This is a genomic window from Xaviernesmea oryzae, assembly GCF_900109605.1.
Classification (GTDB): domain Bacteria; phylum Pseudomonadota; class Alphaproteobacteria; order Rhizobiales; family Rhizobiaceae; genus Xaviernesmea; species Xaviernesmea oryzae.
Window position 1 is genome coordinate 172483 of the sequence record NZ_FOAM01000005.1, and the last position, 55831, is coordinate 228313.

A 55831-nucleotide genomic window follows, 5' to 3' on the forward strand; every position below is an offset into this window, starting at 1 on the left:
AGAATGCCCTTTACCATTTCCAAGCCGATGCGCTTCGGCGATTGCGACCTCACCGGGATTGCTTATCACCCGGCCTATCTTTCCATGCTGGTGGATGTGAACGAGGCGATGTTCGCCTCCTTCGGCGTGACCTGGAAGGAGATCATGTTCGAGCGCAAGCTCGGCCTTCCGACGGTGACCCTGAACCTCGAATTCAAGAAGCCTGCCATCTACGGCGATGTGCTGGATTTTGCCGTGCATGTGCGCGCCATCGGCCGCGCCTCGCTGGATCTCGAAACGGTGGTCACCGTGCGGGGCGACGTCATCTGGACCGTGCGTCAGCGCATCGTCATGACCTCGCTGGCCGACCACAAATCCCACCCCTGGCCGGAGGATGTCCGCGCCGGTCTTTCGCGTTATCTGGAGCCCTCACATGATGCATGAAATCATCCAGCCGGACGGCTGGGCCAAGCCGATCGGCTATTCCAACGGGATCAGCGCGCGCGGGCGCATCGTTCAGGTCGGCGGCCAGATCGGCTGGGACGAACAATGCCTGTTTCACTCGGATGATTTCGTCGATCAGGTGCGCCAGACGCTCACCAACATCGTCAGCGTGCTGAAGGCAGCCGATGCCAAGCCCGAGCATCTGATCCAGATGACCTGGTACTTCACCGACCGCGAGGCCTATCGCTCGCGGATGAAGGAAATCGGCGCCGTTTATCGCGAAATCATCGGCCGGCATTTTCCGCCCATGGCCGCCGTTCAGGTCGTGGCGCTGATGGAAGACCGCGCCAAGATCGAAATCCAGGCGCTGGCCGTCGTTCCAGACTGAAGCGCTGCTCGCTTGACGCTCTGAAAGACCGAGGAGGAACCACCATGAACAACAAGATCATGCCCGTCATCACCCGAAAGGGCCAGGAAGACACGGGAACGGGCCAGTCCGGCGGCTGCGTTCGCGTCTCCGGCGTCGGGCCGCAGCACACGCCGGCCACCAAGATCTGGTTCGGCAAGGTTTCCAACGATCCGGGCTACCGGTCCTATCCCCATCATCATGGCGAAGCCGAAACCGGCGGCTATGTGCTGAAGGGCAAGGCGCGCATCTATTTCGGCGAGAACTGGCAGGAGTTCCTCGACATGGAGGAAGGCGACTTCATCTTCGTGCCGCCGAACTGGCCGCATATCGAGGTCAACATGTCGACGACGGAAGAGCTGGTCTGGCTGACCACGCGCACGCCGGACAATATCGTCATCAACCTGCCCGATGTCGATGACAGCGTGCTCCAAGGCTTCCGGCGCGCCTGATGAAGCTCCTTCGCCATGGCCCGGCAGGCGCCGAACAGCCTGCTTTCATCGATGCCGATGGCATCATCCGCGACCTCTCCGGCATCATTCCGGATCTGTCGGGCGACGCCTTGAGCGATGCCGGCCTCGACAGGCTGCGCGCGCTCGATCCGAAGAGCCTGCCGGCGATTTCGCCGGAGCGCATCGGCCCCTGCGTCGCCGGCACGTCGAAATTCATCTGCGTCGGCCTGAACTATGCCGACCATGCCAAGGAAACCGGCAAGGCTCCGCCTGACGAGCCGATCCTGTTCATGAAGGCGACGAGCGCGATCATCGGCCCCAACGATCCGGTGGAAATCCCGCGCGGCTCGAAAAAGGCCGATTGGGAAGTCGAACTCGGCGTCGTCATCGGCACCCGCGCCAAATATGTCAGCGAGGCGGATGCGCTCTCTCATGTTGCCGGCTATTGCGTCGTCAACGACGTGTCCGAACGCGCCTTCCAGTCCGAGCGCGGCGGGCAATGGACCAAGGGCAAGAGCCACGACACCTTCGGCCCCACCGGTCCCTGGCTCGTCACGCGCGACGAGGTGGCGGATCCGCAGGCGCTCGCGCTCTGGCTCGATGTCGACGGCGTGCGCCGCCAGACCGGCACGACCGCGACGATGATCTTCGGCGTCGCCCATCTCGTCAGCTATATCAGCCAGTTCATGACGCTGATGCCCGGCGACATCATCGCCACCGGCACGCCGCCCGGCGTCGGCATGGGCATCAAGCCGGAGCCGATCTTCCTCAAGCCCGGGCAGGTGATGACGCTGGGCATCGAGGGCCTTGGCGAGCAGCGCCAGACCACCATCGAAGCGAGGGCCTGACCATGGCCGATCCGAAGGCAGCCACGCTGGAAGGCCGTGTCGCACTCGTCACCGGCGGCGCGCGCGGACAGGGCGAGGCCGAAAGCCGGCTCTTTGCCGCCCACGGCGCGGCGGTGCTGATCGCCGACGTGCTGGCTGAGGAAGGCCGGGCGCTGGCCGAAAGCCTGCGGGCTGAAGGTCGAGAGGCACGCTTTCTCCATCTCGACGTCACCGACGAGAAAAGCTGGGCCGGCGTGGTGGCGGAAGCACGCGCCTGGAAGGGCAGGCTCGACATTCTCGTCAACAATGCCGGCATCATCAACCGCACGCTGATCGCCGACACGCCTCTGGAAGCCTGGGAAAAGGTATTGAAGGTCAACCTGACCGGCGCCTTTCTCGGCATCCAGTCGGTGGCCGGCCTGATGGCGGAGGGCGGCGGCGGGGCGATCGTCAACATCTCCTCCAACAGCGCCTTTTCCGGCCATTATGATCCGGCTTACACGGCCAGCAAGTGGGGCCTGCGCGGCCTCACGCGCAGCGCGGCCATGGAGCTTGCCGGCCGCAACATCCGCGTCAACGCCGTCTGCCCCGGCCTCGTCGTCACGGGCCTCAACGCCTCCAGCCCGCACCTCCAGCCGATGATCGGGATGACGCCGATGAAGCGCAGCGGCAAGCCGGAGGAGATTGCCGAACTCGTGCTGTTCCTCGCCTCCGATGCCTCGAGCTTCATCACCGGGGAGGATTTCGTCATCGATGGAGGCTTTACCGCCGGTGCCGCCTATCGGCGCGTGGCGAGCGAGACCGGCATCATCAAGGACTGAACGAAGGCTTTGTCATGTCTCGATCCGGCGTTTCACGAGCGCCGGATTTTTCATGCGCCGCTCTTCTCGCTGGCTGCCTCATGGCCCGCTGCGCGGCTGCGGCGCATGGCAGCGGCAAGGAAACTGCGCGACAGGCCGTGATAGAGCGGCTCGCTTTGTAACAGGCGCGAGGTGATATAGCCGAGCATGGCAGCGCCCATAATCGCGATGACGCCATCATGATTGCCGGTCATTTCGAGGATGATGACGAAGGCGGTCATTGGGGCCTGCACCACACCGGCAAAATAGCCGGCCATGCCGAGCGTGGCGGCCAGCGTGATGCTGGTGCCGAGCGCCAGGCCGAGACTGCTGCCAAGCCCGGCGCCGACAGCAAGCGACGGGGCGAAAATGCCGCCAGGAATACCCGAGATCATCGACAGAAAGCTCGCGACAAGCTTCTCCAGAAAGAAGAAGGGCGGCAGAGCCTGACCTTCGATGGCGCCGCGCGCCTGCTCATAGCCCGTGCCGAAGGTCGCCCCGCCCGAGACGAGGCCGATCAGCGCGACCAGAAGGCCGCAGCCTGCCGCCAGCATCAGGCTGCGGCGCAGCGGCAGGGGGGCTGCCCAGCGGCGGATGCGCCGGCCGACCGACAGGGCAAAGCCGCTGAAGCCCGCCCCCAGCGCACCGCCAGCCACGCCGCAAACCAGCACCAGAAGCCATTCGCGCACCGTGGCGGGACCGATGGAGGCCAGCCCGAAATAGGTATAGCTGCCGGACAGGCCGAGCGCTGCGAGGCCGGAGAGGATGACGGCGGTGAGAACCAGCCCGTTGGAGCGTGCCTCGTAAGCGCGGCCCATCTCCTCGATCGCGAAGACGATGCCGGCGAGCGGCGTGTTGAAGGCGGCGGCGATACCGGCGGCCGAGCCGGCGAGGATCAGCCCGCGCGCCTGGGCAATGCCGCTGACGCGGGCGACCGCCAGCATGATCGACGCGCCGACCTGCACCGTCGGCCCCTCCCGCCCGATAGAGGCACCGCTTGCCAGGCCGAGAATGGTGAGCAGGATCTTGCCGAAGGCGACCCGCAGCGAGAGCAGCCAGCGCCGATCCTCATCCTCATGCAGGTGCCGCGCGGCGATGGCTTGGGGAATGCCGCTGCCTTGGGAGTTCGGAAAGAAGCGGATGGCCAGAAAAGCCGAGAGCGTGAAGCCGGCCGGCGTGAGAAGCAGCGGGATCAGGAAGCCATGGCTGGTCGAGCCCGTCATGGCGGCAAAGACGTGCTGCGCCCAATCCGCCATCTTGGCAAAGCCGACGCTGACCACACCGATGGCGAGTGCCCCGCACCAGAACACCAGCCGCGGCCGCCACAGGGCCGGAGAAGCCCAGAGCACGCGGGAGCGACGCAGGAGCTTGGACTTGCGGCGGATCGGCGGCATATCACCTCGCATTGCCTTTGATGAGCAGCGGACGTCTTGCGGAGACAGCGACGCCGACATGCGGCGAAAACGGCGTTTCCACGCACACGCCATCAGGCATTCGTCGCGCTCCTGGCGTCTGCCGTGATCGCGGCACAATAAGTCGTGCGCTATGTGCGCCCGGCTCTTCTTTTCGCATTCGCTTGGGCAAGGCAAGGAAAAGATGCAAGCGCTGCCGCGTCAAATCAGGCAGCTGTGGTCCGGCTGACATTGCGCCCCATCGCATGTTGTCCGGGACGAGAACCTTTCGCGCCCGAAAGGGTTAAGGAGGCGGAAAGCCCGACTGTCGAAGCCCTATCGACCTTGGACCGGCGTGCCGCCGCAACGCTTGAAGACCAGACTCAAGGACCCACCGTATGCATCAGGAACCGATCGACAGCTTCGCCGACGCGCTTGAACCGATGACCGAGGATGAGGTCTTCTCGCTGCTGTCACGGCTGGAACGCGACAGTGAGAAGGCCGAGGGCGAAGAGCGCGACGAGGTGATGGCACGGATCACGCTGGTGACGGAAGAGATCGAGCGGCGCTATCCCGGTCAGGTTCTTGCGCCCTATCGCGCCTGGAAGAGCCGCGATCCGCTCGCCTGAGGTGTCCATGAGCCTTGCGGCGAGCACTCGTCAGTGTCCCTCCAGAAGCGGCCAGAAGCCATATTTGCGCCCATGCACCTGCTTCAGCTTGGCCTCATAGGCGGCATGGGGCTCCATGCGCGCCTGTGTGTAGGCCTCGGGCGGGATCACGCCGTCGAGATGGCGTAGGGCGATCAAATGACGCGCGCCATGGCCATAGGCGGCGCTACGGGATTTGTTCAGGATATCATCGAGAAGCGCGCGATAGAGCACGGCAGAGGCCAGAGGCTGGCTCTCTTCCAGCAGTTCCGCCGCTGACGCCAGAAGCTCGTAGAAGCCGCCGTCCCAGCGGCCGCGATGGGCCAGTACGAGGGCAGCCGCATGATCGAGCCTGGGCCAGCGAAGGAAGAAGCTGAGCGCGCCATAGGGGGATTTGACCTTGCTCACAAAGGCAAAAGCCTTGTCCAGCGCTTCGAATTCCTCGAAATCGCCGAGCGCGGCGATATAGCCGCGCAGCGGCTCGGGTTCCAGCGTCTCCTCGAAGCATGTCCAGCGCAGCGCCTGGGCAGCCGGCTTGTCACCCAGCGCGGTGAGGATGTTCGCTTCCAACGCCACACGGTCCAGCCGCTCGGCAATGATAGGTCCGGCGCCATTGGCCAGATCCTCGCGGCGCATGATCCTCACCCGTCCGTCTTCGGGTTTGCGCAGCCAATCCAGCGCCTCTTGAAAGCGACCGGCATCGTAGAGCATCCTGGCGACAGACAGCCGATCCTGAAGGGTAGGCGACTTCTGCGCCTCCAGCGCCACGAGCCCGTCCAGATCGTCGCGCGCGCGGGCGATGATCTGGCGCGCGGTCAGAAGCCGATCGATCAGCCGGGACTTGAAGAATTCGTGCTCGAAGCGCCCTCCTTTGCGCCGCCGAATTTCCTTTGTCTGGCCTTCAAGCTGGCGGTCCCATTGAAGAAGGGCCGCCTCGGGCAGATGCCGGGCAATGGCTGTGAGAATGAGGAGCAGATAGTTGTCTTCATCGTCCTCCAGCCGCGCCATGATCCGGTCAGGCAGAAGCAACCGGTCGGCCTCATCGAGGCGTTCGGTCAGCGGGACCAGGGCATCCACGGCATTCTGATAGAGATCGTCGATCAGGCCGCTGCCGTCCTCCAGCCTTTCGAAGACGACGCCGTTCGTGGCGATGAACCGTAAGAGGCGGTCGACAGCAAGCGGGGCGGACAGCGGCGCCAGTTCGCCATCGATCATCCGGAGAATGGACTGAAGATCCTGTGCGAAGGTTTTCGTGCGCCGCCAGCTGACACGAGAACGGGCCTTTTCCAGAGCGGCGAGCCTCTGATCGATCAGCTTGGTCACCGCCTCAGGCCCCTTGGCGCCAGCAAGCGCGGCTGACACGATCCGACGGAAGACCTGATCGGACTCGGCCTGGACAACGATCAGCGCCGCCAGCTTTTCCGCGCCCAGCTTGCACAGCGCCTCGCTGTTGACCACAGGCTTGCGTGCCACCAAAGCTCTCCCACGCTCACACGTTGACGCGCCCGGTCTGCCATTCTCGCGCATGAGGCGCAAGACGCCGCTGCCGTGGTGGGGGCGAAATCAAAACAGATCGGCTTTATCGGCGCAGTCTTACCGAAGGGCGACTTGATGGAATCCTTTTCCAATAAATTGGAAGAAAGAGAAATAAATAAACTCTATAATCAAAGTGGCTTACTCTAGCATAGTCCTTGCATCGCGCGGCAACGGCGCCGCCATCAAGGAGAGCAAACGCATGCTGGCAATCGCGAGACGGACATTCGGCGCAGGCTTTCTGGCGCTCGGCCTTGCTCTCGGGTTCACTGCGGCTCCGCTCTGTTCGCTGGACGCGCAAGCTGCCGCGCTGACGGAGCTGAAAATCGGCTATCAAAAGACCGGCCTGCCGGTCGTCGCCCGCCAGCAGCAGGTGGTGGAAAAAGCACTGTCGTCCGAGGGCGTTACGGTGCGGTGGGTAGAGTTCGCGGCCGGTCCGCCGCTGGTCGAGGCGCTCAATGTCGGCTCCATCGATCTCGGCTGGACGGGCGATGCGCCGCCGATCTTCGGCCAGGCCGCAGGCGCCGCCATCACCTATGTCGCGGCGCTGCCGTCCAATGGCGCGGGCGAAGCCGTGTTCGTCAAGCCCGACTCCGATATCAAGACCCTGGCTGATCTCAAGGGCCGCAAGGTCGGCGTCGGCAAGGGCACGAGCGCACATAACCTGCTGGTCGCAGCGCTTGAAAAGGCCGGCGTGGACTTCAAGGACATCAACCCGGTCTATCTGGGTCCGGCCGATGCCGCTGCCGCCTTCGCCTCCGACAAGATCGAGGCCTGGGCGGTCTGGGATCCCTTCTTCGCCGTGGCCGAGACGCGCTATACGCCGCGCGTGCTGGCCACCACGGACAAGACCGTGGATGTGCGGACCTATTTCCTCGCCAATCGCGGCTTTGCCGCCGAGCACCCGAAGGAAATCGTGGCCACGCTCGGCGCATTGAAGGAGGCTGCCGCCTGGGCGGACGCCAACCGCGACAAGGTCGCAGAAGCGCTGCACGAGGTAACCGGCGTGCCGCTGGAGGCACAGACACTGGCCGCAAACCGCACGAAATTTGCTATCGAACCGCTGACGCCCGAAATCGTCGCAGGCCAGCAGGTCACGGCCGATCGCTTCTTTCGCCTTGGCCTGATCCCCAAGAAGATCACGGTTGCCGATGCCGTCTGGACGCCACCCGCCGGCAATTGAGCGCAAACAGCGTCGCGGGCAAGACCCGACATCTTCTTGTCCGCCTCAGCCGCCAGGCAAACGCCCTGACCTGTCCGACGAAAGCCCATAGCCATGCAGAAGACCGGCCGATCCTTTCTCAACAATGTTACGGGCTGGATCCTGCCCGTGCTGATCCTGATTGCCTGGGAGGCAGCCTCGCGCATCGGGCTGATTTCGCCCAACGTTCTGGCCGCGCCATCGGCCGTGGCCGAGGCCTTCTGGCGGCTTCTGCTGTCGGGCGAACTCCTGCAAAACATCTGGATCAGCACCTTGCGCGCGCTGTCCGGCTTCGCCATCGGCGGCGCTATCGGCCTGGTGCTCGGGCTTGCCAACGGGCTCTCCAGCCTGTCGCGCAATCTCACCGATACGACGCTGCAGATGGTGCGCAACATTCCGCATCTGGCGCTGATCCCGCTTGTCATCCTCTGGTTCGGCATCGATGAAGAAGCCAAGCTGTTTCTGGTGGCGCTCGGCGTGTTCTTCCCCGTCTATGTCAACACACTGCTCGGCATCCAGAGCGTCGATCCGCAGCTGGTGGAGATGGGCCGGGTCTATGGCATGTCGCGCTCTGCTTTGTTCTTCCGGGTCATCCTGCCGGGCGCTCTGCCCTCCATCTTCGTGGGCCTGCGCTATGCGCTGGGGATCATGTGGCTGACGCTGATCGTGGCGGAAACCATCGCTGCCTCTTCGGGCCTCGGCTACATGGCCATGCAGGCACGCGAATTCCTGCTGCTCGACGTCGTCGTCCTGTCGATCCTGATCTATGCACTGCTCGGCAAGCTCGCCGACAGTCTGGCCCGGCTCCTCGAACGCCAGTTCCTGCAGTGGCACCCGGCCTTCCAACCCGCCTGAGCCTAAGCCCCATCCTGATCACCGCCATGCCCGCCTTTCACGCCTTGCCCGGAGCCCGCCCATGACTGTCATCAGCTTCACCCAGCCTGCGGAGCGCGCGCGTTATCAAGAAGGCGCAGGCGCGCAGGCTGTCCCGGACTCTAAACCTAAAGTGCCACGGGAAACTGCGCCGGCGGCCCGCGCTGCTACGGAGCCGGCCGCCAAGACGGCCCTGTCGCTGCGCGGTGTCTCCCGACGCTTCGGCGAAAAGGAGGTGCTGAAAGGCATCGACCTCGATATTCCCGAAGGCCAGTTCGTCGCCATCATCGGCAAGAGCGGCTGCGGCAAGAGCACGCTCCTGCGGCTGATTGCCGGGCTGGATGACCCAAGTTCCGGCAAACTGACATTGGGCACGGATGGGCATGCGCACCGCACGCGCATCATGTTTCAGGAGCCGCGCCTTTTGCCTTGGGCACGGGTGGCGGATAATGTCGCCGTCGGCCTGACCGGCCTTTCAAAGGGCGCCGAGGCGCGCGAAACGGCACTGTCGCTGCTTGCCGAAGTGGGCCTGAAGGACCGTGCCGATGAGTGGCCAGCCGTGCTGTCCGGCGGCCAGCGTCAGCGCGTGGCTTTGGCCCGCGCGCTGGCCGCCAAACCCTATCTTCTGGCACTGGATGAACCGCTCGGCGCGCTGGACGCGCTGACGCGAATCGAGATGCAGGCGCTCTTGGAGCGCATCTGGCGCCAGGAGGGTTTTACTGCCGTTCTCGTCACCCATGATGTCGCCGAGGCCTTGGCGCTGGCCGACCGGGTGATCGTCATCGACAAGGGCGCAGTTTCGCTGGATCTCGCCATCGCCCTGCCCCGTCCCCGCCGCCACGGCAGCGCCGATGTCGCCGCCCTGGAAGGCCGCATCCTCGCCGCGCTATTCGATGAGCAGGACGCCTGACAAAGCAGCTGCTCGGTGCCAGCGCCTCGAAAAAGGCGCTGGCTTCGGTGGCATGATCCCCGCGCCTATGTGAACGAACGGGTTCGAAGGATGAGGTGACGGTGTCTTGCCCCTTCGCCGACGGCGTCTAAGCAGCCTGATGCAGCCGTAGCGTGAACATTGGACCACGGCTTGCGCGGTGCAGTGCCTTGGCGGCGGCAAGAACCGCCAGGTCGATCAGAGGCTCCACCAGAACCACGCTCATATAGGCCAGCCCGAACGAGCCGATGGCGGCCAGATTGCTGATCTGAAACCCGTGGCCATAGAGCGCCCAGAAGGCCACCCAGGCAACAATGCCGCCCTGATAGGCGACCGAGAGCGCAAGGGCCTGGCGATATCGAAGATCGACATAGGCCGTGCGCGCCGGCACGATCCGCTCAGCCAGAAGGCTGATGCCCCAAAGTGGCACCAAAAGGGTGGTGACGTTCATCCCATATTGCGGCAGGTCGAAGGGTGCGAAGAAGAGCCCTTGGACGAGAAGGCCGGCGGCCAGGCCGATGGCCGCTGCGCCGGCGCCGAACAGCAGCAACAGCGTCGAGCCGAGAATCAGATGCACCTCGGAGACGCCGACCGGATGATGCGGCAGCACCTCGAAGAAGCAAAAGACCAGGGCCGTCGTCGCAAGGCTGCGCAGCGCAAGCGCCGGCGCCCCTTCGCGGCGCCAGGTGTCACGCGCCATTTTCGCCGTGAGAACAAGCGCGCCCGCTGCCGTGGCATAGCTCAACAGGATCTTGGCGCCGTCGACGACGCCGGGTTCGATATGCATGATAAGACCTCCCCGCGCCCACCGCGCGGCTGGTTTGCTGGATCGGGGCCTCCCCGATCAACGGAAAGGCCCGGCTTCAGATGGCAGGTCTCCTGGCTCGCGGGTCGTCACGTCATCCGCCTTCCCGGCTTTGGCCAGTGGCTTGAAGGATGTCGTTCTCCGCTCACAGTTGCGGGGGCAGCCGCGGTCTCGGTCCCCTCCAGGGGGTCGTCCTCACCGCATTCCCTTTTCATCCGGCAGCACCTCACGGCCGCCAGAACCATCTGGTGCCAGCTAAGCGCCGAGTCCACGGCAAGCGCAAGGGGGGCCTCAGCGCCCGGCGAGTTTTTCCAGCATGCGCGTGCGGCCTCAAACCATGACCATGTTTCCGCACCAAGGTCGGAGTTCGAGCCCATCCCGATGTTCGATACGACGACGATCAGCCGCTCGTCAGGCTATGCCTGTGCGCGCGCCACCAGGCATTTTCAGCCGGCGAATAGCCCAGAAGAATGCCTTCAATCTCTTCGCAATCATCGTTCCAGACGCCACGACGCATCTGATCGTGCAGCTGCATCGCCATGGCCACGCGCCAATCCTCGCCTGAAGGATAATAATAAAGCTCAGTCATTGATGAGATAATCGGTGCTACGGTTGTTCATCGACATCAGACCGACCAATCGTTCTAAACCCTCGCCTTTACCGATGGCCGAGCGGCAGACCGAAGCTATTGCAGGATCGTGTCAGCCGCTGCACATGCGCGGAAATTTGTCGCATTGCTTGCGTGGCCTTGCATGGTAGAGCAGATGATATCAAGGCTTCGACCCACGGCATGGTGCCTTACTGCGACCGGCTTCGTTCACGTCTCTTTAAGCGGGGGACGTCGCGGCGCAGCGGCCTTTGAGAGAAACAGGACGGTGGCGAATGCCGCAAGGAAGGCTGACAGGCGGGCTGGCATGGCGCATCCTCTGCGCCATCGCGCTCCTGTGCGTCGGCCTGGCCCATAAGCTTCCACCCGCCTTTGCCGAAAGCACCATTCCGCCGGGCGAACGCGCGCTCTATCTCCTGCCGGATGGAAGCCTGCCGGCCCTTTGTGTCGAGGGTGTCCGGCATACATCCCATGACGTCGACCATGATCGCACGACGCCCTGCGAGGCCTGCCGGTTGAGCGCCGCGATTCTTCTGCCCGTGTCGGAAAGCGCGAACGGTCTTGTCTTCCGTAGCGCGGAGACCGCGCGCATGGCGCCGCGTCCGGCCCGCCTCACGCTCAGGCGTCTGGTGCCGCCCGACGCGAGACCACGCGCGCCGCCTGTCCTTCTGTCGATTTAAAGGCCAAGCGGACCAAGCGCATGCGGCGCGGCCACACGTCTTGCAGCATGATGTGGAAGCATCTTGCCATGTCGTTCAACGCGCCGATGTCACCATCCGCAGATCTTGACGGGCTCAGGCAAGCTCCGCCTATCGGTTGGGGGACCTTTGCTACAGCCCATGCCCTCATCCCAGCCGCAACACACCGCTGCAGCCCTTTTGCGCACGTGCGCCGATCCGTGCAGCCCCACCATTCTTCTGGAGTTTCTGATGATCCCTTCCCGTCTTCGTGCAGCCTTCGCCGCGCTCGCCTTCGCCGCAGGCGGCCTGACTGGCACCGTTATGGTCACGCCCGCCTTCGCCCATCATTTCGAGCTTGGCGATCTCCTGATCGAGCATCCCTATGCCCGCGCCATGCTGCCCGGCGCCAAGGTGGGCGGCGGCTATCTTGCCGTCGTCAACAAGGGGACAGCGGCCGACCGGTTGCTGGGCGCCACTTCGCCCGCCGCGCAGAGCGTGCAGATCCATGAGATGAAGATGGATGGCGGGGTCATGCAGATGCGCGAGATCAAGGACGGCCTGCCCGTAGCAGCGGGCGGCAAGCTGGAGCTGAAGCCCGGGGGCTATCACTTGATGTTCGTCAACCCGAAGACGCCGTTCAAGGAAGGCGAGATGGTCAAGGCCACCCTGAGCTTTGAGAAGGCGGGCACGGTCGAGGTCGAATTCCTGGTCGGACCTGCGGCAGGCGACATGTCCAGCATGAAGCACGAGGACCACGCGCAATGACGCTGTCTCCCCTGGCAAAGCTCGCCGCCGCCGCCACCAGCCTGTTCGTGGCGGCGCTGGTGGGTGTGATGATCTGGGTGGCGGCCGACGATGTCCGTCCGGGCCGCTTTCAGGCGCGCTTCAATCTGGTGGACGATCGCGGCGCCAAGGTGGATGAGACCATCTTCCATCACGCGCCGTCGCTCGTCTATTTCGGTTATACCCATTGCCCTGAGGTGTGCCCGACCACGCTATTCGAGATGGCGGGCTGGCTGCGCGACCTCGGACCGGAGGCGAAGGACCTGCAGGCCCTGTTCTTCACCGTCGATCCGGAGCGCGACACACCCGACATCATGCATGGCTACGTCACCGCCTTTACCGATCGCATCACCGGCGTTACGGGCGATGCAGGCGAAATGCGCAAGGTGGTGGAGGGCTGGATGGCCCATGCCGCCAAACTGCCGGGCGATGTGGACGATTATCATATGAGCCACACCACCTCGCTGCTTTTGATCGGCGCCGATGGGCGGCTGAAGGACATGATCGCCTATGGCACCGAAAAGGAGGATGCCCTGTCCAGGATCCGCAGCCTGCTGCGCCAGTCCGGCATGGCGCGCGTTGAGGCCAAGACCGGCAATGCCGGCTGAGAACACGGGCGCTTGGCGCGAGGTAAAAACCTGCTTCCGCTTTCGGCCCTGCTGTTAACGTCCAAGCAGCCGGCGCGCCGTGCCCTCATCGGTGATCAGCCCGTTCAGGCTGTGACTGTGAAGCACGGCGCGGATCGCCTCGGTCTTGGCCTGGCCGCCGGCGATCGCCACGATCCGATCCTTCCGTCCCTCGGAAAAACGGGCGGCCAGCGTGCGCTGGGAGACGGTGGTGTCGAGCATCCGGCCGTGACGGTCGAAGAAATGGCCGAGCATCTCGCCAACGCCGCCGCGCCGGGAGACATCGTCGATTTCGTCCTTCTCCAGCATGCCGGACTGGAAGAGCCTGGCGGCATAATCCACCGTCCCGATGCCGACCAATTTAAGGTCGGCGCTTTCGGCCAGGCGAAAGACCTCGCGCACGCCTTTCTGCGCCAGCAGAACCTCTCGGTCTTCCTCCGTATTGGCGAAGAAGGGAACGGGCATCACGTAGGCCTGCGCCCCGGTCTTCTCGGCGATGCGGTGCATGACGTCATAGGGATTGGCGGCATAATTGCGCGTGAGACCGCCGAGCAGCGAGACGAATTTGGTCGCGCCGGCGGAGATCCTCGGCAGGATGTGGACGGCTGCCGACAGCGTGCTGCCATGGCCGAGACCGATGACCGCATGCTCGCCCCGCTCGATCTCGCGCCGCAGAAAACTGCCGCCCAGCTGGCCGAGCGCGATCAGCGCTTGCGGATCGTCATCCAGCTCCGGCGCGACCTCGCAAAAAGCAAGGCCATAGGTCTCGGCAAGCGCGGCTTCCAGCGCGGCGCATTCGGCGATTTCCCCATCGATGCTGACCTTCACGACGCCATCGGCCACGGCCCGCGCGATCAGCCGATGCGCCTTGACGGAGGGCACGCCAAGCTTCTTGGCAACTGCCGATTGCGTCAGCCCGCCGACATAATGCAGCCAAGCCGCGCGCACGGCGAGCGACTGTTCGTCATCTGTCATTGCAGCGGTTTCCCCCTCTTGGCCTGCCCACGCAACCCTGACCCGTCACCGGCGATCCGTATCCTCGAAATCGAAATCATCCTCGATCACGAAACCCGGCGGACGCTCGCGACCGTGTCGAATAGCGAAGATCAGGATCTCATCCGTGCGCTTTCCGATCTCTGGAAACATGCTGAGGCTCTGCCGCAGGCGTTTGAGGTCATCGGCAAATTGCTGCGCAGCCTTCCTGCTGCCTGCTCTCAGATATTTTGCCTCTCGCCTGACATAGTCGATGGCGAAAGGCGAAAGGACGACTTTCAAGCAGCCGCTCCTTTTGCAATTGCCTCGACCTCATCAATGATCGCATCGAGTTCCGTGCCCTTGCCGGCGTCGAGATCACGCTTAGCCTGCGCCAGCTCGATGATTTCGCGCCCTTCGGAGGCGAGATAGGCTTTCAAAGCCCGGACGAAAACCCAGCTCCGGCTCCGATTGCTGATCGCAGCGATCTCCTCGATTTCAGTCAGAACGTCCACTGGCAGGCGCATGGTGATGGGATCCGACAGCGCGCGGTCTGACATGGTTTTTTCCTCCATTTGTAATACGGGGGAAGGATAGGCCATCCCTCTGAGGGGGTCAAATCGGCGACATAGGAAACCAGGCGTTTTGCCACCCGGCCGGCCCGGCGACGCTACACCTTCAAATCCGCCGCCCCTGTTTCGGTATGCGGCGCCCAGAAGGCCACGCTTTCGGCGATCTGTTCCACCACCTGCCGGTCGTTGGGCTCGCGCTCCTTGAAGGAGAGTTCGAGGCAGATCTCGTTATTCTCAGCCCCACCCGCAGCGAAGGCTTCGAGAAGCTGGGCCGGCTGGATGCGGCCGCGGGCGTTGAATTCAGCCGTGAAAGGCCGGTGGCCGCCCTTGTCCATCAGGCTCTGCTTGATGTGGATGATCGGCGAGACCTTTGGCACGGCGCGGGCCCAGCCATAGGGGTCGTAGTCATCCGGGTTGGTCGAGGTGACGTCGCCATGGTCGATATCGGCCATCATCCACATCGGCACGGCCATGTTCGCCGCCGTCAGCCGCTCTTGAAGCGACAGGCTGCTCTCGATCGTCTCGCCAAACTCGCGGCCGATGCTCATCGGCTCCCAGAACACATAGGAGAGGCCGGCGGCCTTGGCATGCTCGGCCACCTCGGCCCAGCAGTCGATGGCGATCTTGATCAGATCCTCGCGCCTGACGGGATCGTCATAGTCGCGATAGGTGAAAATGGCGAATTGCGTGCCGACCGACTGACCGCCGAGATCGCCGATGATATCGGCGAAGGTACGGAACCAGTCGACGTAATAGCGGCGGACATCGCGGTCGGGATGGCCGAAATGGTTGAGCCGGCCATAGGGGCCGGTCATGCCGGAGGTCACGCGCACGCCAGTGCGCTGCAGCGCCGCGCCCATCTGCCGCGTCAGGCGGCGGATCACCGGTGCTGGCCAGCTCGGATTGATGAATTCATGGGTGAGCTGGAGATCGCGCAGCTTCAAATCGCGTGCCACCATCTCGATCAGATCGTCCGGATCGGCGAAGCGATTGACCAGCGGATTGGTATTGAGCGAGAGCGTGAGCGCCATGTCGGTCTCCGGGGTGATAGCTGGATGCAGATGGAATTGCCGGCTTCGTTAAGAGACGAATGGCCGGCGGATCAATTGATTCAACAAGATCGAGACGCAGACTACCGCCGGCCTTGACCGTATCGCAATTGAGAGACATATTCGGTCTAACTTGAGGATGCGAACTGTCGCGCGGGAGCTGTGACCAATGGCCGCCAATGAGCGTAGGACACAATCGACGATGCTTCATATCCGGATCGAGGATGATCTGCGGGAGGACGCCGCAGCCGTCTTCTCCTCGCTCGGCCTGTCGATGTCGGAAGCGGTGCGCCTTTTTCTTCACCGGGCCGTTGCAAGCCAGGGGCTGCCGCTTGAACTGAAGGTTCCCAATGCGGCGACGCGCTCGGCTTTGCGCGAGGCGCGGGAGATGCGCAAGGCCCGTCGGGCGCGCTTCGCTACGCCCGAAGCGCTTGTTGCCGATCTGAACACCCGCGAGAATTCGGACTGAGCCAGCCGTCGAGGGCAGTGCGTGAAAAAAGCCAGCACCGACCGCAGGCCCCCCCTGTCGAGAGCCTCCGACTATACCTGCGAGTTCAAGAAGGACTGGGCGCGCGACAACAAAGCGGGCAAGGCCGACATGAACCGCGTGATCGAGCTGATGACGCTGATCATCCTGAAAAAGCCGCTCGGCGCTGAATGGTCCGATCATGAACTATCCGGTCGAGATTGGAAGGGGGCGCGAGAGGCGCATATTGGGGGCGACTTTCTTCTGATCTACCAATGCGACGACAACGTCGTTGAATTCGTCCGTCTCGGCACGCATTCGGAACTTTTCGGCCGGTAAAGCCGCCCCCCTTCTATCACGCCGCCTGCGCCAGCTCCGCATCGAACCAGTCGGCAAAGGCGGCTTGCTGCGCCGGGCTCATGCGCAGGCGTTCCTTGGTGCGGCGCCAGGTGATGTCCTCGGCCGTCCGGGCCCACTCCTTGGCGACGAGATAGCGGGCTTCGGCTTCATAAAGATGGCCGCCGAAATGCCGGCCCAGCCCTTCGAGCGAAGTCGCCGCGCCGACAATGTCGCGGGTGCGGGCGCCATAGAGCCTGCCGTAATGATTGGCGAGATCGCGCGGCATCCAGGGATAGGCTTGGCGCAGCGTCTCGAAGAAGGCGACGTAATCGGCATTGGGAATGTCGCCGCCCGGCAGCGGGCTTGCCGATGTCCAGTCCGGGCCCATAGCGGGAAAAGTCTTGGCCAGGCGCTGCAGCGCATGTTCGGAGAGCTTGCGGAAGGTGGTGATCTTGCCGCCGAAGACATTGAGCAGCGGCGCGCCGCCGGTCTCGTCAAGATCGAAGACATAGTCGCGGGTCACGGCAGAGGGGTTGCCCTTGCCGTCGTCGAAGAGTGGGCGCACGCCGGAAAAGGTTTCCAGGACATCGCTGCGGCGCAGCTTCTCCTTGAAATAGCGGTTCACGGCGGACAGCAGGTAGTCGATCTCACGCTCGTCGGCGGCGACCTGTTCGGGCGCCCCCTCATAGGGAATGTCGGTGGTGCCGATCAGCGCCTTGTCACCCTCATAGGGGTTGATGAAGATCACGCGCTTGTCGTGGTTCTGCACGAGATAGGCATGCTCGCCGCGCCAGAATTTCGGCACGATGATATGGCTGCCCTTGACGAGGCGCACCGAGCGCGCGCTGTTGGCACCCGCCACCCGGCCGATCACGTCATTGACCCAGGGGCCGGCGGCATTGGCCACGGCGCGGGCCTTCACGCGCGTCGTCGCGCCATCGCGGGTGTCGCGCAGATCGATGGTCCACAATCCGTTGTCGCGGCGGATCGAGGTGCAGGCGGTGCGCGTCAGGATGCGGGCGCCGCGCTCGGCCGCATCAAGCGCATTGAGCACCACGAGCCGGGCGTCATCGACCCAACAGTCGGAATATTCGAAGCCTTTGACATAGGCGTTATCGATCACCGCGCCCTCGGGATCGCGCCTGAGATCGAGCGCGCGGGTGCCGGGCAGGCGCTTGCGGCCGCCGAGATGATCATAGAGGAACAGGCCGAGCCGCACGAGCCAGGCCGGCCGGTCAGTCGGGCTATGCGGCAGCACGAAGCGCATGGGCCAGATGATATGGCTCGCCGTGTTCAGCAGCACCTCGCGCTCGATCAGCGCTTCGCGCACGAGGCGGAATTCGTAATATTCGAGATAACGCAGACCACCATGGACAAGCTTGCCGGAGCGCGAGGAGGTGCCCTCGGCGAGATCCCCCTTCTCGCACATCATCACCTTCAGCCCGCGGCCGGCCGCATCACGCGCGATGCCCGCGCCATTGATGCCGCCGCCGATCACGAAAAGGTCGTAGGTCTCGCTGTCCATCATCCATCTCCTCAGAACGGCGCGGCGGTCATGTTAACGCGCGCGGGCCTCCTGCCTATATCTTGGCGCCCGCCTCACGCGGGCATCGGGTCAAAAGCCGCTGGCCGTCGGCAGCCCCTGCGCAGGTGCCGATGCACGGGCGGAAAGCGTCTCCCAACTGGGCGCTATGCCATCGCGGATCTGGCGATAGGCGGCGTAAAGCCGGTCCATCCGGGCTATATCCGCCTCGTCAGGCGCCTCTGCCTGGCCGAGACCTGGGGTAACCCAGTCGGCGATACAGGCATCCATGGTCGGATAGACGCCGATGGCGACCGCCGCCATCATCGAGGCGCCGGCCGCGCCCGCTTCCTCACGATGGCTTACGCGCAATGGCGCGCCGACAGAGGCGGAAAGTGTCCGGCGCAGCGCGACCGAGCGCGCCGCACCGCCGCTCAAGCGCAGCTCCGGCGGCAGTTCGCCCATGGCGGCATAACAATCGCGCGTGGCGAGCCCCAGCCCCTCGACCACCGCGCGGACCAGATCGGGAAAGCGGTGGCGCACGGAGAGGCCGCTGAAATTGGCGCGAGCCCGCGCATCGACGAAGGGGCCGCGCTCGCCGGCCTCGGAAATATAAGGATGGTAGATCAGATTGCCCGGCCGCGAAGCCGCCATCCAGGGATCGATCCGGGCGATCATCTCCGTAAGCGACACCGAATGGCCGAACTCGGCCATCAGATCGGCCCCCATCTGCAAAAGCCAGTCGAGATTGATTGTCGCGCCCATATTGGTCTGCACCTGGGTAACGATGCCGGGAATCGGCAGGCAGATGACATAGCCAGTACCCTCCGCATTCAGCACCACATCGTCCACCGCCTTGGCCCGCATGTGCACGCCGGTGGAGCCGATGGCCGAGCAGGCGGCGTTTTCGCCGCCGCTGCGCACGCCGGCGCCAAGCGCCGTCATGACCATATCGACATAGCCGAGACAGACGGGCGTTCCGGGCTTGAGGCCGCAAGCGGCAGCCGCCTCCACGCTCAGTGGATGCAGCGTCTCGGTCCCCTCGATCACCTCGGGCAGCAGGGCGCGGCGATGGTGCAGACCCAAGGTAGCCAGCACCGTGTCGTCATAACGACGCGTGCGGAAATTGCCGAAGGTGAAGCTGACCTCGGAGGGATCGGTGGCGCGCACCCCCGTGAGGTTCAGATAGAGCCAGTCCTTGCAATGCAGCGCCACCTCTGCGCGATCGAGGAGTTCAGGCGCGAAGCGATCCATATGCGCCATCTGCGCGCCCTGCTGGCAGGTATTGAGACCCGTGCCGGTCGCCTCGAAACGGGCGCGTTCCGTGGGTGATCCGGCCAGACGGTCCACCGCGGGCGCGGCGCGCGCATCTAGCCAGAGCCAGGCATCGCCGACAGGCTGGTTGCCGGAGCCGACCAGCCAGGTACCGTCGCCCTGCCCCGTCACCGCAATTGCGGCGACGCGGGCGGCAAGGTTCTCCACCCGCTCACCAAGCCCCTTCAGCGCGGCCAGGCAATCCGCCCAGGTTTGAGCGAGCGATTGCGTCGCCGAGCCATCGTCGCCTGTATGATAGGCATTGCGCACCGAGGCGCTCGCCAGCTGGCGGCCATCGAGCGTGAAGGCCACCGCCTTCATCACCGACGTGCCGGCATCGATGCCGATGATCAGGTCGCCCATCTCAGCCACGATGTGCCCCCGACCGCCCCGCCAGAACGCGCACCATCGGCACCGCGATCTCCTGTGTCATCTCATGCCTCCCGACTGCCCGTTCTATGCGGTGCCTTGCCCTCGATCCACGGCCTGAAAAGCCAGGCACCGGCGGCGCGACCTGTCTGAGACCAGCGGCATCTCCTCCCGCCCGCCCCAAATCGCCTTCGCACCACGGATCCAAGAGTCGCCCTGTGATTAGGATCGAATTTATATCACAGTTCTATCATTTGTATCGGAAAATTTTTCTCGCTCTGCATTTTTTTTCAGATATGATCGATGACAACGGTCTGAGAGTTGACTCGTGAGCGTCATGTTGACCTCACATAGACGGCGGGCTCGCTTGCCGGGCTTTTAGCCGAGGCGGGGAATGCCGATCGATAAAAAATTATCGGATTGCGCTTATTAATCAGCACGATGTTATGCCTACTCGACGTCCATTCACCTCTTCGCCGATGCAAAAACTCTTCGCAGACGCGCTTCGGCGCTGCAAAAATTGTGACTAAGGCCATGTTCGACGGCAACTCTCGGAAAGTGGATAGTTTAACAAAGGATGCAAAAAGGCCGTTGACAGGCTGCGATATCTTACCATAGCCTAGCCAACATATATCACACACCTACCGCCATGCGGAGGGTGAGATCAGGCAGCTGGAGGAGAACCGCTGCCAGAGACGGAGGATCCACCATGTACCATCAAGGCTTGCCCGACATGGCAAACGTCTTTCAGTGACCGCACGCTGACCATCGCCGACTGCGTCGCGCGGTTCCTAAACTCTTCTCTGCTGGCGGCATGGCCTCGGGCGCTGTCGCTTTGCCACGCGGGCCAATCCGGCTCGCTGCCATGCTTTTTAATTCAAGGTCACAGCCTATGACGGACAGTCTCAAAACCGCCTCGCCGCCCCCGGCCCGCAGCCTGCGCCTTATCGGTGCCGTGGCGCTGGTCGCGCTGGTTGCCGCCATGGCCTATGACACGAAGATCGTCACCATCGGCTCGGAGCATGATGTGCGCGAGCAGGGCTTTTCGGCCGAGGCCTATGGCGCCAAGACCTTCCCCGAGGTCAAGGCCGATATCGAAAAGCGCGCCGTCAATGCTGTCGAGCTTGCCCAAGCGATCGCCGCCGACAAGCAGGCGGCGGCGGAGAAATATGGTGTGGCGGGCGGCACGGGCCCGGTCATGCCTGTCACTTTCACCGGCACGGTTGGCGAGCGCAAGGCGAACTTCAATGTCGTCGCCGTCGAGGGCCTGCCGCCGGAGCTGACCGTACGGGTTCAGACCGGGCCGGCGTTGAACGGCACTGATCTGCGCGATGCCACCGGCACGATTTCCTTCGGCCAGTTCACCAACCAGATCGAGTATCAGGACGCCGGCTCGGCGCTCAACAATGAGGTGAAGAAGCAGGTGCTCGCCGGCATCGATCCCACAGCATTGACCGGCAAGACTGTGACTGTCACCGGCGTCTTCCGCCTGGTCAATCCGAAGAGCTGGATCGTTACGCCCGTGAGGTTCGAGGTCAAATGAGCATGGCCGCTGACAAGACGGGCGAGGTCGTGCTCGCCGCCCGCGATATCGCCAAGTCCTATGGCTCGATCCACGCGCTGAAGGGCGTCAATTTCGACATCCACCACGGTCAGGTTACAACGCTGTTCGGCGAGAACGGCGCGGGCAAGTCGACCCTGATGAAGATCCTGTCCGGCGTGGTCAAACCCACATCGGGCGAGATCATCCTCGACGGCGCGCCCGTCATGTTCGCGTCATCCTCCCAAGCACGCGATCATGGCATTTCCATCATCCACCAGGAGCTCAGCCTCGCGCCGAACATGAACGTGCGCGACAATATCTTCATGGGCCGTGAGATCCGTGGGCCCGCCGGCGTCGATTTCGCCGAGGAAGAGCGACAGACCCGGCTTTTGATGGAGGAACTGGAAGAGGATATCGATCCGCTGACCCCGGTCGAAGAACTCCGTCTGGGCCAGCAGCAGATCGTGGAAATCGCCCGCGCCCTTTCGGTCAATTCACGCATCCTGATCATGGACGAACCAACCTCGGCGCTCAGCGCCTCCGAGGTGGAGGTTCTGTTCAAGGTGATCGGCGACCTGAAGGCGCGCGGCGTCTCGATCGTCTACATCTCCCATCATCTGGAAGAGGCGCTGCAGATCACCGATCACGCCGTGGTGCTGCGAGACGGCGCCATGACGGCCTATGCCGACCGCGCGGCCATCGATCTCGAATGGATCGTGCGCCATATGGTCGGCGAGAATTTCGATCTCGGCTCCCCGCCTTCAGGCTATGCCAAAGGTCCGGTCGCCCTGTCGATCGAGAACCTCACGGTGCGCGACCGCCAGGCCGATTACAATGTCGTGGACAATCTTTCGCTTGATGTCCGCGAAGGCGAGATCGTCTGCATTTACGGCCTGATGGGTGCTGGGCGCACCGAGCTTCTGGAAAGCGTCGCCGGGCGGCTGAAGCCCGCCTCGGGCCGTGTGCGCCTGAAGGGCCGCGATATCACCGGCCGCTCCATTGCCGGGTGCATCGGCGAAGGCCTGGTGCTGGTGCCGGAAGACAGGCAGCGCGACGGGCTGGTGCAGACCATGACGGTTGGCCGCAATCTGTCGCTGGCCAGCATCGGCAGCTTCACCCGGGGCCTCTTCACTTCGTCCACGCGCGAGACGGCTCTGGTCGATGGCGCGATCCGCAATGTGCATATCAAGACCGATGGCGGCGGCTCGGCGATCGGTGCGCTGTCGGGCGGCAATCAGCAGAAGGTGGTGATCGGCAAGATGCTTGCGACCGACCCGGAGGTGATCCTGCTCGACGAGCCCTCGCGCGGCATCGATATCGGCGCCAAGGCGGAGGTGTTCAAGCTTCTGGCCGAGCGCGCCCGCAAGGGGCTCGCGGTCGTCTACACGACCTCCGAAGTCGGCGAATGCCTGAGCATTGCCCATCGCATCCTGGTGATGCGGCGCGGGCGCATCGCCGCCGAATTCGGGCCGGACGCCAACAAGGAAGAGATCATGGCCGCCTCGGGCGAGGCCGTGGTTGCCCATCCCTGACAAAAGCACGGCCGCGGCGGCAGAACCAAGCCGCCGGCCGCAGAGAAAACGACTTTGACGCGCCGGTGCGGTTCTTGCGATCGCCGGAGACGCTTCAGATGCGCCTGAACGAGGAACGATCGATCATGTCCGCCACATCAGACCTTGCTTCCGCCGCACGACCGGCAAAGCCCGCGCCGACCAGGCGTAAGAAGAGCCTGGTAGAGCTGCTCTTCGAAGGGCGCGCCTTTTTTGCGCTGATTGCCATCATCGTGGTCTTCTCCTCGATGTCGCCGAATTATTTCACCGTCGGCAACTTCCTGATCATGGCATCGCACGTGGCGATCTTCGGCCTGTTGGCCATCGGCATGCTGCTGGTCATCCTCAATGGCGGCATCGACCTGTCGGTGGGCTCCACGCTCGGGCTCGCCGGCGTCATTGCCGGCTTTCTGATGCAGGGCGTGCAGCTGCCGCAGTTCGGCGTCATCCTGTATCCGTCCGTCTGGGTCGTCGTGGTGCTGACCTGCCTGCTCGGCGCCGTGGTCGGTGCGGTCAATGGCGTGCTGATCGCTTACCTGCGCGTTCCCGCCTTCGTCGCCACGCTCGGCGTGCTCTACGTGGCGCGCGGCATCGCGCTTCTGATGACCAACGGCCTGACCTACAACAATCTCGGCGGCCGGCCGGATCTGGGCAATACCGGCTTCGACTGGCTGGGCTTCAACCGGCTCGGCGGCGTGCCCATCGGCGTGCTGATGCTCGCCCTCTTCGCTGTCCTTTGCCACATCCTGCTGACCCGGACCGCCTTTGGCCGCTGGCTCTATTCCTCAGGCGGCAATGAGCGCGCGGCCGAACTGTCCGGCGTCCCGGTCAAGCGGGTGAAGATCGCGGTCTATGTGCTGTCGGGCGTCTGCGCGGCGGTGGCCGGCCTGGTTCTGTCCTCGCAGCTGACTTCGGCCGGCCCGACGGCGGGCACGACCTATGAGCTGACGGCGATTGCCGCCGTCGTCATCGGCGGTGCGGCGCTGACGGGCGGTCGCGGCACCGTCATCGGCACCATGCTCGGCGCCTTCGTCATCGGCTTCCTGTCGGACGGTCTCGTGATCATCGGTGTCTCCGCTTATTGGCAGACCGTCTTCACCGGCGCCGTCATCGTCATGGCCGTCCTGCTCAACAGCATTCGCTACGGCCGCCGCTAAGCGAGATTCACACTCTGCGGCGGGCAGACGTGCCGCCCGCTGCTCAACCTTTCCAGACGGCCGGCCAATGCGCCGGTCCCCGGAAAAAGCCTGCCGGCCCGGCGGGAGGAGGCACCTCATGCCTTGAGGTGTCGTTCAAGGACCGGGTCTCAAGCGTGATCATCAAGCTCATCAAAGGGAGAGAGACTATGTTCAAGAAAGGAATGCGTGTCGTTCTGGCCGCAATCACCGTTGCCCCGCTGCTGGCAAGCGTGGCTTGGGCCGAAGGCCTGGTGACGATCATCGTCAACGATCCGTCGAACCCTTACTGGTACACGGAAGGCGAAGTTGCCAAGAAGACCGCCGAGAAGCTCGGCTACACCGCCTCGGTCTCTGCCCATAAGGGCGACACCAACACCGAGAGCAACCTGGTCGACACCGCCATCACCAACAAGTCGGTCGCCATCATCCTCGATCCGGCCAATGCCGACGGCTCCGTCGGCGCGGTGAAGAAGGCGGTTGCCGCCAACATTCCGGTGATCCTCGTCAATGCCGAGATCAACCAGGAAGGCCTCGCCAAGGCGCAGCTCGTTTCCAACAACGCACAGGGTGCTGCCCTCGGCGCCCAGGCCTGGGTCGAAGCCGTTGGCGAGAAGGGCAAATATGCCGAGCTTTTCGGCAACCCGGCCGACAACAATGCCGCCACCCGTTCGAACGGCTATGAAACCGTTCTGACACAGTATCCGGATCTGGAAAAGGTCGCCCGCGAGGTCGCCAACTGGAACCGCACCCAGGGCCACGACAAGATGCAGTCAATGCTGCAGGCGCACCCCGACATCAACGGCGTGATCAGCGGCAATGACGAAATGGCGCTCGGCGCCATCGCCGCCCTGAAGGAAGCCGGCAAGCTTGCCAACATCAAGGTCGGCGGCTTCGACGGCTCGCCCGATGCCGTTGCCGCCATCAAGGCCGGCGAACTTCAGTACACGGTGCTTCAGCCGGTAGCCATCTTCTCGGAAGAAGCCGTCAAGCAGGCCGACAGCGTGATCAAGACCGGCAAGACGGGTGCATCGAGCGAAAAGCAGCTGTTCGATTGCCTGCTGATCAACAAGGACAATGTCGCCAAGTATTCGGCGCCTTTCGTTCTCGACAAGTAAGACCGCACGACCGGGCCCAGTGGCACGCATTGGGCCCGGCACGTCGCCGCCAGCCTCAAGGCCGGCGGCACCTCTTCAAGATCGCACTTGGCAAAATTGCACTTGGCCTGCGGCCGTTTCGCGCGCTACCACCCTGGCATCTGTTGGAATTCATGGCGACCTTCTACTCCCTCACGACAGGACGTTCGCGGCCTGCGCCGTCGGCGCTGGAAGAGGAGCGGCGGGGCGCCGCAGCCGAGCGGGGAGCTGAGGTGAACGACAAGGTGGACGTGAAGGAGTTTCTCTCCGACCAGATGCCGAGCGACAGCCGTCATGCACGCCAGATCGCGCGGCGCCAGCTCATCGCCGAAGCCGTGATCGCAGAAGGATCGCTGAGGATCGAGGATCTGACGGAGCGTTTCGGCATCAGCCTGATGACGGCGCATCGCGATGTCGACGAACTGGTCAGCCGGGGCCTGTTCCGCAAGACCCGTGGCATTGTTTCGGCTGCGCCCACCAGCCTCATCGAGTCGAGCGACGTCTACCGCGCCACCCGACAGGCGAAGGAGAAAAAGGCGATCGCCACGGCGGCGATGCGCTTTGTCGAGCCGGGCCAGGCGATCTTCATGGACGACTCGACCACAGTGCAGCAGATGGCCGGCCTCCTTTCCGCCAAGGTGCCGCTGACGGCGATCACCAATTCGCTCGTCCTCATCAATGAGCTGAAGGAAATCCGCGACCTCGCGCTGATCGGGCTCGGCGGCCAGCTCTATAATTGGTGCAATGCCTTCATGGGGCATATCACCACCAGCGAGATCCGCCGCCTGCGCGCCGATATCGCCTTCATCTCCATGGCGGCGATCACCGACGATATCGTCTTCCACCCCTCGCCGGAAATGGTGGAGACCAAGCGGGCGATGTTCGAATGCGCCGCCAAGCGCATTCTGCTCGCCGACAACACCAAGTTCGAGCGCCGGGCGCTGCATCGCTTTGCCGCGCTCAGCGAGTTCGACGTCGTCATTGTCGACGAGGCCACGTCGATCGCGCATCTCTCGCGGATGCGCTCGAACGGCATCAATGTGATCGTGGCCGAAAGCGGCGCCGAGGCCTGAAAAGGCCTTCTGCGCCTGGCTTTGGCCATGCGAGCCGATCCACCCGGTGGCGCTGCTGCCGGATGGGCGCGGGTGGCGGGCGGACCGGAAGCCCGACCGCCACCCGACTGTTCATTCCCCGCGCGCTCGGTCGCCTGACGCCGCTGAAGCGGCCGCCGGATGACGACATGCGCGCGCCTGCAAGCCGCATCGACCTGAAAGGTCGCGGCAGGAGACAAGCCATGCCCAGCCTTCTCGGGATCGATAGCGGACTGACCGTCACCAAAGCCGTGGTGTTCGACGCACAGACCGGCTCACCCCTGGCCATCGCACGCCGGCGCGTTGCCCAATCGATCCCGGCGCCCGGCCACATCGAGCGCGACATGGACGGCCTCTGGCAGGCGAGCGCCGAGGCGATTGCCGAAGCTTTGGCCGCCTGCGGCCGGCCAGCCAGTGACATTCTCGCCGTGGCTGCCACGGCCCATGGCGACGGCCTCTATCTTCTGGATCGCGATGCCCGCCCGCTCGGGCCGGCGATCGTCTCGCTGGACACGCGCGCCGCCGATCTGGCCGACCGCTGGAACGCCGGGCCGGTCGGACCGGCGGCCCTTGCCCTGACGGGACAGCAGCCGCATGCTTCGGCACCATCGGCCCTGCTGGCTTGGATCAAGACGCACCAGCCGGAACGCTATAGCCGGATCGGCCACTTCCTCGCCGCCAAGGACTGGCTGACCTATTGCCTCTGCGGCACTGTGGGCACCGACCGAACCGAGGCCAGCACCTCTTTCACCCGCGTCGAGAGCCAAGCTTTCGATGACGAGGCCTTCGCGCTGTTTGGCCTGGAGGACATGGCATCGCGCCGGCCTGACGCCGCCGGATCGGTAGAGATCGTCGGCCGTGTGACGGATGAGGCGGCACGCCTGAGCGGCCTTGTTGCGGGCACCCCTGTCGTGGCAGGCCTGCACGATGTCACCGCTTCCGCGCTTGGCGTTGGTGGCTATGGTGTCGGGGTCGCGGCCGTCATCGCCGGCACCTATTCGATCAACGAGACGGTGTCCTTAAGCCCCAAGGTCGATGCGCGCTGGTTCTGCCGCAACGGCATCTTGGCCGGTGAATGGAACGCAATGTCGATTTCACCGGCTTCGACCGCCAATTACGACTGGTTCATCGACCAGCTCTGCGCAAGCGACAGTGCAGCGGCCGAGGCGTCCGGCGATGGCATTCATGCCCGCCTTGCGGCCGAATTCGATCGCGCCCGGGCGCGCCCGTCGAGCGTGCTGTTTCATCCTTATCTTTTCGGCTCGCCCTTCGGCGGCGCATCGAGTGCCGGCTTCTATGGGTTGAACGCCTGGCACGAGCGGGCCGATCTGGTGCGCGCGGTGCTGGAAGGCATCGCCTTCAACCACCGCATCCATGTCGAGGCACTGGTCGATGGCTTCAAGCCGGGTTCGGTGCGGCTGACGGGAGGCATCTCCCGTAATCCCGCGATTGCAGGTCTTTTTGCTGATGTGCTGGGCCTGCCAGTGACCGCGACGAAAACGGAAGAGGCAGCCGCTTGGGGTGCCGCCCTTTGCGCCGGCGTCGGCGCCGGCGCCTATGCGCGACCGACCGACGATCCGCGCGATCTCTCCGCCATTGAGACCGTGACCCAGCCCGACCCCGCTCGCCAGGCGCTCTATGAGGCGCGCTACCAGCTATTTTGCGAAATCGCCGATACGATGCGGCCGCTCTGGCCCAAGCTCAGGGCACTTGGCCATGCCCAGGAAGGAGCATCCCGATGAGCGCGACCTCACAAACCACCCCTGCGGCCGGCGTCGCAAACGACGTTCGCGATGTCGATGTCGTGATCCTCGGCGGGGGCGTGAATGGCGCCGGGCTATTCCGGGAGCTCTGCCTGCAGGGCCTCTCCTGCCTGATGGTGGAGGCGAAGGACTATGGAGCCGGCACAAGTGCCGCGCCCTCGCGCCTCATCCATGGCGGCATCAAATACATCGAAACCGGCGAGCTCGGCCTGGTCGCCCAATCCACGCTCGAGCGCAATCTGCTCCTGCGCAACGCGCCGCATTGCGTGGAGCCGCTGGCGACCTTCATTCCCGCCTTCTCGCTGATGAAGGGCGCATTCGCGGCGCTGCGAACGCTCTTCGGCTCGACAACGGCGCCGCGTTCGCGCGGGGCGGTGCTGATCAAGATCGGTCTGGCGCTTTACGATATGTATGGTGCGCGCCACCGGGTGATGCCCAAACACCGCTTCTTCTGGCGCAAGGCCGCCCTGAAGGAGATGCCGGACATCACCCCGCGGATCGCCGCCGGAGGGCTTTATTACGACGCCAAAATCTCGCGTCCCGAACGACTGGTCTATGAGCTCGTGGCCGATGGGCTGGCGGCATCAACCGAGGCCATGGCGCTCAACGACACGCGGCTTGTCGCGCGCGAGGGCGGCGTCTTGACCTTCGAAAACGGCAAGGGGCAGCTGTTTCGGGCGCGGCCGCGCGTGGTGGTCAATGCAGCCGGTCCGTGGATCGACCGGGTGAACGCCGCGCTCGGCGTTGCCACGAAGATGATCGGCGGCACAAAGGGCTCGCACATCCTGCTCGACAATCCCGTGCTGGTGAAGAGTCTCAAGGGCCGGATGATCTATTTCGAGGCCGATGACGGACGCATCTGCCTGGTCTTCGACTATCTGGGCTTGGCCATGGTGGGTTCGACCGACATGAAGGCGAACGACCCGGATGCTGTGCGCTGCGAGGACGAGGAGATCGACTATTTTCTCGCCAGCCTGCGGGCTCTGCTGCCGGCCATTCCGGTCTCGCGCGCGCAGATCGTCTACGCCTATTCCGGCATCCGGCCTTTGCCCGCTTCCGACGCCAGCCAACCGGGGCTGATCAGCCGCGACCATTCCTCGCCGACGCTGGAGCCTGAGGGCGACCGCCCCTTCCCCATCGTCTCGCTGGTGGGCGGCAAATGGACGACGTTTCGCGGCTTTGCCGAGGAGGTGGCCGATACATTGCTCGCCCGTCTTGGCCAGAGCCGGCGGTTAAGCACACGCATGCTGCCGATCGGCGGCGGCCGGGACTTTCCGGCGGATGCGGCGGCAAGGCAGGCGTGGATTGCCGAACAGGCGCGTCTGACAGGCCTCGGCCCTGATCGCCTGGAGACGCTGCTGGCCCGCTACGGCACCACGGCAGCCAGCATCGCGGCCGCGATCGGCCCGTCTGGCGAGCAGATGCTCGACCATGTGCCCGGCTATAGCGCGCAGGAACTGGCCTGGGTCACCGCACAGGAACAGGTATGCCATCTGGCCGATCTGGTGCTGCGCCGCACGACGCTTGCCATCGAGGGCCGACTGACACGGGACGGCCTGCGCGAGATCGCTGACGTGGCAGGTGACGTGCTCGGCTGGGAGGATGAAAGGCTGAAGGAGGAAATCGAGGGAGTGACGCGGCAGCTGACCACCCTCAATCGGGTGCGCCTATGAGCGTGTGCTTCGATCTGACCCGACCAAGCCGGCGCGGCGGCAGGTCCGCCCTGCCTCTTCAGAACGGACCCAGCAGCGCGTGATATTCGGCTTCGGCCGCACCATAAATGTCGCTGGCGAACTCTTCCAGCGCAGCGCGATCGCGCATGAAGATGACGCCCCGCTCGGCGCGGATCCAGCCACGCCCTTCGAGCATATGCAGCGCCGTGGTGACGCTGGGCCGGCGCACGGCCAGCATCAGCGAGATGAAATCATGGGTGATGCGCATCTCGTCTCCGGACAGGCGGTCATGGCACATCAAAACCCAGCGCGCCAGACGCTCCTCCACCGGTGCGCTGGCATTCGATAGCGCGGTGAAGGAGACCTGCATGGCCAGGTGATGCGCCGCGCGCACCAGCCGCTCATGCAGGTGCGGGCAGCACGTCGATGCCTGGCGGAAGGCGGCCAAGGGCATGCGGTGGCCATGTCCGGCAATCTGGATGATCACCTGGTGCAGGCTGGTATCGACGCCGGCTAATGGCGGCGTGGGGGTAAAACCTTCACGGCCGAACATGCCGGCCTCGGCCTTTCGCCCTCGCGGCGAGACAGCGATGACCGAGCCGATGCCATCTTCGAGAAAATAGACATGCTCGATGATGTTGCCGGCCTCGACGATCGAAAAGCCGCGCGGCAGGTCGATGGCTTCGAGATGCGGAGCGAGAAAAGCCTGTTCCTCGTCCGGCAGCGAGGCCAGCAGCCGGTTGACCGACGACGCCTGCGGGTCGGCAAATCGGGAAGGTGGGGCGGACAGGGTCATGATCTCTCCTCAAACGCAATGTCATCCCTGACCGTCGATGGACGGACTGAGTCTCATCAGGGATGAACTGTGCAACAGGCCAGGAGATGCCAAGGGGCGCACAAATGTGATCGCCGGGAAAAATCGGTCAATGCTGCGAAAAATGTCCGTCCAACCGGATTGCCGCCCGACCGGGCGCTTGCAGGCATCCGGTAGATCCGACTGGGCGCGCGGCATCTCGAGGCTCAGGCCGGGGGCAGATAATCCAGGCCCATGTCGATGACCTCAGGCCGGCCATCGAGCGTCAGGCTGCTGATGCGAGCCGGCGTCCTGGAGACGACTTTGCCGCCTTTCAGCACGACAAGCCGGGTCGGCTTCAGCCTGACGGCCTCGATCACATCGGCCGCCTGCAGCACGACGAGGTCCGCCTTGCAGCCGACCTCAAGGCCATAGCCTTCAAGCCCCATGGCGCGGGCGGAGTTGACGGTGATCGCCTCGTAGACCCGCTTCTTGTCCTCGATGCCGCTGAGCTGGCCGACATGGATGCCCATATGGGCGACTTCCAGCATGTCGGCCGAGCCCATCGAATACCAGGGATCCATCGTGCAATCCTGGCCGAAGGAGACATTGAGCCCGGCCGCCATCAGCTCGCGCACCCGCGTCAGGCCCCGGCGCTTGGGATAGGTGTCGTGCCGGCCCTGGAGCATGATGTTGATGAGCGGATTGGCGATCACCTCGATCTCGGCCTCCGCCATCAGCGGGATCAGCTTGGAGACGTAGTAATTGTCCATGGAATGCATGGAGGTGAGATGCGAGCCGGCAACGCGGCCCTTCAGACCGAAGCGGATCGTCTCGGCCGCCAGCGTCTCGATATGGCGCGAGAGCGGATCGTCGGTCTCGTCGCAATGCATGTCGACACGCAGGCCCCGCTCGGCCGCGATCCGGCAGAGCGCTTCCACCGAGCGTCGCCCCTCCTCCATCGTCCGCTCGAAATGCGGGATGCCGCCGACGATCTCGATGCCCATATCCAGCGCCCGTGTCAGCGCCGCCTCGCCCTCGGCCGCACGAAAATAGCCATCCTGCGGGAAGGCGACGAGCTGCAAGTCGATGTAGGGCGCGACCTTCTCACGCACTTCAAGCAGCGCTTCGGCCGTCACCAGGCGGGGATCGGAGGTGTCGACATGGCTGCGGATGAAGAGGAGGCCCTGCGAAACCGCAAGATCGCAATAGCGCAGCGCGCGCTCCACCAGCGCCTCTTTCGTCAGCAGGGGCCGCAGCTCGCCCCAGAGCGCGATGCCTTCCAAAAGCGTGCCAGAGACATTCATGCGCGGCAGGCCGAGCGACAGGGTGGCATCCATGTGAAAATGGGGATCGCAGAAGGGTGGGCTGACCAGACGACCGGAGGCGTCGATCACTTCGCCGGCTTCCGCTTTGATGCCGCGCTCGACGGCGGCGATACGGCCGTCTCGAATGGCGATGTCGAAGCCCTCGCGGCCATCGGGCAGGTTGGCGTTGCGCAGGATCAGGTCGAACATGAAAGGCCTCCGATATTCTTGCTTTTTGTCTTCACGCAGTCCCGACTCAAACCACTGACGCAGCTTTGCTGGACATGCTTTAACGCTCGCCGCGCCGGTAGGGCTGCATCAGGGCCTGCGGCACGCGGGCGCGCCGGGCCATGATCGCCAATGCGGCGATGGAGAGCAGGTAGGGGATCATCAGGAAGAGCTGATAGGGCACGATGCCGTTCAGCGCCGGCTGCAAGCGCAGCTGCACCCCATCGAAAAAGGCAAAGAGCAGCGCGCCGAGAAGCGCCCGGCCCGGCCGCCAGGAGGAGAAGACGACGAGCGCGATGCAGATCCAGCCACGCCCCTGCACCATGGTCGGGAAGAAGCTGTTGAAGGCCGAGAGCGTCAGAAAGGCGCCGGCCATGCCCATCAGCGCGCTGCCAGCGATCACCGCGCCATAACGTATCGCGACCGGGTTGATCCCCTGCGATTCCGCCGCATGCGGATTTTCACCCGTCATGCGGATGGCGAGGCCGAGCGGCGTGCGAAACAAGACAAGGCCGAGCAGAAGGGCGGCAATAATCGCCAGATAGGTCGGCGCGGTCTGGGCGAAGAAGGCTGGGCCGAAGAAGGGAAGGCTTGTCAGGCCGGGAATGTCGAGCGGCTGGAAGGGCGTAATGGTCGGCGGGGTGCCGGCGACCGGCACCAGCATACGGAAGACGTAATAGCTGAAGCTCGACGCGAAGAGCGTGACGCCGAGCCCCGCCACATGCTGCGACAGGCCGAGCGTCACGGTGAGCATGGCATGGAGGACGCCGAAGGCGGCGCCGGCAAGCGCCGCGACCAGAAAACCCGTCCAGAGATCGGCGCCATTATAGACGGCGAGCCAGCCGATCATCGCGCCGAAGGTCATGATGCCCTCGATGCCGAGATGCAGAACGCCCGCCCGCTCGCTCAAAAGCGCGCCGAGCGTCCCGAGGATCAGCGGCGTGGCGATGCGCAGCACCGCCGCCCAGAGCCCGGCCGAAGCGAGGATGTCGAAGAGCGTACTCATCGGCGTATCCTGTATTGGGTGAAGAACAGGGCGACGAGCATGGTCAGCAGCGACAGCGCCACGGTGACATCGGCAATGTAGCTGGGAATGCCCATGGAGCGGCTCATGCCATCGGCGCCGACGAACATGATGGCGGTAAACAGCGCCGCCAGCACCACGCCGAGCGGGTGAAGGCCGGCGAGCATCGCCACGACGATGCCGGAATAGCCATAGCCGGGGGAAAGATCGGTGGTGACATAGCTTTTCACGCCCATGACCTCCACGGCCCCCGCAAGCCCCGCCAGCCCGCCGGAGATGCAGGCGACCTTGACCAGCGTTGCCCCCAGCGGCACGCCGGCAAAGACGGCGCCGGCGGGATTGAGGCCGGCGGCGCGCGATTGCAGGCCGAAGACGGTGCGCGACTGGACGAGATGGATGATCACCGCCAGCGCCATGGCGATGAGAATGCCGATATGCAGGCGCGAGCGGGCCAGAAGCTTTGGCAGCATGGCGGCATCGGCAACCGATTGCGATTGCGGCCAGCCAAAGGCCGTTGGGTCCTTCAGCACGGTGTCGATCAGCATGGAGACGAACAGCAGCGCGACGAAGTTGAGAAGCAGCGTTGTCACCACCTCATCCACCTGAAAGCGCAGCCTGAGCCAGAGCGGCAGGATGAGCAGCACCATGCCGGCCATCGCGCCCAGGATCAAAAGCAGCGGGATCTGCACCGCCGAAGGCAAGCCGCCGAGGAGATGGGAACTCGCCGCCGCTACCGTGATCGCGCCGAGATAGAGCTGGCCCTCCGCACCGATATTCCACAGCCGGGCGCGAAAGGCGACGGCGGCGGCAAGGCCTGTGAGCATCAAGGGCGCGGCGCGCGTCAGCGTCTCCGTGGTCGAGAGGCGCGAGCCGAAGGCGCCGATCAGAATACGGCGATAGGCTTCCAAGACAGGCGCGCCGGCCAGCGCGATCAGGATGCCCGACAGCGCCAGCGCCGCCAGAACGGCCACAACCGGCGTGGCGATCACGAGGGCGAGCGGGCGGTGTTCGCGGCGTTCAAGACGCATGGGCGGCTCCGGTCTCGGCGGACCATTCGCCCGCCATCATCAGGCCGAGCATCCGGGCATCGGCAAGCTCGGCGGAAACGGGCGGCGACAGGCGACCGCCGACGATGGCCTGGATGCGATCGGCCAGCGCCATGACCTCCTCCAGATCCTCCGAGATCAGCAGCACGGCCGTGCCGGCCTTGCGCGCTTCCAGAATACGTTCATGCACGGAAGCCACCGCCCCTTCGTCCAGCCCGCGCGCCGGCTGGGCGGCGATCAGGATATGCGGCCGGTCGATCAGGTTTCGGCCGAGAATGAGCTTCTGCATATTGCCGCCGGAGAGCAGGCGGATGCGCGTCGCCGGCCCGCCGCCGCGCACGTCGAAACGCGCGATGATCTCCTGTGCGAAGGCCATGCCCGCCTTGCGGTCGACAAGCCCGTGGCGGGAGAAGCGGGGCAGACGCTCCAGCACCGCATTTTCCCAGACCGCCATATCGCCGATGGCGCCTTCCTTGTTGCGATCCTCCGGCACCCGGCCGATGCCGGATGCGACCAGTCCGGCCACGCCGGGATCGCCCATCGGTTTGCCGAAGAGCAGCAGATCGCCCGAGCTCGGCCGCGCCGTGCCGCTGAGCAGCCGGGCAAGCTCGGCCTGGCCATTGCCGGAGACGCCGATAATGCCCAGCACCTCGCCGGCGCTGAGGCGGAAATCAACGGCCTTCAGCCTATCGACGCCATCGAGCCTAAGCGTGACGGCGGCGGCTTCCAGCACGATCGCGCCCGGCGTCGAGGGCGCGCGCACAGGCCGCGTCACCGTGCGACCAACCATGAGCTCGGCCAATTCCGCCTTGCTGGTCTCGCTCGCCCGGCGCTCGGCCACCTTGCGCCCGCCGCGCAGCACCACGATCCGGTCGGCCGTGGCCATCACCTCATCCAGCTTGTGGGAGATGAAGATCAGCGACAGGCCCTGGCGCGCCATGCCCTTCAGCGTCGTAAAGAGATGCTCGGCCTCGGTGCGCGTCAAAACGGCCGTCGGCTCGTCCAGAACCAGGATGCGGGTATCGTTATAGAGGGCTTTGAGGATCTCGACGCGCTGCTGCTCGCCGACCGAAAGATCGCCCAGCCGGGCATCCGGATCGACCTTCAACCCAAAGCGCGCCGAGAGCGCTTCGAGCTTGGCGCGGGCGCGGGCGGTGCGCGAGGCAAAGGCCCAAAGCGGCTCGATGCCGGTCATGACGTTTTCGAGCACCGTCAGGTTGGGCGCCAGCGCGAAATGCTGGTGGACCATGCCGATGCCGGCGCGAATGGCGGCGCGCGGCTTGCCCGCCGGCAATGCCGCGCCATCGATGCTCACCGTCCCGGCATCCGGAACGTAATGGCCGAAGAGAATGCTCATCAGCGTAGTCTTGCCGGCACCATTCTCGCCGAGCAAGGCGACGATCTCGCCCTTGGCGAGGTCGAGCGAGATGTCGTCATTGGCGAGATTGGCGCCGAAGCGCTTGCTGACGCCAGAGATCTCCAGAAGGGGGGTGGTCATGCCATGGTCCCCGCAACGAGATCGGCCCCGGCAATCGGAAAGCGCTGGCGAAAACGCCTCTCACCTTCCAGCCGGCTGGCGACTGTCAACAGCAGGCCTTCGCCGCCCATGGGCGCGAAGAGCTGGACCGGCAGCGGCAGGCCGGCATCATCCATGCCAAAGGGCAGCGTCAGCGCCGGAAAGCCGGAGACATTGGCGAGCGTCGCCAGCGGCGCGAAGCCGGCCATGCGGGAAAAATGCAGATCGAGATCGCGATGATCGGTGGGCATCGCGCCGAGCGGCGGCGGCGCGGTGGCGAGCATGGGGGTCAACATCAGATCCACCTGATCGAACAGCGCCCAGAGATCGCGGCTGACCAGCACCATCTCGTTCATCACATGCCAGAGCTGCGTGCCCCCGATCCCGTGCCCTCTGGCAATCGCCGCCTGGGTCATCGGCTCCGCTTTGCCCTCGTCCAGGCCGAGCCGGTCGAACAGATCGGCGAGGTTGACGCAAACGATGGTTTCGAAAACGCGGCGGCTGGTGGCTGCCAGGGCCGACAGCGTGGCGGCGTCGAGCCGCACCAGGCGGTGGCCATCGGCCTCCAGGCTCCGCGCGGCGGCTTCCACCGCCTGGAGACGGTCGGCCTCGACCGGCAGATCGGGCGAGATCTCGGTGAGAAGGCCGATGCTAAGCGGCTCTTGGATGGCGGCAAGGCTTGGCGGCAGCGCGACCGGCGGAAACGGCCCGCGCGCCTGTCCGCCGAGGCAGGCAAGCGCGGTGGCCGTATCCCGCACGGTGCGGCTGATGACGAGTTCTGCGGCAATGCCGCCGAGATGATTGCCGAAAGCCGGTCCTCCCGGCATCAGGCCTCGCCCCGGCTTCAGGCCCACCAGTCCGCAGGCGGCGGCGGGCACGCGGATCGAGCCGCCGGCATCGGTGGCATGGGCAATGGCGACGATCCCGGCTGCCACCGCAGCCGCCGCGCCGCCTGAAGAGCCACCGGCCGTTCGGCTGAGATCGAGCGGATTGCGGCAGATCGGCCCGATCGCCGGCTCGCTTGAGAGCGACAGGCCGAATTCAGGGCTGGTGGTGACGCCGAAGGGACAAAGGCCGGCCGCGCGAAAACGCGCCGCCAGATCGGAGTCCGGCGCCGGCATGTCGGGAACAGCGGCGGAGGGCGGCGCGGAAAACAGCGCCGAACCAGCCTTGACCGGCAAGCCGGCAAAGGGGCCGCCGAGATCCTTGGCCAGCGTCGGCACGCCAAGAAAGGGCAGCGCCGACGCTTGCGATCCCAAAGCGCCGCCTTCGCCGAGCATGGCATCGATCCGGGCGGCGGCGGCAAGTCCCACTTGCGCATCGACATGGGTCAACGCGCCAAGATGCGCCTGATCCTTCGCGGCATCGAGCGAGGCCTGCATGGCCGCCGACGCTGTCAGCCGGCCTGAGCGGATCGCTCCGGCCAGCGCCGTGGCATCCTCGATCATGTCGAAAACCGCTTACTTCGGCTCGGTCATGATCTTCGGCACTTCGAAGGTGCCGGCCTTGATCTCCGCGCGCTTGGCTTCCATCGCGGCTTCCGCCTCGGCCGGGGCCACGCCCTTGACATAGACGATATCGCTGCCGCCTTCCTTCATCAGGCCGTAAGCCGTGTAGTCGCGCCCGGTCGGCTTGCCGGCGGCGACATCAGCCAGCGCCGCATTGAGGATCGGGCGGAAATTCCATAGCGCATTGGCGAAGACCGTGTCGGGATAGCGCGGCGTATAGTCGATCAGCGAGCCGACCGACTTGATCTTGCGCTCCTTGGCAGCATCCGCCGTGCCGATGCGCTCGCCGAAGAGAATGTCGGCCCCGGCATCGATCTGGGCAAGACCGGCTTCGCGCGCCTTGGGCGGATCGAAGAAGGTGCCGATGAAGGTCACCATATGCTTGGCATTGGGATTGACCGCCTTCACGCCCTCCGCAAAGGCATTGATCAGCATGTTGACCTCGGGGATCGGCATGGCGCCGACCGAGCCGACGACGTTGGACTTGGTCATCTTGCCCGCCAGCATGCCGGCGAGATAGGCGCCATCGAAATTCCAGGTGCCGAAGACGCCGAAATTATCGCCCGCTTCCTTGCCGCTGGAGCCCATGACGAAGGCGGTATCGGGATAGTCGGCCGCCACCTCGCGGGCCTGCTTTTCGACCGGGAAGGTTTCGCCGATGATCAGCTTGGCGCCCTGCTCGGCATATTCGCGCATGGCGCGGGGATAATCCGTGCCCGAAACGCCCTCGGAGAAGACATATTCGATCACGCCGTCCTTGGCCGCATCCTGCAGCGCCTTGTGCAGCACCGAATTCCAGGCATTTTCCACCGGAGAGCCGTGAATGCCGGCGACCTTGACCGGCGCTGCTGCACGGGCCAGCGGCCCCAGCGCCGCGCTGGCGCCGAGCGCGAGGCCGGAGGCCAGCACATGACGTCGAGACAGGATGATCGGATTGCGCATGACGATGTTCCCCTCTGGCATTTTTACCAATTGGTTTAAATTCTTAGGGAGCGCACAAAATTAAGTCAAGCGAACAAAAAGCTGAAAATTGCGGCAATGCACAGGCCTTCGCAGGGGCGGAAAAAGGCCATTTCTCGCCATCTTCACCGTCCGCCCTTCTCAATCGCCTATCAGCAATTTCACCGCGATACTGCCCATGATCAGCGCGATGATGAAATCCAGCACCCGCCACGCCGAAGGACGGGCAAAGAGCGGACCGAGCAGGCGCGCGCCATAGCCGAGCGAAAAGAAGAACAGCGCCGAAGCCGTCATGGCGCCTGCCGCAAAGGCGGGCTTACTGGCGGGGAAGCGGGTGGAGATGCTGCCGAGCAGAATGACCGTGTCCAGATAGACATGCGGATTGAGGAAGGTCAGGGCCAAGGCCGTCAGCATGGTTGCGCGCAGGCTCGCAGGCGCAGCGGGCGCGGCCTTCAAGCCGGCATGCGGCTTCAGCGCGGCCTGGAGGCTGCGAAAGGCATAGAGCATCAGGAAGGCGGCGCCGCCATAGCGAAAGGCGGGATCGAGCCAAGGCATGACCCGCGCTACCGTGCCAAAGCCCGCAACACCCAGGGTGACAAGGGCAGCATCCGAGAGCGCGCAGATCAGGCAAACGACGAAGACATGCTCGCGCTTCAGCCCTTGGCGCAAAACGAAGGCGTTCTGCGCGCCAATGGCAAGGATGAGGCTGAGACCGGTGCCAAGCCCGGTCAGGAAAACGCTGGCGGTCATGTCATGCAAATCCTCAAGCGACGGAGAAGCAGGGTATGACAGGGCTTCTAGATGGCGGATCGACTTTAGGCTAATTAAAGCAGCTAAGGTTGGTGAAGCTGAGCTAAAGACGATCATGTTCGATTATCCTGCCCTTGCGGCTGTGGCCGCCGTGGTCGAGACCGGCAGTTTCGAGCGCGCCGCCCGCAAGCTCTCTGTGACCCCATCGGCGATCTCGCAGCGCGTGCGCCAGTTGGAGGAGCGGCTGGGCCTGGTTTTGATCCAGCGAGGCGCGCCGTGCAAGGCAACGGAGAAAGGCGCCTGGCTCTGCCGGCATATGGAGCATGTCGGCATGCTCGAAGCCACGCTTCTGAAGAGCCTCCCGGGGCTGGGGCCGCAGGCAGGCGCTGGCGCTGCGCCACGGGTCACGCTGCGGCTCGCCGTCAACGCGGACAGCCTTGCGACCTGGTTCCTGCCGGCCGCCGCGGCCTATAACAAGGATGACCTGGCGCTGCTCGACATTGCTGTCGATGACCAGGACCATACGGCGGATTGGCTGAGGCGCGGCCAGGTGGTGGCGGCGGTTACGGCGCTCGGCCGGCCGGTGCAGGGCTGCAAGCGCCAGCCGCTCGGCGCGCTGCGCTATCATGCCACCGCCAGCCCGGCTTACGTCGCTCGACATTTTCCGCAGGGCGTCTCACCGGAAGCGATTGCCGCCGCCCCTGCCCTGACCTTCAACACCAAGGACCGGCTGCAGAGCGACTGGATCGCCAAGGCGCTGGGCCGCGAGATCGCCCACCCCACCCACTGGCTGCCCTCGTCGCAAAGCTTCGTCGATGGCGCTTTGCTGGGCCTCGGCTGGGGCATGAACCCGGCGCCGCTGGTGAAAGCGCATCTGGAGGCGGGGCGGCTGGTCGAGCTTATGCCCGGCATCTGCATCGACACGCCGCTCGACTGGCAGGTGAACCGGCTGATGGCCGAGGAGATCAAGCCGCTGACGCGCGCCATCCTGGCTGCCGCACGAGAGGGGCTGGTCCAACCTTGAGAAAGCCATCCATCACGCGGATGAATCGGTCGGGCGGAACCGATTCCAAGAAGTCGTTGGACCCGTGATTCCCGCATGAGCGAGACTCGCGCTCATGCCAGCCTCTCTCAGCCTGCCCATTCACCTGCGCCGCATAGACCCCGCGCGCAACATGGCCCGCTTCTACCGCCTGACCTTGGAGCCGAGCCTGTTTGGCCCAGTATCCATGGTTCGGGAATGGGGCCGTATCGGCACGCGCGGCCACAGGCGCATCGACCTCTTCGACCGGCCGCAGGAGGCGGAAGCGGCGCATGAGGCCCTGCTCCGCCAAAAGCTTGCCCGCGGCTACAGGCCCTGCGTGGCGGCCACGCCCGATACGGCTTGAGCGCAAGGCAGGCTTGTGCGCCGCGTTAAAGTCGCGGATCGATGATGCTGATGCCGTCGGGCGGCTTGTGGCCCATGTCCGCCAGAGCGGCTACGGCGGCTTCGAGCGAAATCATCTCACCCAGTAGCCGCTCCGGCTTGAGGCTGCCGCTCTCGATCATGGCGAGCATGGCGTCATAACGCCAGGCCTGCATGCCATGGCTGCCGTAGATTTCCAGCTCATGGGCAATGACCTGTGACATCGGGATTTCCGGCCGAGCATGCTCGGCCAGCATCAGCCCGACCTGAACATGACGGCCACGCCGACGAAGATTGGAAATCGAGTTGAAGCAGGTTTCGGGATGACCGAGCGCATCGATCGACAGATGCGCGCCACCGCTGGTGATCTCGCGCACGGCCTCGACGACGGAAACGACCTCGCGGCTGTTGACCGTTGCACTGGCACCGAGCGATCGAGCGCGCGCGAGCTTCGGCTCTGACACATCGATGGCCACCACCTGGGCGCCGAGCGCTGCCGCGATCATAATGGCCGAGAGGCCGACGCCGCCGGCACCATGCACCGCCACCCACTCTCCACCCCGCGCCCGGCCCTGGTCCACCACCGCGCGAAACGAGGTGGCGAAGCGGCAGCCGAGGCTCGCCGCGGTGGGAAAGTCCATGGCCTCGGGCAGACGCACGAGATTATGATCCGCCCGGTCGATCGCGACGAACTCGGCAAAAGAGCCCCAATGGGTAAAGCCCGGCTGGAACTGCGCCTCGCAGACCTGCTGATGGCCGGCATGGCATTCCCGGCAATGGCCGCAGGCGGCAATGAAGGGCACGGTCACCCGCTCCCCTACGCGGAAGCTTTTGACATCCGCGCCGACGGCAGCCACGACACCAGCAAATTCATGGCCGGGCACATGCGGCAGGCGAATATCCGGATCGTGCCCCATCCAGCCATGCCAGTCGCTGCGGCAGAGTCCCGTCGCCTTGACCTCGATCACCACGCCGCCGCGCGCCGGCACCGGATCGGCAACAGTGGAAATCTCGGGCATCTGGCCAAAGGCTTCAAACAGCATGGCTTTCATTGCAGGGGCTCCCTCTACCGAACAGGCGTGCACCTGCGCTTAGACTGCGAAATGCGTCGCCGCGCCAGACCCTTCGGGCGACAGGACATCCGAAAACTGCAGGACTGCTCGCCCTTGCAAATCCCGCATCAGACCTCTTCGGCGCGAAAGCCCTTGATTGCCGCCTGCCAGAAATCCGGATCGGCATAGTCGGTCGGATCGGCAATGCCGGCGAGATGAAAGGCCTCGCGCCGTTCCACGCAGGTTCCGCACCGTCCACAATGGCGCAGATCGCCCTTGTAGCAGGACCAGGTCTCGGCAAAGGGCACCTGATATCGGGCGCCATCGCTGACGATATCCGCCTTCGACAGGCGGACATACGGCGTGACGAGTTGGATCGAGGCGTATCCATCGAGCGCGGCATCCTGCATCGCCTGAAAGGCATCGATGAAGGCAGGCCGGCAATCGGGATAGATGAAGTGATCGCCCCCATGCACGGCGGCGGCCACCGCCTCCGCGCCGCGCGCGGCCGCCAGGCCGAAGGCGACGGCCAGCATAATGGCGTTGCGGTTGGGCACGACGGTCGCCTTCATCGTCTCCTCGGCATAATGCCCGTCAGGCACGTCCACATCGTCGGTCAACGCCGAGCCGGTCAGCTGCCGTCCAACCGGCGAGAGATCGATGACATCATGCGGCACACCGAGCCTGGCCGCCGCGCGGGCGGCAAAGTCCAGCTCCTTCTTGTGTCGCTGACCGTAATCGAAGGAGAGAAGCCCCATAAGGGTCTGCGTTGCGGCGATGCGGTGCGCGAGCGTGACCGAATCTAGCCCTCCCGAACAGACGACGATGGTTTTCATGGTGAGCGCCTTTCGTCACGACAGATATGCAGCGGGCCTTGGCGCAGGGGTCGCACCGGCGTGTCTGGGCAGCCCAGGCGGTTTGCCGTGCGTGATGACAGCTGTCAACTTTTTTGAAAACAGCGAGTCGTTTGGAAAATCAGGCGCGCAAGCGCGCAGCGGATGTGCGCTCGTCCGAAAGGACGGAACCCTCGGCATCGATGCAGACCCGGTTTCGTCCAGTCTCCTTGGCCTTGTAAAGCGCGGCATCCGCTGCGGCCATAATGCTTTGCCAGGCTTGAAAATCCGAGGGACCGACGGCAACGCCGAAACTGGCAGTGATGCGTAGCGGCGCCTTGCCCGGAAGCTCAAAAGAGAGATCGGCAATCGAGCGGCGCAAGGTTTCCGCCATGACGGCAGCCTGCTCCAGCTCGCCCGCAACGGTCAGGATCGCGAACTCCTCGCCGCCGAAGCGCGCGACCGTGGCAATGGCGCCGCTGGCGTCCCGCACGCGCTCGAGATGCTTGGCAAGACCGACAAGGATGTCGTCGCCCGTCAGATGGCCATGCGTGTCGTTGATGGCCTTGAACCGGTCGATATCGATCAGGATCAGGGCTGTCTGGCGCTGGTCGCGTTCGCGCTGACGCACGATCAGCTCCAGTGCCCGGCGGTTGTGCAGGCCGGTCAGCGCGTCGGTCTCGGACATGCGCATGGTCTGCTGCAGCAGGCGCTCCCGCTCGGCCAGCCGCTGGTCAAGCGCATCGAGCGCGGTAAACAGCTCGGCCAGTTCACCGCGATGGAGCCTGTCACCGGCCGCTGCCAGGCGCTCTCCGCGGCTCAGCTGCATCACCGCATCATGCGCGGTCACCAGCGGCGCGAAGATGGCGCGCGCGAGAAGGCGGCTCATGGCCAGAAGGATTACGGCGATCAGCACCGTCATTGCCGCGAAGGAGGCGATCTTCATCAGCGCGGCCCAGCGCCGCGCTTCGAACCGTTCGAGCATCGCCCCGAGGATCGCTTCGCGCGCAACATCGAGAGGGCGCAGGACGCGGCCGAATTCCTCGGTCATCTGGATGGCGTTGATCGAATAGGGCTTCTTCTCGATGCTGTCGAAGATCACCCGGTTGAGCAGCGCCAGCCCATCCTGCAGGAAGCCGACCCGCACCGCATTGATCGTATCGGCCATGCGCAAGTCGGTCTCGGCCGCCAGATCCTGCTCGATCATCGACCAGAGCTGGAGAACGCGGCCCTCCATGCGCCGGGCGGCAATGATGTTGGCAAGCGGCAGCGGCTCGCCCAGCGTCAACGGCACGATGACGGCGGCGCGCAGCCGTCCGCTGTAGTCACGCAGCTCAGCCAGCATACGCCCGAAAAAGACGGTGCTGGTCAGGTCGCCATCCTCGCGCGATAAGCGGCGCGCCTGCATATCGATCAGTTCTTCGTAAAGGTCGGAAACGACCAGCTCCTTGTCCACAGCCTCCTGAAGAGCGTCGCTGGTCAGTTGCGCGGTCGGAAGCACGGCCAGAGCATCGATCCGGCCACGGGCTGTGCTCAGCGCCGTGTGCAGCCGGTCCAGGATCTTTGCCGTCTCGCTCGTGGGGTCGCGGGCCTCGGGCAAGGCCTGGACCAGATCACGCAGGCCCTGGTCGGCCCGAGCCCGCCGCGTGGCAAGCTTTTGAATTAGAACGGGAGGTGCGGTGGAGCCTGCGCCGATGATGAGATGCGAGGGATTGCGCTCGGACGACAGCCGGCTGGAGACATCGAGCACCAGGCGATAGCGCTCGATCTGCCGGAGGTCATCGTTCGCCGTTACGAAATCGCGATAGGATCGGCTGAGCACCACAGCGGCGAAAATTCCGGTGCACAATAGCGTTACGATCACGCCCAGCCTGAAGAGGCCGTCGAGCCGCGCAATATCCCCGATCGATCGCAATTTCCGGTTCAAACTGGCGCTTTCATCACGCTGCACGACACAGACCCGCCCAAAGCTGATCGGCCGGGAGGGTAAGCGTCGGCCGCAGCGGGCGGTTTTACACAGCAGGAGCTTACGAAGAACCCCTTCCCGGAACCTTAAGATCGGCAAAATTTCGCGTCACGCGTGTCTTAATAGTCACGGCTCGCTTAATTATAGCGCGGACATGAACGGATAGGCGGCGAATGATTGCCGCTTTTGGTTGAGGCCGCACACCGTAAATTGGTCGTCAGAGTATGGTTCGAACGCGGCTATGCACAGGGCTGGCGCTTCTGAAGAAGCACGAAGGCAAGGCGCAGTTTGGTTCCGCAAATGATTGTAGCGGAGCAAGGCGGCTGTTGGCTTGCGGCCAGAAATCAGGTCCCGCCTACGGTTGACAGGCCGGGACGGCAGCGGCCATAAGCGCGGCCTTTCGACCCGCTGCCGCGATCATCCTGCCAAAACCGGAGCCAGCCGTTGAAACACACAAGCCTCTTCATCCTGGTTAGCCTTCTCGCCACCGGAACGTCCGCGCCGGTCTTTGCGCTGAGCAACGAGCGCCTGAACGGCCAATTGATGAAGCTCGATCCGGAAACGCGACTGGAACAGACCTGCGATACGGAGGTGATGGACCAGATCAATCGCGAGCGCAGCCGCTTCAATGTCGACAAGGTCATCGCCTACACCTTCAAGGACCCGGTCATCAAAGCCAATCTGATGGAAGCGCCGGGTGCGGCCCTGCGCAGCAATGGCCGCTGGTACCGGCTGTCCTTCCGCTGCCAGACCGGACCGCGCCATCTCGATGCGCATCAGTTGGACTATACACTTGGAGCCGAGATTCCGCGTGCCGAGTGGCCAGCGCATTACCTCTACGATTGAAGCGGATTGAGGCCAGGGCGCGAATGCCCGACCTGTCAGGTCGATGACGCCGGCGTGAAGCGGGCCACCAGCGCATGCCGGTCTCCGGGATAGGTGAAGCGCACATGCGTGACCGGGCCTTCCTGGCTCCAGGTCCTCCGCTCGACCACGAGACAGGGTGTGCCGCGCGGCAGGTGCAGCGCCGCCGCGGCATCAGCACTCGCGCCGATAGCCTGGATCCTGTGCTCCGCCGTGCTCCAAGGGACCTGGCTGACAAGCCAGGGGCCTGGCGGCAGGATGGTAAAATCGGCCGTGGCGGCATCCGGCACCGTGGCGAGATTGATCAGCCGCTCTTCCAGACAAAAGGGGTGTCCGCCGGCCTGGTGCAGGCAGGTCACCTCGAAAAGCGACGCACCCTTGTCCAGGTCCAGCCGCCGAAGATCCTCCGCCTTGGCCAGCCGCTTCCTGGCGCCGATGAGCGAAAACGCATAGGGCAGGTTGAGAGATTGAACCTCTGCCTGGATGTCGTGGATCTCCAGCACGGCCGACTGCGCCTGGGGCTGGGTGACGAAGCTGCCCGACTTGCGCCGCCTTTCGATCAGGCCGGCCTTGGCAAGCTGCGACAGCACCTTGTTGACGGTCATGCGCGAACAGCCGTAGCGCTCCGCCAGATCGACCTCGAAGGGAATGCGCGTGCCCGGCGGCCAGCGGCCCGACACGATGTTTCCCTCAATGTCTGTGAGGATGCGCTGGTGCAGCGTCTTGTCCCGGCCTTCGTCCATGCTGCTCTTTTCTCAGCTCCGCTCGATGCGCACGCGCGTCCTCTTCCATCACCCCGCATCCGCCCGTCTCTCAGCCAAGATGATGGAGATGCGGAAAGCGGCAAGATCGTTTCGCTGCCGCGACGGTCCATCGCTGGCATTCAAGCCTCCATCAGGTCGGCCATGGCGGCCTTGAATCGGCTGTTGATGGCCTCGCGATGGCGGTGACGGCCCTTTTCCACCTGCCGCACGCCGCCGGTCCACACACTATCGACCGCGACAGTGCCGGCAAAGATCCAGTGGTCGAGAATGCGGTCGCCAGCCGCGCCGGGTATGCCGCTGAGATCGAGCGAAACGAGATCGGCTGCCATACCGGCGCTCAAGCCGACGGGCGCTGCCAGCGCGCGGCCGCCACCATCCAAGGCCGCGGAAAACAGGCGTCCGCCGGTCGAGCAGCCGCTCTTCGCGATGACGTTGCGCGCGCGATGGGCAAGGCGCTGCGAATATTCGAGCTGCCGCAATTCCTGATCGAGCGCGATCAGCACGTTCGAATCGGAGCCGATGCCGAAACGGCCTCCGGCCTGCAGGAAGGCGGGCGCGGCAAAGGTGCCGTCGCCCAGATTGGCCTCGGTGATCGGGCAGAGGCCGGCAATAGCGCCGGCAGCAGCCATGGCCTGCACCTCTGCATTGGTCATGTGGGTTGCATGAATCAGGCACCAATTGCTGTCGACGGGCGCGTGTTCGAGCAGCCATTCCACCGGTCGCGCGCCGGACCAGGCGACACAATCCTCCACCTCTTTTACCTGTTCGGCCACGTGGATATGCACCGGCCCCTCGCCCGCCAGCGGCAGCAATGCCGCCAGCTCGTCCGGCGTCACCGCGCGCAGGCTGTGTGGTGCCAGGCCCAGCCGAAAGCCGGGCAGCGTTACTCCCATCGCGCGGCAGCGCTCAAGAAGATCGGCGAACGCATCGATCCCGTGGATAAACCGCCGCTGTCCCTCGATCGGCGCGGCGCCGGCAAAGCCGGAATGCGCATAAAACACTGGAAGCAGCGTCAGCCCGATCCCAGCGCTCTGGCTTGCCGCAGCAATGCGCTCCGAGAGCTCGGCGGGATTTTCATAGGGCCGGCCGTCGCGGTCATGATGCAGATAGTGAAACTCGCCGACGCGACCAAAGCCGGCTTCCAGCATCTCCATGTAGAGCTGCGCGGCCACCGCCTCGACATGCTCCGGCGTCATCGACAGGGCAAAGCGATACATCACGGTTCGCCAGCTCCAGAAGCTGTCGTCGCCTGGCCCCCGCTCCTCCGCAAGCCCGGCCATGGCACGCTGAAAGGCATGGCTGTGCAGATTGGGCATGGCCGGAACCAGCGCGGCACAGCGCTCGTCCCCCGGCCCCGGCTCGACGCCGGTTTCCACGCGGTCGATCCGGCCGGAAGAGAGCGTCAGCCGCACATTTTCGGCCCAGCCCTGCGGCAGAAGCGCCGACTGCGCATGCAATGTCACCATGGAAAGCCACTCCCTGTCTCTTCGGTCTCGTCACGCCTCACCGGATGACGGGATGGCGCCTGCCTCGAAATTCCGCTTGTCAGCCTGCTTATTATGTATATACATGTTCGCAGCGAAGAAAAGGTGCAATCGATGTCTCAAGACGATTTCGACCTGAGGGGAGACGGGCGCGAACCGGCAGGGCCGAGGCTTTGGCGCAATGCCCGCCTGGCCACTCTCGCACCGGATCGTCCGGGCCTCGGCATCATCGAGCATGGCGCAATCCTCGCTGATCGCGGCCGTATCGTCTATGCTGGCCCGCAGGCGGCGCTGCCGTCGAGCCTGCCTGCGGGAACGCAGACCATCGATCTCGATGGCCGCTGGGTCACGCCGGGCCTGGTCGATTGCCACAGCCACATCGTCCATGGCGGCAACCGCGCCCGTGAATTCGAAATGCGGCTGCAAGGCGCGAGCTATGAAGAAATCGCGCGCGCAGGCGGCGGTATCGTTTCCTCGGTCAAGGCCACCAATGCGCTGTCCGTCGAGGGCCTTGTCGAAAGCGCGCTGCCCCGCGTCGATACGCTGATCGGCGAAGGTGTCACCACGTTGGAGGTCAAATCCGGCTATGGGCTGAGCCGCGAGGGCGAGATCCGCATGCTCAAGGCAGCGCGCGCGCTCGGCAATATCCGGCCGCTTCGCATCGCCACCAGCTACCTCGCCGCTCATGCCTTGCCGGCCAATTACAGGGGCCGTGCGGATGCCTATCTCAACGAGGTCGTCCTGCCTGGTCTGGACGAAGCGCATGCGGCCGGACTGGTCGACGCGGTCGATGGCTTCTGTGAGGGGATCGCTTTTTCGCCTGCTGAAATCGCCCGCGTCTTCGACCGCGCCACCGCTCTTGGCCTGCCAGTCAAGCTGCATGCCGAGCAGCTCTCCAATCTCGGTGGGGCAAAGCTTGCCGCTTCCTATGGCGCGCTCTCGGCGGATCATCTGGAATATCTCGACGAAGACGGCATCGCCGCCATGGCCAAGGCCGGCACCGTCGCCGTGCTGCTGCCCGGCGCCTTCTATGCCATTCGCGAGACGCAGGCGCCGCCGGTGGCGGGCCTGCGCCAGGCCGGCGTGCCCATTGCGATTGCCACGGACTGCAATCCCGGCACCTCGCCGCTGACCTCGCTGCTGCTGACCATGAATATGGCGGCCACGTTCTTCGGTCTGACGGTGGAAGAGTGCCTTGCCGGCATAACCCGCGAAGGCGCGCGCGCGCTTGGCCTGCTTGCCGAGATCGGCACGCTCGAAGCTGGCAAATCCGCCGATTTGGCGATCTGGTCGATCGGAAGCCCGGCAGAGCTGGTCTACCGCATCGGCTTCAACCCGCTCCATGCACGCATTTACAAAGGCGAGGAAACCCGTCGATGACCCTTCTTCTGCATCCGGGCGCCGTGACGCTCGATCAACTTGCCCGGATCTACTGGACCGGCGAAGCCGCGCGCCTTTCGCCCGAGTTCGATGCGGGTATCGAGGCAGCCGCCGGTCGGATCGCCGAGATCGCGGCAGGCAATGCGCCGGTCTATGGCATCAATACCGGCTTCGGCAAACTGGCCTCGATCAAGATCGACAGCGCCGATGTCGCGACCCTGCAGCGCAATCTCATTCTTTCGCATTGCTGCGGCCTCGGCGCGCCGCTGAAGCGCGAGATCGTCCGGCTGATCATGGTGCTGAAGCTGATGTCGCTCGGGCGCGGAGCCTCCGGCGTGCGGCTGGCGCTGGTGCGGCTGATCGAGGCGATGCTGGAAAGGGACGTGACGCCCGTGATCCCGGAAAAGGGCTCGGTCGGCGCATCCGGCGATCTTGCGCCGCTCGCCCATATGACGGCGGTGATGATCGGCGCGGGCGAAGCCTTCTTTAAAGGCGAGCGGCTGCCCGGTAGCGAAGCTCTGAAGCGCGCCGGGCTTGAGCCCATCGTGCTTGCCGCCAAGGAAGGGCTGGCGCTGATCAACGGCACGCAGGTGTCCACCGGCCTGGCGCTCGCTGGCCTGTTCCGGGCGCATCGCGCGGCGCAGGCGGCGCTGATCACGGGTGCGCTTTCCACCGATGCGGCCATGGGCTCGTCCGCCCCCTTCCATCCCGACATTCACACGCTGCGCGGCCATCAGGGCCAGATCGATGCGGCGGCGGCGCTGCGCGACCTGCTTGCCGGCTCCGCCATTCGCGAAAGCCATATCGAGGGCGACGAGCGGGTGCAGGACCCCTATTGCATCCGCTGCCAGCCGCAGGTGGACGGCGCCTGCCTCGACATTCTGCGCAACGTCGCCCGCACGCTGGAGATCGAGGCCAATGCGGTGACCGACAATCCGCTGGTGCTATCGGACGGTTCGGTCGTCTCAGGCGGCAATTTCCATGCCGAACCCGTCGCCTTTGCCGCCGACCAGATCGCGCTCGCGGTGTGTGAGATCGGCGCGATCGCCCAGCGGCGCATCGCATTGCTGGTCGATCCCGCGCTGTCCTATGGCCTGCCGGCCTTCCTCGCGGTCAAGCCGGGGCTGAATTCCGGGCTGATGATCGCCGAGGTGACCTCAGCCGCGCTGATGTCGGAGAACAAGCAGCTCGCCCACCCGGCCTCCGTCGATTCCACGCCGACCTCGGCCAATCAGGAGGACCATGTGTCCATGGCCTGCCATGGCGCAAGGCGGCTTTTTCAGATGACCGACAATCTCTTCGGCATTATCGGCATCGAGGCGCTGACGGCAAGCCAAGGCGTGGAGCTGCGCAGGCCCCTGACGACAAGTCCGGCTTTGCAGAAAGTCATCGCCACGGTCCGCGCCGTCGTGCCGGCGCTGACCGAAGACCGCTACATGGCCGACGATCTGGAAGTCGCCAGCCATTTGATCGCCACCGGCGCATTGGTCGAAACGATCGAGCCCGACCTGCTGCCCGCACTGTCGGGGCGTTGAACGGCGCGGCATCGACGCCACGGACCGAAAAAAGGAGAGCTTGTCATGAGCAAGGTCGTGGACATCAAACAGGGGCGCTCGCCCGTCATCCTCGGCTTCCCGCATACGGGCACCGAGGTGCCGCCGGACATCTGGGCGCGGCTGAACGATAATGGCCGGCTGCTGGCCGATACGGACTGGCATATCCACCGGCTCTATGACGGGCTGCTGGACAACGTGACGACGGTGCGCGCCACCTTCCATCGCTATGTCGTTGACGCCAATCGCGATCCGTCAGGCGCAAGCCTCTATCCGGGCCAGAACACCACGGGCCTGGTGCCCGAGACCGATTTCGACGGCGTGGCGATCTGGAACGAAGGCGAAGGACCGGATGAGGCCGATCTGGCCGCTCGCCTGCGCGACTTCCACCAGCCCTATCATACGGCACTGGAGGCAGAAATTGCACGGGTGAAGGCGATCCATGGCGTGGCCATTCTCTATGACTGCCATTCGATCCGCTCGCATATTCCCTTCCTCTTTGAGGGTCGGCTGCCGGATTTCAACATCGGCACCGATATGGGCCGGACCTGCGACGCCCGCATCGAGGCTGCGGCCTTCGATATCGCGAATAGCGCGATCGACTACAGCGCCGTTCTCAATGGCCGCTTCAAGGGCGGCTGGACCACCCGGCATTACGGACGGCCTTCCGAGGGTCAGCATGCCATTCAGATGGAGCTGGCCCAAGCCACCCATCTTGCCGAGGAAGCGCCACCCTTCGCTTATGATGCCGGCAAAGCGGAGCGGCTGCGCCCCCATCTCGGCGCGATTCTCCAGCGGCTCGAAGCGCTTGCCGCCGACCTCACTGCTCAACGATAACAGGGAACTTCTGCCGTGACCGATCCACGCCACAACATCCGCGAGATCCGCGCGCCGCGCGGCAACGAGCTCAACGCCAAGAGCTGGCTGACCGAAGCGCCGCTGCGCATGCTGATGAACAATCTCGACCCTGACGTCGCCGAAAATCCGCATGAGCTGGTGGTCTATGGTGGCATCGGCCGTGCCGCCCGCACCTGGGCCGATTTCGACCGGATCGTCGCCGCACTGAAGAGCTTGAGCGACGAAGAAACGCTGCTGGTGCAGTCCGGCAAGCCGGTCGGCGTCTTCCGCACCCATAAGGACGCGCCGCGCGTTCTGATCGCCAATTCCAATCTGGTGCCGCATTGGGCCACCTGGGACCATTTCAACGAGCTGGATCAGAAGGGTCTCGCCATGTATGGCCAGATGACCGCCGGCTCCTGGATCTATATCGGCACGCAGGGCATCGTGCAGGGCACCTATGAGACCTTCGTGGAGGCCGGCCGCCAGCATTATGACGGCAACCTCACGGGCCGCTGGATCTTGACAGGCGGGCTTGGCGGCATGGGCGGCGCCCAGCCGCTCGCCGCCGTCATGGCCGGCGCCTGCTGCCTGGCGGTGGAATGCGACGAGACGCGCATCGATTTCCGCCTGCGCACCCGCTATGTCGACGAAAAGGCCCGCAGCCTGGACGAAGCGCTTGAGATGATCGACCGCTGGACCAAGGCGGGCGAAGCCAAGTCCGTCGGTCTGCTCGGCAATGCCGCCGAGATCTTCCCCGAGCTTGTCCGCCGCATGCAGGCAGGCGGTCCGCGTCCGGATATCGTCACCGACCAGACCTCGGCCCATGATCCGCGCAACGGCTATCTGCCAGCCGGCTGGAGCGTGGAAGAGGCCCGCGCCAAGCGCGAGAGCGACCCGAAAGCCGTGGAAGCGGCCGCCCGCGCCTCGATGAAGCAGCATGTCGCCGCCATGGTCGATTTCTGGAACGCCGGCGTGCCGACGCTGGATTATGGCAACAATATCCGCCAGGTGGCCAAGGATGAGGGGCTGGAAAACGCCTTCGCCTTCCCCGGCTTCGTGCCCGCCTATATCCGCCCGCTCTTCTGCCGGGGCATCGGGCCCTTCCGTTGGGCGGCGCTTTCCGGCGATCCGGAGGATATTTACCGGACCGATGCCAAGGTGAAGGAGCTTCTGCCCGACAATCACCACCTGCACAATTGGCTCGACATGGCGCGCGAGCGCATCGCCTTCCAGGGCCTGCCGGCGCGCATCTGCTGGGTCGGCCTCGGCGACCGCCACCGCCTCGGCCTCGCTTTCAACGAAATGGTGCGCAAGGGCGAGCTGAAGGCTCCAGTCGTGATCGGTCGCGACCATCTCGATTCCGGCTCGGTCGCCTCGCCCAACCGCGAGACCGAAGCGATGAAGGATGGTTCGGACGCGGTCTCCGACTGGCCGCTGCTGAACGCCCTGCTCAATACGGCGTCCGGCGCCACCTGGGTCTCGCTGCATCACGGCGGCGGCGTCGGCATGGGCTTTTCCCAGCACTCGGGGATGGTCATCTGCTGCGATGGCAGCGAGGATGCCGACCGGCGGATCGAGCGCGTGCTGTGGAACGATCCGGCCACCGGCGTCATGCGCCATGCCGATGCCGGCTATGAGATCGCGCTCGATTGTGCCCGCGAGCAGGGCCTGCGCCTGCCCGCCATTCTCGGAGAATAAGGCCATGCGTCTCCTCCCCGCCCGCCACCATCGGCGCATGCCCTGGAAGAATGGCGGCGGGGAGACGCGGGAGATCGCCATTTCCCCCGGTGCGACAACGCTTGTGGATTTCGACTGGCGGCTGAGCATGGCGCATGTCGCCAGCGATGGCCCCTTCTCGCTCTTTCCCGGAATCGAGCGCACGCTCTGCATTCTGAATGGCGCTGGCATCAGGCTGACGCCATCGGGCGAAGAGACGCGCCTCGTCACGCTTACGAGCCCGCCCTTCACATTTTCCGCCGAGATCCCCGTCGCGGCCGAACTCGTGGACGGGCCGATCCTCGATCTAAACGTGATGACCCGCCTTAGCGCCTGGCGCCACGAGGTTACGCCGATCCAGGCCGGCGAGGATATCTCTCTGCAGCCTTGCGACGCTGCGTTTCTGGTCTGCCGCGCAGGCGCCCTTACGGCCCGTGCCGGCGGCGAAACGGTCGAAATCGTCTCCGAGGATGCTGTCGATCTCACGAGCACGGCCGATTTGCGACTGGACGGTAGCGGCGATGGCTTTCTGGTCCGCCTGTTGCGGTAAAACAGCCCGCGGTGGCAACGCGCCTCTCCAGTGCGTCGATCATCCCGGCGTCATTCCCAGCGTTTGCCTGCGCCAAAGACCGCCTCGTCACCCTTGAATAGGGAACAAGAAATTTTACGACGTGCCCGGCAAATAGTCTATTCATTCTGTAGATATCCTCGCCACCCTCCTAGTCTGAAGCATGACAGGAGGATCTCATGACCCAATCCATCAAAAGGCTTCCTATTCTGGATCTCCGGCGTTTCGCGCCCGATCATCCCGAACGCGCCGCCGCGCTTGAGGAACTGCGTCATGTCGCACGCAGTCTCGGCTTCTTCTATCTGACGGGACATGGCATCGCGCAGGCCGAGATCGACGCGCTGACCGCGCTGGCGCGGCGCTTCTTCGCCCTGCCGCTGGAGAGCAAGCTGGAGATCGAAATGCGCCGCTCGCCGCATTTCCGCGGCTATAACCGTGCGGGGCTCGAATATACCCGCGGCGCACAGGATTGGCGCGAGCAGGTCGATTTCGGGCCGGAGCGGGAAAAGTTGACACTCGCGCCCGGTGACCCGCCGTGGAAGCGGCTGATCGGGCCCAACCAGTTTCCCTCGGCCTTGCCGGAGCTGCGCCCGGCCGTTCTGAAGTGGATCGACGATGTCACGGCGGTCGGCATCAAGGTGCTGCAGGCCTTTTCCGAAGCACTGGGGCAGACGCCCGATGTCTTCGCGCCGATCTACAGCAACGGGCCGAACCAGCTTCTGAAGATCGTGCGCTATCCCGGCCGTGACCAGACGGAGAGCGACCAGGGCGTGGGCGCACACAAGGATGGCGGCTTCGTCACGCTTCTGCTGCAGGATCGTGTCGGCGGATTGCAGGTGGATGACGGCGCCGGCGGCTGGATCGATGCGGCACCTATTCCCCGCACTTTCGTCGTCAATGTCGGCGAGTTGCTTGAGCTGGCCTCCAACGGCTATCTCAAGGCCAATATCCACCGGGTGGTGACGCCGCCGGCCGGCGGCGAGCGGCTGTCGATCCCCTTCTTCCTCGGCGCCAATCTCGCCGCCACCATCCCCGTGCTGGACCTGCCAGCGGCGCTTGCGGCGGAAGTCTCCGGCGTCACGCAGGATCCGCTCAATCCGCTTTTCCGCGAGGTCGGCCGCAACGTGTTGAAGAGCCGTCTGCGCTCCCACCCCGATGTTGCCCGCGCCCATCATGCCGACCTGATCGACCCCGCGCAGAAAGAAGCCGTACCGGCCTGAGGCCTGCGCTGCCCGAGACCTGGACCGCGACCTGCCGGACGGCCGGCAGGTCCTCGCCCCCTCCCTCAAGACGACACGCACACGAAAGGCAGAGAGCATGACCATCCACAATCCGCCTGTTGCCATTCCCGAAACGCCGGCAGCGCCGAAGGGCGCCTCCGGGCCGCGCAGTCTGCGGCGCCATCCCGAAACCATCGCGCTTCATGGAGGAGGCTTCCGCTTCGATCCCGCGACTGGCGCGGTGGCCGTGCCGATCTATCAAACGAGTTCCTACCAGCTTCCCGGCACAGAAGGAGCGGACAAGCTCTTTGCGCTGGAGGCGCCGGGCCATCTCTACACCCGCGTCTCCAACCCGACGCAGGATGCCTTCGAGCAGCGGCTGGCGGAGCTCGAAGGCGGAGCAGCGGCGCTGGCGCTGGCATCCGGCCAGGCGGCCTCGGCCTTCGCGATCTTGAATCTTGCCCGTGCTGGCGACAACATCGTCAGCGCCGCCGGCCTTTATGGCGGCACCTGGGCGCTGTTTGCCGCCACGCTGAAGAGCTTCGGCATCGAGACACGCTTCGTCGATGCCAACGATCCCGAGGCCTTCGCCCGCGCCACCGACGCGCGCACCCGGGCCTATTATGCGGAATCGCTGCCCAATCCCAAGCTCGAGGTCTTCCCCATCGCCGAGGTGGCGGAGATCGGCCGGCGCCACGGCATTCCCTTGATCGTGGACAACACTGCCGCGCCGCTGATCATCCGGCCGCTGGAGCACGGCGCCGCCGTCGTGGTCTATTCCACGACCAAATATATTGGCGGCCATGGCACATCGATCGGCGGGGCAATCGTCGATGGCGGCAACTTCCCCTGGGCCGATCTGGCCGAGCGTCTGCCGACGCTACACGAGCCCGATCCGAGCTATCATGGCAAGAGCTGGATCGAGAAGGCCGCTGCCATTGATTTCCATCCCTATATCCTGCGCATCCGCGCCGTGCTGCTGCGCGATATCGGCGCGGCCGTCAGTCCGCAAAATGCGTTCCAGTTCATCCAGGGGCTCGAGACCCTGCCGCTGAGGCTGCGCCAGCATAATGAAAATGCGGCTGAGGTCGCCGACTTTCTCAAGCAACATCCGAAGGTCGCCAAGGTGATCTTCCCGAAATTTCACGAGGGCAAGGCCGGGGAGCGGGCGCGGCGCTATCTCAAGTCCGGACATTGGGGTGCATTGGTCGGCTTCGAGCTGAAGGACGGGCGCGAGGCCGGCCGCCGCTTCATCGATAGCCTGCAATTACTCTATCACGTCGCCAATATCGGCGATGCCCGCTCGCTCGCCATCCACCCATCGACGACGACCCATTCGCAGCTGACCGCCGAGGAGCAGCTGGCGGCGGGCGTCACCCCTGGCTATATCCGCCTTTCAATTGGCATCGAACATGCCGAGGATATCGTCGCCGATATTGCCCAGGCGCTGGAGCGGTCCTGACGCCGTCGAAGACCTCGTCTGCTGGCCTCACGCGGAC

At 64.7% G+C, this 55831-nt stretch carries 55 protein-coding genes and 1 riboswitch (1 of these 56 cut by a window edge); of the genes, 31 read left to right on the top strand and 24 right to left on the bottom strand.

Going from position 1 to position 55831, the window contains the following annotated elements:
• The first annotated feature begins 3 nt into the window (after nt 1-3).
• From BMX61_RS07895 to BMX61_RS07915, 5 genes are read left to right on the top strand one after another with little or no spacing between them, the layout of a single operon-like run.
• Nucleotides 4-423 (top strand): acyl-CoA thioesterase, encoded by a 420-nt coding sequence (locus tag BMX61_RS07895; RefSeq protein WP_075626366.1) that lies wholly within the window; start codon nt 4-6, stop codon nt 421-423.
• The gene (locus BMX61_RS07900; RefSeq protein WP_075626403.1) at nt 416-811 is read left to right on the top strand and encodes a RidA family protein; all 396 of its coding nucleotides are present in this window, start codon (nt 416-418) and stop codon (nt 809-811) included. The genes BMX61_RS07895 and BMX61_RS07900 overlap by 8 nt, the downstream gene beginning before the upstream one ends.
• 44 nt (nt 812-855) lie before the next feature.
• Nucleotides 856-1281, top strand: coding sequence for a cupin domain-containing protein (locus tag BMX61_RS07905; protein ID WP_075626365.1), 426 nt, complete (start codon nt 856-858; stop codon nt 1279-1281).
• Nucleotides 1281-2129, top strand: coding sequence for a fumarylacetoacetate hydrolase family protein (locus BMX61_RS07910; protein WP_075626364.1), 849 nt, complete (start codon nt 1281-1283; stop codon nt 2127-2129). Before BMX61_RS07905 ends, BMX61_RS07910 begins: the two co-directional genes overlap by 1 nt.
• A 2-nt stretch (nt 2130-2131) precedes the next feature.
• On the top strand, nt 2132-2929 hold the full coding sequence (locus BMX61_RS07915) for an SDR family NAD(P)-dependent oxidoreductase (protein WP_075626363.1): 798 nt from the start codon (nt 2132-2134) through the stop codon (nt 2927-2929).
• Nucleotides 2930-2979: 50 nt separating this feature from the next.
• On the opposite strand, the gene BMX61_RS07920 is transcribed toward BMX61_RS07915, so the two are convergent.
• Nucleotides 2980-4341: a chloride channel protein gene (locus tag BMX61_RS07920; protein WP_075626362.1), complete on the bottom strand. Its 1362-nt coding sequence runs from the start codon at nt 4339-4341 to the stop codon at nt 2980-2982.
• A 395-nt stretch (nt 4342-4736) separates the two neighbouring features.
• On the opposite strand from BMX61_RS07920, the gene BMX61_RS07925 reads away from it, so the two are divergent.
• Nucleotides 4737-4967 (top strand): hypothetical protein, encoded by a 231-nt coding sequence (locus BMX61_RS07925; RefSeq protein ID WP_075626361.1) that lies wholly within the window; start codon nt 4737-4739, stop codon nt 4965-4967.
• Between the two features lie 30 nt (nt 4968-4997).
• On the opposite strand, the gene BMX61_RS07930 is transcribed toward BMX61_RS07925, so the two are convergent.
• Nucleotides 4998-6458 (bottom strand): DUF6880 family protein, encoded by a 1461-nt coding sequence (locus tag BMX61_RS07930; RefSeq protein ID WP_092742447.1) that lies wholly within the window; start codon nt 6456-6458, stop codon nt 4998-5000.
• Nucleotides 6459-6720: 262 nt separating this feature from the next.
• Here BMX61_RS07930 and BMX61_RS07935 point away from each other — a divergent pair, with 262 nt between their 5' ends.
• From BMX61_RS07935 to BMX61_RS07945, 3 genes are all read left to right on the top strand, one after another.
• A complete protein-coding gene (locus BMX61_RS07935; RefSeq protein ID WP_075626359.1) occupies nt 6721-7701 on the top strand; it encodes a sulfonate ABC transporter substrate-binding protein in 981 nt (326 codons plus the stop codon).
• Nucleotides 7702-7794: 93 nt separating this feature from the next.
• On the top strand, nt 7795-8574 hold the full coding sequence (ssuC, locus tag BMX61_RS07940) for an aliphatic sulfonate ABC transporter permease SsuC (RefSeq protein WP_075626358.1): 780 nt from the start codon (nt 7795-7797) through the stop codon (nt 8572-8574).
• A 61-nt stretch (nt 8575-8635) separates the two neighbouring features.
• A complete protein-coding gene (locus BMX61_RS07945; RefSeq protein ID WP_075626357.1) occupies nt 8636-9502 on the top strand; it encodes an ATP-binding cassette domain-containing protein in 867 nt (288 codons plus the stop codon).
• A gap of 127 nt (nt 9503-9629) precedes the next feature.
• Here the strand turns inward: BMX61_RS07945 and BMX61_RS07950 are convergent, their stop codons facing one another.
• Nucleotides 9630-10307 (bottom strand): energy-coupling factor ABC transporter permease, encoded by a 678-nt coding sequence (locus tag BMX61_RS07950; protein ID WP_075626356.1) that lies wholly within the window; start codon nt 10305-10307, stop codon nt 9630-9632.
• Nucleotides 10308-10372: 65 nt separating this feature from the next.
• A riboswitch (cobalamin riboswitch) is annotated at nt 10373-10586 on the bottom strand.
• 139 nt (nt 10587-10725) lie between these two features.
• A complete protein-coding gene (locus tag BMX61_RS07955; RefSeq protein WP_075626355.1) occupies nt 10726-10914 on the bottom strand; it encodes a hypothetical protein in 189 nt (62 codons plus the stop codon).
• A 293-nt stretch (nt 10915-11207) separates the two neighbouring features.
• On the opposite strand from BMX61_RS07955, the gene BMX61_RS07960 reads away from it, so the two are divergent.
• From BMX61_RS07960 to BMX61_RS07970, 3 genes are all read left to right on the top strand, one after another.
• Nucleotides 11208-11612, top strand: a complete 405-nt coding sequence (locus BMX61_RS07960) for a hypothetical protein (RefSeq protein ID WP_075626354.1) — start codon at nt 11208-11210, stop codon at nt 11610-11612.
• Nucleotides 11613-11861: 249 nt separating this feature from the next.
• Nucleotides 11862-12377: a copper chaperone PCu(A)C gene (locus BMX61_RS07965; RefSeq protein WP_075626353.1), complete on the top strand. Its 516-nt coding sequence runs from the start codon at nt 11862-11864 to the stop codon at nt 12375-12377.
• On the top strand, nt 12374-13003 hold the full coding sequence (locus BMX61_RS07970) for an SCO family protein (RefSeq protein ID WP_075626352.1): 630 nt from the start codon (nt 12374-12376) through the stop codon (nt 13001-13003). Before BMX61_RS07965 ends, BMX61_RS07970 begins: the two co-directional genes overlap by 4 nt.
• A gap of 54 nt (nt 13004-13057) precedes the next feature.
• Here the strand turns inward: BMX61_RS07970 and BMX61_RS07975 are convergent, their stop codons facing one another.
• The 4 genes from BMX61_RS07975 to BMX61_RS07990 all read right to left on the bottom strand — a co-directional run bounded on the left by BMX61_RS07975 (nt 13058) and on the right by BMX61_RS07990 (nt 15596).
• Nucleotides 13058-13996 carry a sugar-binding transcriptional regulator gene (locus BMX61_RS07975; protein ID WP_075626351.1) on the bottom strand — a complete coding sequence of 313 codons (939 nt, stop codon included), beginning with the start codon at nt 13994-13996 and terminating at the stop codon, nt 13058-13060.
• 45 nt (nt 13997-14041) lie between these two features.
• A complete protein-coding gene (locus BMX61_RS07980; protein WP_075626350.1) occupies nt 14042-14296 on the bottom strand; it encodes a hypothetical protein in 255 nt (84 codons plus the stop codon).
• Complete coding sequence (locus tag BMX61_RS07985; protein ID WP_075626402.1) at nt 14293-14553, bottom strand: CopG family ribbon-helix-helix protein; 261 nt, start codon at nt 14551-14553, stop codon at nt 14293-14295. The genes BMX61_RS07980 and BMX61_RS07985 overlap by 4 nt, the downstream gene beginning before the upstream one ends.
• 110 nt (nt 14554-14663) lie before the next feature.
• Nucleotides 14664-15596, bottom strand: a complete 933-nt coding sequence (locus tag BMX61_RS07990; protein WP_075626349.1) for a sugar phosphate isomerase/epimerase family protein — start codon at nt 15594-15596, stop codon at nt 14664-14666.
• 220 nt (nt 15597-15816) lie between these two features.
• Here BMX61_RS07990 and BMX61_RS07995 point away from each other — a divergent pair, with 220 nt between their 5' ends.
• Together BMX61_RS07995 and BMX61_RS08000 are read left to right on the top strand one after the other, a co-directional pair.
• A complete protein-coding gene (locus BMX61_RS07995; RefSeq protein WP_075626348.1) occupies nt 15817-16083 on the top strand; it encodes a type II toxin-antitoxin system RelB/DinJ family antitoxin in 267 nt (88 codons plus the stop codon).
• Between the two features lie 21 nt (nt 16084-16104).
• On the top strand, nt 16105-16419 hold the full coding sequence (locus BMX61_RS08000; protein ID WP_075626347.1) for a type II toxin-antitoxin system YafQ family toxin: 315 nt from the start codon (nt 16105-16107) through the stop codon (nt 16417-16419).
• A gap of 16 nt (nt 16420-16435) precedes the next feature.
• Here BMX61_RS08000 and BMX61_RS08005 read toward each other — a convergent pair whose 3' ends face one another.
• Together BMX61_RS08005 and BMX61_RS08010 are read right to left on the bottom strand one after the other, a co-directional pair.
• Nucleotides 16436-17947, bottom strand: a complete 1512-nt coding sequence (locus BMX61_RS08005; RefSeq protein ID WP_075626346.1) for a glycerol-3-phosphate dehydrogenase — start codon at nt 17945-17947, stop codon at nt 16436-16438.
• Between the two features lie 87 nt (nt 17948-18034).
• The gene (locus BMX61_RS08010) at nt 18035-19618 is read right to left on the bottom strand and encodes an FGGY-family carbohydrate kinase (protein ID WP_075626345.1); all 1584 of its coding nucleotides are present in this window, start codon (nt 19616-19618) and stop codon (nt 18035-18037) included.
• 898 nt (nt 19619-20516) lie between these two features.
• Here BMX61_RS08010 and BMX61_RS08015 point away from each other — a divergent pair.
• From BMX61_RS08015 to BMX61_RS08045, 7 genes are all read left to right on the top strand, one after another.
• Entirely contained in the window at nt 20517-21167 is a 651-nt protein-coding gene (locus BMX61_RS08015) for a DUF2291 domain-containing protein (RefSeq protein WP_075626344.1), read from the top strand.
• Nucleotides 21164-22699, top strand: a complete 1536-nt coding sequence (locus BMX61_RS08020; RefSeq protein WP_075626343.1) for a sugar ABC transporter ATP-binding protein — start codon at nt 21164-21166, stop codon at nt 22697-22699. Before BMX61_RS08015 ends, BMX61_RS08020 begins: the two co-directional genes overlap by 4 nt.
• Nucleotides 22700-22824: 125 nt before the next feature.
• Nucleotides 22825-23874 (top strand): ABC transporter permease, encoded by a 1050-nt coding sequence (locus BMX61_RS08025; RefSeq protein ID WP_075626401.1) that lies wholly within the window; start codon nt 22825-22827, stop codon nt 23872-23874.
• Nucleotides 23875-24062: 188 nt separating this feature from the next.
• A complete protein-coding gene (locus BMX61_RS08030; protein ID WP_075626342.1) occupies nt 24063-25010 on the top strand; it encodes a D-ribose ABC transporter substrate-binding protein in 948 nt (315 codons plus the stop codon).
• A 293-nt stretch (nt 25011-25303) separates the two neighbouring features.
• On the top strand, nt 25304-26101 hold the full coding sequence (locus tag BMX61_RS08035) for a DeoR/GlpR family DNA-binding transcription regulator (protein WP_075626400.1): 798 nt from the start codon (nt 25304-25306) through the stop codon (nt 26099-26101).
• Between the two features lie 221 nt (nt 26102-26322).
• Nucleotides 26323-27861 carry an FGGY-family carbohydrate kinase gene (locus BMX61_RS08040; protein WP_075626399.1) on the top strand — a complete coding sequence of 513 codons (1539 nt, stop codon included), beginning with the start codon at nt 26323-26325 and terminating at the stop codon, nt 27859-27861.
• Nucleotides 27858-29555 (top strand): glycerol-3-phosphate dehydrogenase/oxidase, encoded by a 1698-nt coding sequence (locus tag BMX61_RS08045; protein WP_075626341.1) that lies wholly within the window; start codon nt 27858-27860, stop codon nt 29553-29555. Before BMX61_RS08040 ends, BMX61_RS08045 begins: the two co-directional genes overlap by 4 nt.
• Before the next feature lie 58 nt (nt 29556-29613).
• Here BMX61_RS08045 and BMX61_RS08050 read toward each other — a convergent pair whose 3' ends face one another.
• From BMX61_RS08050 to BMX61_RS08085, 8 genes are all read right to left on the bottom strand, one after another.
• Entirely contained in the window at nt 29614-30351 is a 738-nt protein-coding gene (locus tag BMX61_RS08050; protein WP_075626340.1) for a Crp/Fnr family transcriptional regulator, read from the bottom strand.
• Nucleotides 30352-30575: 224 nt separating this feature from the next.
• Nucleotides 30576-31865 (bottom strand): amidohydrolase family protein, encoded by a 1290-nt coding sequence (locus tag BMX61_RS08055; RefSeq protein WP_075626339.1) that lies wholly within the window; start codon nt 31863-31865, stop codon nt 30576-30578.
• A gap of 79 nt (nt 31866-31944) precedes the next feature.
• Nucleotides 31945-32889 carry an ABC transporter permease gene (locus BMX61_RS08060; protein WP_075626338.1) on the bottom strand — a complete coding sequence of 315 codons (945 nt, stop codon included), beginning with the start codon at nt 32887-32889 and terminating at the stop codon, nt 31945-31947.
• Complete coding sequence (locus BMX61_RS08065) at nt 32886-33935, bottom strand: ABC transporter permease (RefSeq protein ID WP_075626337.1); 1050 nt, start codon at nt 33933-33935, stop codon at nt 32886-32888. Before BMX61_RS08065 ends, BMX61_RS08060 begins: the two co-directional genes overlap by 4 nt.
• A complete protein-coding gene (locus BMX61_RS08070; protein WP_075626336.1) occupies nt 33925-35451 on the bottom strand; it encodes an ABC transporter ATP-binding protein in 1527 nt (508 codons plus the stop codon). Before BMX61_RS08070 ends, BMX61_RS08065 begins: the two co-directional genes overlap by 11 nt.
• Nucleotides 35448-36917: an amidase gene (locus tag BMX61_RS08075; protein ID WP_075626335.1), complete on the bottom strand. Its 1470-nt coding sequence runs from the start codon at nt 36915-36917 to the stop codon at nt 35448-35450. Before BMX61_RS08075 ends, BMX61_RS08070 begins: the two co-directional genes overlap by 4 nt.
• Before the next feature lie 12 nt (nt 36918-36929).
• Entirely contained in the window at nt 36930-37919 is a 990-nt protein-coding gene (locus tag BMX61_RS08080) for a BMP family protein (protein ID WP_075626334.1), read from the bottom strand.
• A 159-nt stretch (nt 37920-38078) separates the two neighbouring features.
• Nucleotides 38079-38687, bottom strand: coding sequence for a LysE/ArgO family amino acid transporter (locus BMX61_RS08085; protein ID WP_075626333.1), 609 nt, complete (start codon nt 38685-38687; stop codon nt 38079-38081).
• A 115-nt stretch (nt 38688-38802) separates the two neighbouring features.
• On the opposite strand from BMX61_RS08085, the gene BMX61_RS08090 reads away from it, so the two are divergent.
• The gene (locus BMX61_RS08090; RefSeq protein WP_075626332.1) at nt 38803-39711 is read left to right on the top strand and encodes a LysR family transcriptional regulator ArgP; all 909 of its coding nucleotides are present in this window, start codon (nt 38803-38805) and stop codon (nt 39709-39711) included.
• Between the two features lie 94 nt (nt 39712-39805).
• Complete coding sequence (locus BMX61_RS08095) at nt 39806-40075, top strand: WGR domain-containing protein (protein WP_075626331.1); 270 nt, start codon at nt 39806-39808, stop codon at nt 40073-40075.
• A gap of 25 nt (nt 40076-40100) precedes the next feature.
• On the opposite strand, the gene BMX61_RS08100 is transcribed toward BMX61_RS08095, so the two are convergent.
• The 3 genes from BMX61_RS08100 to BMX61_RS08110 form a co-directional block, all read right to left on the bottom strand.
• Nucleotides 40101-41144: a zinc-dependent alcohol dehydrogenase family protein gene (locus BMX61_RS08100; protein WP_075626330.1), complete on the bottom strand. Its 1044-nt coding sequence runs from the start codon at nt 41142-41144 to the stop codon at nt 40101-40103.
• 128 nt (nt 41145-41272) lie between these two features.
• Nucleotides 41273-41980 carry a 7-cyano-7-deazaguanine synthase QueC gene (gene queC, locus BMX61_RS08105; protein WP_075626329.1) on the bottom strand — a complete coding sequence of 236 codons (708 nt, stop codon included), beginning with the start codon at nt 41978-41980 and terminating at the stop codon, nt 41273-41275.
• 139 nt (nt 41981-42119) lie between these two features.
• Nucleotides 42120-43892 (bottom strand): GGDEF domain-containing protein, encoded by a 1773-nt coding sequence (locus BMX61_RS08110; RefSeq protein ID WP_139198892.1) that lies wholly within the window; start codon nt 43890-43892, stop codon nt 42120-42122.
• Nucleotides 43893-44387: 495 nt separating this feature from the next.
• Between BMX61_RS08110 and BMX61_RS08115 the strand changes: the two genes are divergently transcribed.
• The gene (locus BMX61_RS08115; protein ID WP_075626327.1) at nt 44388-44789 is read left to right on the top strand and encodes a DUF930 domain-containing protein; all 402 of its coding nucleotides are present in this window, start codon (nt 44388-44390) and stop codon (nt 44787-44789) included.
• Nucleotides 44790-44824: 35 nt separating this feature from the next.
• On the opposite strand, the gene hutC is transcribed toward BMX61_RS08115, so the two are convergent.
• Together hutC and BMX61_RS08125 are read right to left on the bottom strand one after the other, a co-directional pair.
• Nucleotides 44825-45550, bottom strand: a complete 726-nt coding sequence (hutC, locus tag BMX61_RS08120) for a histidine utilization repressor (RefSeq protein ID WP_075626326.1) — start codon at nt 45548-45550, stop codon at nt 44825-44827.
• A gap of 140 nt (nt 45551-45690) precedes the next feature.
• On the bottom strand, nt 45691-47037 hold the full coding sequence (locus BMX61_RS08125; RefSeq protein ID WP_075626325.1) for a formimidoylglutamate deiminase: 1347 nt from the start codon (nt 47035-47037) through the stop codon (nt 45691-45693).
• A gap of 132 nt (nt 47038-47169) precedes the next feature.
• Between BMX61_RS08125 and hutI the strand changes: the two genes are divergently transcribed.
• The 7 genes from hutI to BMX61_RS08160 all read left to right on the top strand — a co-directional run bounded on the left by hutI (nt 47170) and on the right by BMX61_RS08160 (nt 55794).
• On the top strand, nt 47170-48435 hold the full coding sequence (hutI, locus tag BMX61_RS08130) for an imidazolonepropionase (protein ID WP_075626324.1): 1266 nt from the start codon (nt 47170-47172) through the stop codon (nt 48433-48435).
• Entirely contained in the window at nt 48432-49970 is a 1539-nt protein-coding gene (gene hutH / locus BMX61_RS08135) for a histidine ammonia-lyase (protein WP_075626323.1), read from the top strand. The genes hutI and hutH overlap by 4 nt, the downstream gene beginning before the upstream one ends.
• Nucleotides 49971-50015: 45 nt before the next feature.
• Nucleotides 50016-50825, top strand: coding sequence for an N-formylglutamate deformylase (hutG, locus tag BMX61_RS08140; protein ID WP_075626322.1), 810 nt, complete (start codon nt 50016-50018; stop codon nt 50823-50825).
• A 15-nt stretch (nt 50826-50840) separates the two neighbouring features.
• Complete coding sequence (gene hutU / locus BMX61_RS08145; protein WP_075626321.1) at nt 50841-52526, top strand: urocanate hydratase; 1686 nt, start codon at nt 50841-50843, stop codon at nt 52524-52526.
• A gap of 4 nt (nt 52527-52530) precedes the next feature.
• Nucleotides 52531-53094, top strand: a complete 564-nt coding sequence (locus tag BMX61_RS08150; protein WP_075626320.1) for a HutD/Ves family protein — start codon at nt 52531-52533, stop codon at nt 53092-53094.
• Between the two features lie 197 nt (nt 53095-53291).
• A complete protein-coding gene (locus BMX61_RS08155) occupies nt 53292-54332 on the top strand; it encodes an isopenicillin N synthase family dioxygenase (RefSeq protein WP_075626319.1) in 1041 nt (346 codons plus the stop codon).
• A 97-nt stretch (nt 54333-54429) separates the two neighbouring features.
• Entirely contained in the window at nt 54430-55794 is a 1365-nt protein-coding gene (locus BMX61_RS08160) for an O-acetylhomoserine aminocarboxypropyltransferase/cysteine synthase family protein (protein WP_083639290.1), read from the top strand.
• A 27-nt stretch (nt 55795-55821) separates the two neighbouring features.
• On the opposite strand, the gene BMX61_RS08165 is transcribed toward BMX61_RS08160, so the two are convergent.
• Nucleotides 55822-55831, bottom strand: partial view of a dihydrodipicolinate synthase family protein gene (locus BMX61_RS08165; RefSeq protein WP_075626318.1) — the 3' end only. 896 nt of this gene lie beyond the right edge of the window; the window shows 10 of its 906 coding nt (coding positions 897-906); the start codon falls outside the window, past its right edge — the gene reads right to left on this strand; the stop codon is at nt 55822-55824.

Excerpts from the sequence above, each read along its gene's own strand:
- BMX61_RS07895 (WP_075626366.1), top strand. The coding sequence starts at position 4 with ATGCCCTTTACCATTTCCAAGCCGATGCGCTTCGGCGATTGCGACCTC.
- BMX61_RS07900 (WP_075626403.1), top strand. The coding sequence starts at position 416 with ATGCATGAAATCATCCAGCCGGACGGCTGGGCCAAGCCGATCGGCTAT.
- BMX61_RS07905 (WP_075626365.1), top strand. The coding sequence starts at position 856 with ATGAACAACAAGATCATGCCCGTCATCACCCGAAAGGGCCAGGAAGAC.
- BMX61_RS07910 (WP_075626364.1), top strand. The coding sequence starts at position 1,281 with ATGAAGCTCCTTCGCCATGGCCCGGCAGGCGCCGAACAGCCTGCTTTC.
- BMX61_RS07915 (WP_075626363.1), top strand. The coding sequence starts at position 2,132 with ATGGCCGATCCGAAGGCAGCCACGCTGGAAGGCCGTGTCGCACTCGTC.
- BMX61_RS07920 (WP_075626362.1), bottom strand. The coding sequence starts at position 4,341 with ATGCCGCCGATCCGCCGCAAGTCCAAGCTCCTGCGTCGCTCCCGCGTG.
- BMX61_RS07925 (WP_075626361.1), top strand. The coding sequence starts at position 4,737 with ATGCATCAGGAACCGATCGACAGCTTCGCCGACGCGCTTGAACCGATG.
- BMX61_RS07935 (WP_075626359.1), top strand. The coding sequence starts at position 6,721 with ATGCTGGCAATCGCGAGACGGACATTCGGCGCAGGCTTTCTGGCGCTC.
- ssuC (WP_075626358.1), top strand. The coding sequence starts at position 7,795 with ATGCAGAAGACCGGCCGATCCTTTCTCAACAATGTTACGGGCTGGATC.
- BMX61_RS07945 (WP_075626357.1), top strand. The coding sequence starts at position 8,636 with ATGACTGTCATCAGCTTCACCCAGCCTGCGGAGCGCGCGCGTTATCAA.
- BMX61_RS07950 (WP_075626356.1), bottom strand. The coding sequence starts at position 10,307 with ATGCATATCGAACCCGGCGTCGTCGACGGCGCCAAGATCCTGTTGAGC.
- BMX61_RS07955 (WP_075626355.1), bottom strand. The coding sequence starts at position 10,914 with ATGACTGAGCTTTATTATTATCCTTCAGGCGAGGATTGGCGCGTGGCC.
- BMX61_RS07960 (WP_075626354.1), top strand. The coding sequence starts at position 11,208 with ATGCCGCAAGGAAGGCTGACAGGCGGGCTGGCATGGCGCATCCTCTGC.
- BMX61_RS07965 (WP_075626353.1), top strand. The coding sequence starts at position 11,862 with ATGATCCCTTCCCGTCTTCGTGCAGCCTTCGCCGCGCTCGCCTTCGCC.
- BMX61_RS07970 (WP_075626352.1), top strand. The coding sequence starts at position 12,374 with ATGACGCTGTCTCCCCTGGCAAAGCTCGCCGCCGCCGCCACCAGCCTG.
- BMX61_RS07975 (WP_075626351.1), bottom strand. The coding sequence starts at position 13,996 with ATGACAGATGACGAACAGTCGCTCGCCGTGCGCGCGGCTTGGCTGCAT.
- BMX61_RS07985 (WP_075626402.1), bottom strand. The coding sequence starts at position 14,553 with ATGTCAGACCGCGCGCTGTCGGATCCCATCACCATGCGCCTGCCAGTG.
- BMX61_RS07990 (WP_075626349.1), bottom strand. The coding sequence starts at position 15,596 with ATGGCGCTCACGCTCTCGCTCAATACCAATCCGCTGGTCAATCGCTTC.
- BMX61_RS07995 (WP_075626348.1), top strand. The coding sequence starts at position 15,817 with ATGCTTCATATCCGGATCGAGGATGATCTGCGGGAGGACGCCGCAGCC.
- BMX61_RS08005 (WP_075626346.1), bottom strand. The coding sequence starts at position 17,947 with ATGATGGACAGCGAGACCTACGACCTTTTCGTGATCGGCGGCGGCATC.
- BMX61_RS08010 (WP_075626345.1), bottom strand. The coding sequence starts at position 19,618 with ATGGGCGACCTGATCATCGGCATCGATGCCGGCACGTCGGTGATGAAG.
- BMX61_RS08015 (WP_075626344.1), top strand. The coding sequence starts at position 20,517 with ATGACGGACAGTCTCAAAACCGCCTCGCCGCCCCCGGCCCGCAGCCTG.
- BMX61_RS08020 (WP_075626343.1), top strand. The coding sequence starts at position 21,164 with ATGAGCATGGCCGCTGACAAGACGGGCGAGGTCGTGCTCGCCGCCCGC.
- BMX61_RS08025 (WP_075626401.1), top strand. The coding sequence starts at position 22,825 with ATGTCCGCCACATCAGACCTTGCTTCCGCCGCACGACCGGCAAAGCCC.
- BMX61_RS08030 (WP_075626342.1), top strand. The coding sequence starts at position 24,063 with ATGTTCAAGAAAGGAATGCGTGTCGTTCTGGCCGCAATCACCGTTGCC.
- BMX61_RS08035 (WP_075626400.1), top strand. The coding sequence starts at position 25,304 with ATGCCGAGCGACAGCCGTCATGCACGCCAGATCGCGCGGCGCCAGCTC.
- BMX61_RS08040 (WP_075626399.1), top strand. The coding sequence starts at position 26,323 with ATGCCCAGCCTTCTCGGGATCGATAGCGGACTGACCGTCACCAAAGCC.
- BMX61_RS08045 (WP_075626341.1), top strand. The coding sequence starts at position 27,858 with ATGAGCGCGACCTCACAAACCACCCCTGCGGCCGGCGTCGCAAACGAC.
- BMX61_RS08050 (WP_075626340.1), bottom strand. The coding sequence starts at position 30,351 with ATGACCCTGTCCGCCCCACCTTCCCGATTTGCCGACCCGCAGGCGTCG.
- BMX61_RS08055 (WP_075626339.1), bottom strand. The coding sequence starts at position 31,865 with ATGTTCGACCTGATCCTGCGCAACGCCAACCTGCCCGATGGCCGCGAG.
- BMX61_RS08060 (WP_075626338.1), bottom strand. The coding sequence starts at position 32,889 with ATGAGTACGCTCTTCGACATCCTCGCTTCGGCCGGGCTCTGGGCGGCG.
- BMX61_RS08065 (WP_075626337.1), bottom strand. The coding sequence starts at position 33,935 with ATGCGTCTTGAACGCCGCGAACACCGCCCGCTCGCCCTCGTGATCGCC.
- BMX61_RS08070 (WP_075626336.1), bottom strand. The coding sequence starts at position 35,451 with ATGACCACCCCCCTTCTGGAGATCTCTGGCGTCAGCAAGCGCTTCGGC.
- BMX61_RS08075 (WP_075626335.1), bottom strand. The coding sequence starts at position 36,917 with ATGATCGAGGATGCCACGGCGCTGGCCGGAGCGATCCGCTCAGGCCGG.
- BMX61_RS08080 (WP_075626334.1), bottom strand. The coding sequence starts at position 37,919 with ATGCGCAATCCGATCATCCTGTCTCGACGTCATGTGCTGGCCTCCGGC.
- BMX61_RS08085 (WP_075626333.1), bottom strand. The coding sequence starts at position 38,687 with ATGACCGCCAGCGTTTTCCTGACCGGGCTTGGCACCGGTCTCAGCCTC.
- BMX61_RS08090 (WP_075626332.1), top strand. The coding sequence starts at position 38,803 with ATGTTCGATTATCCTGCCCTTGCGGCTGTGGCCGCCGTGGTCGAGACC.
- BMX61_RS08095 (WP_075626331.1), top strand. The coding sequence starts at position 39,806 with ATGCCAGCCTCTCTCAGCCTGCCCATTCACCTGCGCCGCATAGACCCC.
- BMX61_RS08100 (WP_075626330.1), bottom strand. The coding sequence starts at position 41,144 with ATGAAAGCCATGCTGTTTGAAGCCTTTGGCCAGATGCCCGAGATTTCC.
- queC (WP_075626329.1), bottom strand. The coding sequence starts at position 41,980 with ATGAAAACCATCGTCGTCTGTTCGGGAGGGCTAGATTCGGTCACGCTC.
- hutC (WP_075626326.1), bottom strand. The coding sequence starts at position 45,550 with ATGGACGAAGGCCGGGACAAGACGCTGCACCAGCGCATCCTCACAGAC.
- BMX61_RS08125 (WP_075626325.1), bottom strand. The coding sequence starts at position 47,037 with ATGGTGACATTGCATGCGCAGTCGGCGCTTCTGCCGCAGGGCTGGGCC.
- hutI (WP_075626324.1), top strand. The coding sequence starts at position 47,170 with ATGTCTCAAGACGATTTCGACCTGAGGGGAGACGGGCGCGAACCGGCA.
- hutH (WP_075626323.1), top strand. The coding sequence starts at position 48,432 with ATGACCCTTCTTCTGCATCCGGGCGCCGTGACGCTCGATCAACTTGCC.
- hutG (WP_075626322.1), top strand. The coding sequence starts at position 50,016 with ATGAGCAAGGTCGTGGACATCAAACAGGGGCGCTCGCCCGTCATCCTC.
- BMX61_RS08150 (WP_075626320.1), top strand. The coding sequence starts at position 52,531 with ATGCGTCTCCTCCCCGCCCGCCACCATCGGCGCATGCCCTGGAAGAAT.
- BMX61_RS08155 (WP_075626319.1), top strand. The coding sequence starts at position 53,292 with ATGACCCAATCCATCAAAAGGCTTCCTATTCTGGATCTCCGGCGTTTC.
- BMX61_RS08160 (WP_083639290.1), top strand. The coding sequence starts at position 54,430 with ATGACCATCCACAATCCGCCTGTTGCCATTCCCGAAACGCCGGCAGCG.